The 56,746-nt window shown below is 61.7% G+C and carries 55 protein-coding genes and 1 tRNA gene (2 of these 56 cut by a window edge); 24 read left to right on the top strand and 32 right to left on the bottom strand.

The window, feature by feature from the left end; translation table 11 throughout:
* Positions 1–1,527 carry the 5' portion of a single-stranded-DNA-specific exonuclease RecJ gene (gene recJ / locus JNO51_RS07910; RefSeq protein ID WP_215782467.1) on the bottom strand. 183 nt of this gene lie to the left of the window's left edge, so 1,527 of the gene's 1,710 nt are visible here — the first part of the coding sequence; it begins with the start codon at positions 1,525–1,527; the stop codon falls past the left edge of the window.
* A 3-nt stretch (positions 1,528–1,530) separates the two neighbouring features.
* On the bottom strand, positions 1,531–2,538 hold the full coding sequence (locus JNO51_RS07905; protein ID WP_215782466.1) for a hypothetical protein: 1,008 nt from the start codon (positions 2,536–2,538) through the stop codon (positions 1,531–1,533).
* 163 nt (positions 2,539–2,701) lie between these two features.
* Between JNO51_RS07905 and JNO51_RS07900 the strand changes: the two genes are divergently transcribed.
* From JNO51_RS07900 to JNO51_RS07875, 5 genes are all read left to right on the top strand, one after another.
* Positions 2,702–3,802 carry an anhydro-N-acetylmuramic acid kinase gene (locus JNO51_RS07900; protein WP_215782465.1) on the top strand — a complete coding sequence of 367 codons (1,101 nt, stop codon included), beginning with the start codon at positions 2,702–2,704 and terminating at the stop codon, positions 3,800–3,802.
* A gap of 94 nt (positions 3,803–3,896) precedes the next feature.
* Positions 3,897–4,763: a bifunctional methylenetetrahydrofolate dehydrogenase/methenyltetrahydrofolate cyclohydrolase gene (locus JNO51_RS07895; protein WP_215782464.1), complete on the top strand. Its 867-nt coding sequence runs from the start codon at positions 3,897–3,899 to the stop codon at positions 4,761–4,763.
* Positions 4,764–4,921: 158 nt separating this feature from the next.
* Entirely contained in the window at positions 4,922–7,219 is a 2,298-nt protein-coding gene (locus JNO51_RS07885) for a DNA translocase FtsK (protein WP_252346211.1), read from the top strand.
* A 16-nt stretch (positions 7,220–7,235) separates the two neighbouring features.
* The gene (gene hemH / locus JNO51_RS07880; RefSeq protein WP_215782463.1) at positions 7,236–8,315 is read left to right on the top strand and encodes a ferrochelatase; all 1,080 of its coding nucleotides are present in this window, start codon (positions 7,236–7,238) and stop codon (positions 8,313–8,315) included.
* A 158-nt stretch (positions 8,316–8,473) separates the two neighbouring features.
* Positions 8,474–9,694 (top strand): branched-chain amino acid ABC transporter substrate-binding protein, encoded by a 1,221-nt coding sequence (locus JNO51_RS07875; RefSeq protein WP_215782462.1) that lies wholly within the window; start codon positions 8,474–8,476, stop codon positions 9,692–9,694.
* A gap of 75 nt (positions 9,695–9,769) precedes the next feature.
* On the opposite strand, the gene JNO51_RS07870 is transcribed toward JNO51_RS07875, so the two are convergent.
* The 4 genes from JNO51_RS07870 to JNO51_RS07855 all read right to left on the bottom strand — a co-directional run bounded on the left by JNO51_RS07870 (position 9,770) and on the right by JNO51_RS07855 (position 12,305).
* Positions 9,770–10,207, bottom strand: a complete 438-nt coding sequence (locus JNO51_RS07870; protein ID WP_215782461.1) for a hypothetical protein — start codon at positions 10,205–10,207, stop codon at positions 9,770–9,772.
* Positions 10,208–10,379: 172 nt separating this feature from the next.
* A complete protein-coding gene (locus JNO51_RS07865) occupies positions 10,380–11,192 on the bottom strand; it encodes a crotonase/enoyl-CoA hydratase family protein (protein WP_215782460.1) in 813 nt (270 codons plus the stop codon).
* Between the two features lie 10 nt (positions 11,193–11,202).
* On the bottom strand, positions 11,203–11,697 hold the full coding sequence (locus JNO51_RS07860; RefSeq protein WP_215782459.1) for a DUF4442 domain-containing protein: 495 nt from the start codon (positions 11,695–11,697) through the stop codon (positions 11,203–11,205).
* 32 nt (positions 11,698–11,729) lie between these two features.
* Positions 11,730–12,305 carry a TetR/AcrR family transcriptional regulator gene (locus JNO51_RS07855; RefSeq protein WP_215782458.1) on the bottom strand — a complete coding sequence of 192 codons (576 nt, stop codon included), beginning with the start codon at positions 12,303–12,305 and terminating at the stop codon, positions 11,730–11,732.
* A gap of 114 nt (positions 12,306–12,419) precedes the next feature.
* Between JNO51_RS07855 and dapF the strand changes: the two genes are divergently transcribed.
* The 3 genes from dapF to JNO51_RS07840 are packed head-to-tail and all read left to right on the top strand — an operon-like array spanning position 12,420 to position 14,474.
* Entirely contained in the window at positions 12,420–13,250 is an 831-nt protein-coding gene (dapF, locus tag JNO51_RS07850; RefSeq protein ID WP_215782457.1) for a diaminopimelate epimerase, read from the top strand.
* On the top strand, positions 13,243–13,908 hold the full coding sequence (locus JNO51_RS07845) for a DUF484 family protein (protein WP_252346210.1): 666 nt from the start codon (positions 13,243–13,245) through the stop codon (positions 13,906–13,908). The genes dapF and JNO51_RS07845 overlap by 8 nt, the downstream gene beginning before the upstream one ends.
* Positions 13,905–14,474, top strand: a complete 570-nt coding sequence (locus JNO51_RS07840) for a hypothetical protein (RefSeq protein ID WP_215782456.1) — start codon at positions 13,905–13,907, stop codon at positions 14,472–14,474. Before JNO51_RS07845 ends, JNO51_RS07840 begins: the two co-directional genes overlap by 4 nt.
* On the opposite strand, the gene JNO51_RS07835 is transcribed toward JNO51_RS07840, so the two are convergent.
* The 12 genes from JNO51_RS07835 to JNO51_RS07780 form a co-directional block, all read right to left on the bottom strand.
* Entirely contained in the window at positions 14,465–15,676 is a 1,212-nt protein-coding gene (locus JNO51_RS07835; protein WP_215782455.1) for a PrpF domain-containing protein, read from the bottom strand. The two genes, JNO51_RS07840 and JNO51_RS07835, sit on opposite strands and share 10 nt — an antisense overlap.
* Before the next feature lie 16 nt (positions 15,677–15,692).
* Positions 15,693–16,121 carry a molybdopterin-binding protein gene (locus JNO51_RS07830; RefSeq protein WP_215782454.1) on the bottom strand — a complete coding sequence of 143 codons (429 nt, stop codon included), beginning with the start codon at positions 16,119–16,121 and terminating at the stop codon, positions 15,693–15,695.
* Positions 16,118–17,158: a 3-deoxy-7-phosphoheptulonate synthase gene (locus JNO51_RS07825; RefSeq protein ID WP_215782453.1), complete on the bottom strand. Its 1,041-nt coding sequence runs from the start codon at positions 17,156–17,158 to the stop codon at positions 16,118–16,120. The genes JNO51_RS07830 and JNO51_RS07825 overlap by 4 nt, the downstream gene beginning before the upstream one ends.
* Positions 17,155–17,859 carry an isoprenoid biosynthesis protein ElbB gene (locus JNO51_RS07820; protein WP_215782452.1) on the bottom strand — a complete coding sequence of 235 codons (705 nt, stop codon included), beginning with the start codon at positions 17,857–17,859 and terminating at the stop codon, positions 17,155–17,157. Before JNO51_RS07820 ends, JNO51_RS07825 begins: the two co-directional genes overlap by 4 nt.
* 7 nt (positions 17,860–17,866) lie before the next feature.
* Positions 17,867–18,454, bottom strand: a complete 588-nt coding sequence (locus JNO51_RS07815) for a TIGR00730 family Rossman fold protein (protein ID WP_215782451.1) — start codon at positions 18,452–18,454, stop codon at positions 17,867–17,869.
* A gap of 4 nt (positions 18,455–18,458) precedes the next feature.
* On the bottom strand, positions 18,459–19,532 hold the full coding sequence (gene pheA / locus JNO51_RS07810) for a prephenate dehydratase (protein WP_215782450.1): 1,074 nt from the start codon (positions 19,530–19,532) through the stop codon (positions 18,459–18,461).
* A gap of 2 nt (positions 19,533–19,534) precedes the next feature.
* Positions 19,535–20,125 carry an O-methyltransferase gene (locus JNO51_RS07805; RefSeq protein ID WP_215782449.1) on the bottom strand — a complete coding sequence of 197 codons (591 nt, stop codon included), beginning with the start codon at positions 20,123–20,125 and terminating at the stop codon, positions 19,535–19,537.
* A gap of 93 nt (positions 20,126–20,218) precedes the next feature.
* Positions 20,219–21,307, bottom strand: coding sequence for a 3-phosphoserine/phosphohydroxythreonine transaminase (serC, locus tag JNO51_RS07800; RefSeq protein WP_215782448.1), 1,089 nt, complete (start codon positions 21,305–21,307; stop codon positions 20,219–20,221).
* Positions 21,308–21,360: 53 nt separating this feature from the next.
* Entirely contained in the window at positions 21,361–21,813 is a 453-nt protein-coding gene (locus JNO51_RS07795) for a PaaI family thioesterase (RefSeq protein ID WP_215782447.1), read from the bottom strand.
* Complete coding sequence (locus tag JNO51_RS07790; RefSeq protein ID WP_215782446.1) at positions 21,810–22,283, bottom strand: PaaI family thioesterase; 474 nt, start codon at positions 22,281–22,283, stop codon at positions 21,810–21,812. The genes JNO51_RS07795 and JNO51_RS07790 overlap by 4 nt, the downstream gene beginning before the upstream one ends.
* Positions 22,280–24,871, bottom strand: coding sequence for a DNA gyrase subunit A (gene gyrA / locus JNO51_RS07785; protein WP_215782445.1), 2,592 nt, complete (start codon positions 24,869–24,871; stop codon positions 22,280–22,282). The genes JNO51_RS07790 and gyrA overlap by 4 nt, the downstream gene beginning before the upstream one ends.
* A gap of 125 nt (positions 24,872–24,996) precedes the next feature.
* On the bottom strand, positions 24,997–25,788 hold the full coding sequence (locus tag JNO51_RS07780; protein WP_215782444.1) for a basic amino acid ABC transporter substrate-binding protein: 792 nt from the start codon (positions 25,786–25,788) through the stop codon (positions 24,997–24,999).
* Positions 25,789–25,922: 134 nt separating this feature from the next.
* Between JNO51_RS07780 and JNO51_RS07775 the strand changes: the two genes are divergently transcribed.
* Entirely contained in the window at positions 25,923–26,486 is a 564-nt protein-coding gene (locus JNO51_RS07775) for a hypothetical protein (protein ID WP_215782443.1), read from the top strand.
* A 49-nt stretch (positions 26,487–26,535) separates the two neighbouring features.
* A tRNA-Thr gene (locus tag JNO51_RS07770) sits at positions 26,536–26,611 on the top strand.
* 40 nt (positions 26,612–26,651) lie between these two features.
* Here JNO51_RS07770 and fumC read toward each other — a convergent pair.
* The gene (gene fumC, locus JNO51_RS07765) at positions 26,652–28,058 is read right to left on the bottom strand and encodes a class II fumarate hydratase (RefSeq protein ID WP_215782677.1); all 1,407 of its coding nucleotides are present in this window, start codon (positions 28,056–28,058) and stop codon (positions 26,652–26,654) included.
* A 124-nt stretch (positions 28,059–28,182) separates the two neighbouring features.
* Between fumC and JNO51_RS07760 the strand changes: the two genes are divergently transcribed.
* Positions 28,183–28,845: a M15 family metallopeptidase gene (locus JNO51_RS07760; protein ID WP_215782442.1), complete on the top strand. Its 663-nt coding sequence runs from the start codon at positions 28,183–28,185 to the stop codon at positions 28,843–28,845.
* On the opposite strand, the gene JNO51_RS07755 is transcribed toward JNO51_RS07760, so the two are convergent.
* Positions 28,838–30,715: a DUF3857 and transglutaminase domain-containing protein gene (locus tag JNO51_RS07755; protein WP_215782441.1), complete on the bottom strand. Its 1,878-nt coding sequence runs from the start codon at positions 30,713–30,715 to the stop codon at positions 28,838–28,840. The two genes, JNO51_RS07760 and JNO51_RS07755, sit on opposite strands and share 8 nt — an antisense overlap.
* A 21-nt stretch (positions 30,716–30,736) precedes the next feature.
* On the bottom strand, positions 30,737–32,602 hold the full coding sequence (locus JNO51_RS07750) for a DUF3857 domain-containing protein (RefSeq protein WP_215782440.1): 1,866 nt from the start codon (positions 32,600–32,602) through the stop codon (positions 30,737–30,739).
* Positions 32,603–32,801: 199 nt separating this feature from the next.
* On the opposite strand from JNO51_RS07750, the gene JNO51_RS07745 reads away from it, so the two are divergent.
* Both JNO51_RS07745 and JNO51_RS07740 read left to right on the top strand, forming a co-directional pair.
* Complete coding sequence (locus JNO51_RS07745; protein WP_215782439.1) at positions 32,802–33,458, top strand: hypothetical protein; 657 nt, start codon at positions 32,802–32,804, stop codon at positions 33,456–33,458.
* Positions 33,455–34,246: an ABC transporter substrate-binding protein gene (locus JNO51_RS07740; protein WP_215782438.1), complete on the top strand. Its 792-nt coding sequence runs from the start codon at positions 33,455–33,457 to the stop codon at positions 34,244–34,246. Before JNO51_RS07745 ends, JNO51_RS07740 begins: the two co-directional genes overlap by 4 nt.
* Here JNO51_RS07740 and JNO51_RS07735 read toward each other — a convergent pair.
* A complete protein-coding gene (locus tag JNO51_RS07735; RefSeq protein ID WP_215782437.1) occupies positions 34,231–34,908 on the bottom strand; it encodes a DsbA family protein in 678 nt (225 codons plus the stop codon). The two genes, JNO51_RS07740 and JNO51_RS07735, sit on opposite strands and share 16 nt — an antisense overlap.
* Before the next feature lie 13 nt (positions 34,909–34,921).
* On the bottom strand, positions 34,922–35,800 hold the full coding sequence (locus JNO51_RS07730) for an MBL fold metallo-hydrolase (RefSeq protein ID WP_215782436.1): 879 nt from the start codon (positions 35,798–35,800) through the stop codon (positions 34,922–34,924).
* Between the two features lie 115 nt (positions 35,801–35,915).
* Here JNO51_RS07730 and JNO51_RS07725 point away from each other — a divergent pair, with 115 nt between their 5' ends.
* Complete coding sequence (locus JNO51_RS07725) at positions 35,916–36,815, top strand: LysR family transcriptional regulator (RefSeq protein ID WP_215782435.1); 900 nt, start codon at positions 35,916–35,918, stop codon at positions 36,813–36,815.
* A gap of 106 nt (positions 36,816–36,921) precedes the next feature.
* On the top strand, positions 36,922–37,293 hold the full coding sequence (locus tag JNO51_RS07720) for a hypothetical protein (protein WP_215782434.1): 372 nt from the start codon (positions 36,922–36,924) through the stop codon (positions 37,291–37,293).
* 10 nt (positions 37,294–37,303) lie between these two features.
* On the opposite strand, the gene JNO51_RS07715 is transcribed toward JNO51_RS07720, so the two are convergent.
* On the bottom strand, positions 37,304–37,930 hold the full coding sequence (locus JNO51_RS07715; RefSeq protein ID WP_215782433.1) for a protein phosphatase CheZ: 627 nt from the start codon (positions 37,928–37,930) through the stop codon (positions 37,304–37,306).
* Positions 37,931–38,406: 476 nt separating this feature from the next.
* Here JNO51_RS07715 and JNO51_RS07710 point away from each other — a divergent pair, with 476 nt between their 5' ends.
* From JNO51_RS07710 to JNO51_RS07695, 4 genes are all read left to right on the top strand, one after another.
* Positions 38,407–39,333: a patatin family protein gene (locus JNO51_RS07710; protein WP_215782432.1), complete on the top strand. Its 927-nt coding sequence runs from the start codon at positions 38,407–38,409 to the stop codon at positions 39,331–39,333.
* Between the two features lie 154 nt (positions 39,334–39,487).
* On the top strand, positions 39,488–41,200 hold the full coding sequence (locus JNO51_RS07705; RefSeq protein WP_215782431.1) for a penicillin-binding protein 2: 1,713 nt from the start codon (positions 39,488–39,490) through the stop codon (positions 41,198–41,200).
* Positions 41,197–43,128 (top strand): penicillin-binding protein 2, encoded by a 1,932-nt coding sequence (gene mrdA, locus JNO51_RS07700; RefSeq protein WP_215782430.1) that lies wholly within the window; start codon positions 41,197–41,199, stop codon positions 43,126–43,128. The genes JNO51_RS07705 and mrdA overlap by 4 nt, the downstream gene beginning before the upstream one ends.
* A 339-nt stretch (positions 43,129–43,467) precedes the next feature.
* Entirely contained in the window at positions 43,468–43,647 is a 180-nt protein-coding gene (locus JNO51_RS07695) for a hypothetical protein (RefSeq protein ID WP_215782429.1), read from the top strand.
* Positions 43,648–43,743: 96 nt separating this feature from the next.
* Here the strand turns inward: JNO51_RS07695 and JNO51_RS07690 are convergent, their stop codons facing one another.
* The gene (locus JNO51_RS07690) at positions 43,744–45,543 is read right to left on the bottom strand and encodes a [FeFe] hydrogenase, group A (RefSeq protein WP_215782428.1); all 1,800 of its coding nucleotides are present in this window, start codon (positions 45,541–45,543) and stop codon (positions 43,744–43,746) included.
* Positions 45,544–45,553: 10 nt separating this feature from the next.
* A complete protein-coding gene (locus JNO51_RS07685) occupies positions 45,554–47,545 on the bottom strand; it encodes an FAD-dependent oxidoreductase (RefSeq protein WP_215782427.1) in 1,992 nt (663 codons plus the stop codon).
* A gap of 299 nt (positions 47,546–47,844) precedes the next feature.
* On the opposite strand from JNO51_RS07685, the gene JNO51_RS07680 reads away from it, so the two are divergent.
* From JNO51_RS07680 to ahpF, 3 genes are all read left to right on the top strand, one after another.
* Positions 47,845–48,876: an FUSC family protein gene (locus JNO51_RS07680; protein WP_215782426.1), complete on the top strand. Its 1,032-nt coding sequence runs from the start codon at positions 47,845–47,847 to the stop codon at positions 48,874–48,876.
* Positions 48,877–49,113: 237 nt separating this feature from the next.
* On the top strand, positions 49,114–49,683 hold the full coding sequence (gene ahpC / locus JNO51_RS07675) for an alkyl hydroperoxide reductase subunit C (RefSeq protein WP_215782425.1): 570 nt from the start codon (positions 49,114–49,116) through the stop codon (positions 49,681–49,683).
* A 108-nt stretch (positions 49,684–49,791) separates the two neighbouring features.
* Entirely contained in the window at positions 49,792–51,354 is a 1,563-nt protein-coding gene (gene ahpF, locus JNO51_RS07670) for an alkyl hydroperoxide reductase subunit F (RefSeq protein WP_215782424.1), read from the top strand.
* Positions 51,355–51,423: 69 nt separating this feature from the next.
* On the opposite strand, the gene JNO51_RS07665 is transcribed toward ahpF, so the two are convergent.
* The 6 genes from JNO51_RS07665 to JNO51_RS07640 all read right to left on the bottom strand — a co-directional run bounded on the left by JNO51_RS07665 (position 51,424) and on the right by JNO51_RS07640 (position 54,780).
* Positions 51,424–52,740 (bottom strand): type II toxin-antitoxin system HipA family toxin, encoded by a 1,317-nt coding sequence (locus JNO51_RS07665; protein WP_215782423.1) that lies wholly within the window; start codon positions 52,738–52,740, stop codon positions 51,424–51,426.
* Positions 52,740–52,997: a helix-turn-helix transcriptional regulator gene (locus tag JNO51_RS07660; protein WP_215782422.1), complete on the bottom strand. Its 258-nt coding sequence runs from the start codon at positions 52,995–52,997 to the stop codon at positions 52,740–52,742. The genes JNO51_RS07665 and JNO51_RS07660 overlap by 1 nt, the downstream gene beginning before the upstream one ends.
* Positions 52,998–53,207: 210 nt before the next feature.
* Entirely contained in the window at positions 53,208–53,504 is a 297-nt protein-coding gene (locus JNO51_RS07655) for a hypothetical protein (protein ID WP_215782421.1), read from the bottom strand.
* A gap of 134 nt (positions 53,505–53,638) precedes the next feature.
* Positions 53,639–53,980: a hypothetical protein gene (locus tag JNO51_RS07650; protein ID WP_215782420.1), complete on the bottom strand. Its 342-nt coding sequence runs from the start codon at positions 53,978–53,980 to the stop codon at positions 53,639–53,641.
* On the bottom strand, positions 53,977–54,312 hold the full coding sequence (locus JNO51_RS07645) for a hypothetical protein (RefSeq protein ID WP_215782419.1): 336 nt from the start codon (positions 54,310–54,312) through the stop codon (positions 53,977–53,979). Before JNO51_RS07645 ends, JNO51_RS07650 begins: the two co-directional genes overlap by 4 nt.
* Before the next feature lie 201 nt (positions 54,313–54,513).
* Positions 54,514–54,780 carry a hypothetical protein gene (locus tag JNO51_RS07640; RefSeq protein WP_215782418.1) on the bottom strand — a complete coding sequence of 89 codons (267 nt, stop codon included), beginning with the start codon at positions 54,778–54,780 and terminating at the stop codon, positions 54,514–54,516.
* An 835-nt stretch (positions 54,781–55,615) separates the two neighbouring features.
* On the opposite strand from JNO51_RS07640, the gene JNO51_RS07635 reads away from it, so the two are divergent.
* The gene (locus JNO51_RS07635) at positions 55,616–56,152 is read left to right on the top strand and encodes an NADPH-dependent FMN reductase (protein ID WP_215782417.1); all 537 of its coding nucleotides are present in this window, start codon (positions 55,616–55,618) and stop codon (positions 56,150–56,152) included.
* Positions 56,153–56,296: 144 nt separating this feature from the next.
* A protein-coding gene (locus JNO51_RS07630) for an isopenicillin N synthase family oxygenase (RefSeq protein ID WP_215782416.1) crosses the window boundary here: on the top strand, positions 56,297–56,746 show its 5' portion. The gene runs 393 nt beyond the window's last position; 450 of the gene's 843 nt are visible here — the first part of the coding sequence; the start codon lies at positions 56,297–56,299; its stop codon lies beyond the right edge, outside the window.

Below are 56,746 nucleotides of genomic sequence, written 5' to 3'. Positions count from 1 at the left end.
GAGATGCTTTTCGCCCACCACGCGCTGCTTGAGCACCTGGAAGCGATTATGAAAGGTCGGCGCCGGAAAGCCCTGCCCCCAGACCTCGGCGCTCAACGACTCGGCCAGTGCCAGCGAAATGTCGCGCGGGGGCAGCTCGCCATCGGTTTCGATGGTGCGCGTGAGCTGTTTTTCATCCAGCAATTCGCGCGCCACCTGCTCGAAGGCTTCGCGAAAATCTGCCATGCCCTGCTGGCGAATGGTCAGGCCCGCTGCCATGGCATGACCGCCGAACTTGACGATCAACTCGGGCTGCCGCTTGTAGACCAGGTCCAGCGCATCGCGCAGATGGAAGCCCGGGATGGAACGTCCGGAGCCGCGGATCTCGTCGCCGTCCCCCGGGGCAAAAACGATGGCAGGACGATGAAAGCGCTCCTTCAGGCGGGCGGCAACAATGCCGACCACCCCCTGGTGCCAGTCCTCGCGAAACAGGGTCAGGGTATAGCGTGCCGCCGGATCGATGCCGGACAGGTCGGCCAGCGCCGCTTCCCGCATGCCGGCCTCGATGGTCCGGCGCTCGCGGTTGAGGTCATCCAGCTGCCGGGCCAGCGACATGGCGCTGTCGGTCGACGAGGCCAGCAGGCAGGCGATACCGAGGCTCATGTCATCCAGCCGGCCAGCGGCATTCAGGCGCGGACCGAGGGTAAAGCCGAGGTCGAAGGTATTCGCCTTGTGCGGCGCACGCCCAGCCACCTGAAACAGGGCGGCCACACCGTGGCTCATGCGTCCGGCACGCATGCGCTTGAGGCCGTTGCCTACCAGAATACGATTGTTCTGATCCAGCCTGACCACATCCGCCACCGTCCCCAGCGCGACCAGGTCAAGCAGTTCAGCCAGATTGGGTTCGGCACCGGCGGCAAAATGGCCACGCTCACGCAGCTCGGCACGCAGCGCCATCAGCACATAGAACATCACCCCCACACCGGCCAGGTGGCGCGAGGCGAAGGTACAGCCCGGCTGATTGGGGTTGACGATCAGCGCGTCCGGCAACTGGCTGCCGGGCAGATGGTGATCGGTAATCAGGGTTTCGATGCCCAGGCGACTGGCGGTGGCGACGCCATCGACGCTGGCGATGCCGTTATCGACCGTCAAAATGATATCCGGCTGACGTTCAGCCGCCAGTTCGACAATCTGTGGCGTCAGGCCATAGCCATATTCAAAGCGGTTGGGAACCAGAAAATCCACCACGGCACCCATGGCGCTCAGCCCCTTGACCGCCACGCTGCAGGCCGTGGCGCCGTCGGCATCATAGTCGGCAATCACCAGCAGTCGCTGCCGGCGGGCAATGGCATCGGCCAGCCGCGCCGCCATCGGCCGGATGTTTTTCAGGGTCTGCCATGGCAGCAGGGCGCCGAGGCCATCATTCAGCTCATCCGCCTGATGGATGCCGCGCGCAGCATACAGCCGGGCCAGCAGCGGGGAATAGCCGTTTTGCACCAGGTGGGCACAGGCATCGGGCGGAACAGGACGTGTCAGAATGTTTTGCATGATTCAGTACAGTGAGGTCAGCGCTCGCGGGCGGCGCCAGAATTTCCATAAATCGACACGGCGGATTCGGACCTGAAGGGACCGCTCCCCACAGGACAACAGGGTCAGTTGCCGGAGCTGACCAGTGCGCAGCGCCTGCAGCAAGGGGGCGAACCAGTCCTGCTCCAGCTGCTGCACCTGTTCGCGCCACCCCCAGGCATCGCGATACTGTGCAGGCCCCTGCAACCGGTCGAGCTGCACCCAGACCTCATTGTCCCGGGGCGCGCTCTCCAGCCAGGCCGCAAATGTCCAGGGCACGCTCTGGCTCTCTGTCTGGCACTGGCGCGCCAGCAGACACTGCCAGGGATCGTCGCTATACAGAAGCGGCGGGGTATGCAGCGCGGGCAATGCGCCACTGCCCCACAGCCACAGGCTGTTGACCCGTGGTTCGCCACGCGCCTCGCGTGCCTCATTGACCGGATGCGTAAACAACAGCATCTGCACCTCATTGAGCAGACGACCAAGCCGCAAGGCATCCGGCCCCTGGGGCAGAAAATCATCCACATTCTCGCCGACCACATCCGGCAGGCTGTAGCAGTGCGCCTGGACAGGCTCAGGCAGCGACAGATACCAGCGTGATGGCGTGGGGGCATGAAATTGCAGATCATCGGCAGCGAAATGCTGATTCAGCGCGGCAACCAGGGCATCGGCTTCCGCCTGGTCGAGGCGCATCACGCCGGCATCGGCCAGCAGCGCGCGGTCGCGATCGATGCGCCAGGTCACCGGATCTGCCAGCAAGCAATGGCGCTCGCGGGTATCCAGACCGTCCAGCGCGGCAGCGACGCTGGCCAGCGGCAGGCCATCGAGGCCAAACGGCTGCCCGATCAGCGCCGACAGCGGTCGCTCGGCCAGATCCAGTGTGCCGCGCCCCAGCAGGGTCGTCAGTGCCGGCAGGGACAGTTCGCGCGCCACTTCGCCACCATCGTGCGTATCCAGCCAGCTCAGACCGGGGACAGAAAGAATCAGATGCATGCGGGTCTCTCGTTTTGCTTCATACTGGGCGGCAGGCCGGAATGGTGCCGACAGACTTGCCCTGTCTCGCGGGCTTGCGTATTTTACCCGTCTTTGCCGGTCTGAGTTGCCGATTTCATGCATTTGGCCGTTGCAATATCACAATTTCTTGGGGGTGCACGCGATGGAAGAGCTGTATATCGGCATGATGTCAGGGACCAGTCTGGACGGCGTGGATGCCGTGCTGGTGGCTTTTGATGCCGAGGGCCGGCTTTCTCTGCGCGGTGATCATGCGCTGCCCTACCCGCCCGCGCTGCGCAGCGAGGTGCTGGCACTGCAGCAGAGCGGCCACGATGAGCTACGTCGCAGCGCCCTGCTGGCCAACCAGCTGGCCGCGCTCTATGCCGAAGCTGTGGACGGCCTGATGCGCCGCACCGGCATGCTGCGCGGGCGCATCCGCGCCATCGGCTGCCACGGCCAGACCATTCGTCATGCCCCGCAGGATGGCTATACCCTGCAGATCGGCAATCTGGCCCGCCTGGCCGAGCTGACCGGCATGGAGGTGGTCGGCGACTTCCGCAGCCGGGATGTGGCGGCCGGCGGTCAGGGAGCCCCGCTGGTACCGGCCTTCCATCACGCCCTGTTCGCTCATCCGCAACAAGCCCGCGTCATCGTGAATATCGGCGGCATCAGCAATCTGAGCCTGCTGATGCCGGGGCAGCCGGTCATCGGCTTTGATTGCGGCCCGGGCAATATGCTGATGGATGCCTGGTGCCGGCTGCACCTGGGTGAACCCTTCGACCGCGACGGACAATGGGCCGCCTCGGGAGAGATCCATGTCGGCCTGCTGCAGGCGCTGCTGGCCGAACCATTTTTTGCTGCCCCACCGCCCAAAAGCACCGGCCGCGACCTGTTCGACCTGCCCTGGCTGCAAGCCATCCTCGGCCGTTTCCCCGCAATCCGTCCTGCCGACGTTCAGGCCACCCTGCTGGCCCAGGCGGCACAGGCCATTGCCGATGCGATCCATCAGCATGCCGACCAGGCCCGCGACGTTTTTCTGTGCGGCGGCGGCGCGCAGAACCCGGCCCTGGTGGCCGCCCTGGCGGCACAGATGCCGCAACGCCGCCTGGCCGACACGGATCAGTTGGGGCTGCCAACCCAGCAAGTCGAGGCCACGGCCTTTGCCTGGCTGGCGCGTCAGGCGCTGCTGCGCCAGGCCGGCAACCTGCCCGCGGTCACCGGTGCACGCGGTCCGCGCATCCTCGGCGCAATCTATCCACGTTAAGAGTCTTTATGTCGTGAAATCCAGTCCCCACGCGGCTTTGCGCAGTTGATATAATCCGACCGGTTTTTGGATGATCGCTGAATTGGAGAGTGGCATGCACGACTTTAATCCGGAGGGAATGGCCGCGGTTTACCGCAGCATGATCCGCGAGGAGATTGATTCCCTTCAGGCCCAGGTGAACGTCGCAGGGTTTCTGGTTTCGGACGACCCGGCATCCGCGACCTATGCGCGCTACACCGAAGATGGCTGCCGTGATGTCGGCATTCATTTCAACCTGCAGCACATGCCGCGCGAAGCCATTGCCGACGCCATCCGCGCCGCCAATGCCAACCCCGAAATCCATGGCATCTTCGTCTATTACCCGATTTTCGGGGATGAGCGTGATGCCGCCATCAAGGATATGGTCGATCCGCGCAAGGATGTCGAAGGACTGACCAGCTACTGGATGGACAAGCTGTACCGCAACGAGCGCTTCGATGATGCCGCACGCCAACACCGCGCCATTCTGCCCTGCACGCCGCTGGCCATCCTCAAGGTACTGGAAGCGACCGATGCCTACAGCCCGGGCGGCCTGCCGTTCCGTGACCAGGTCATCACCGTCTTCAACCGCTCCGACGTGGTCGGCAAACCGCTGGCCCATATGCTCGCCAACGACGGTGGCACGGTGTACTCGTTCGATGTCAACGGCGGCGTGGTCATCGGCAACGACCATCCGATCGACCGGGCCACGGCCCTGGCGCAATCGGATATCGTCATTACCGGCGTGCCGTCGCGGCAATTCGACAAGATTCGTGCCGAGGAGCTCAAACCCGGCGCCATCTGCCTCAACTTCTCCTTCGTGAAGAACTTCGAAGACGCGGCACGCGAAGCGGCCCGGATCTATATTCCGCGCGTCGGCCCGCTGACCGTGGCCATGTGCCTGCGCAACGCCACCCGCCTGTATCGCAACTATCACGCCTGAGCAGGCTGCATCACGCGGGTTCACCCGCGTGATGCAGTAATTCATGCTTCGCGAATGTCAATTTCGCGTTATTCTTTACGCGTGCATAAAGGGCGCAGGCTTGCGATTGCGCCTTGCCACTATATAATCCCCGGCTGTCATCAACCGTTTAAAAGACTATGCGACTTTTCAAGCGAAAAGCGGTTGTCCGCAATCGCCAGAATCAACTCCCCCCGCGGCTCAATGCCTTGCTGCGTGAAGCCTGGTGGCTGTTGATGGCGGTTGCCGCGGTGTATCTGGTGCTGATCCTGGCCAGTCACTCGACGCTCGACCCGTCCTGGTCGCACAGTTCCTCCGATCCGACCGTGCGCAACTATGGCGGCACCTTTGGTGCCTGGTTGTCGGACATGCTGTTATTCATCCTCGGCGCCTCCGCCTGGTGGCTGGTGGTGTTCTGCCTGGCGGCCATCGTCTGGGGCTATCGGCGCATGGATCAGGAAGGACTGACACCCGGGGCCTTCAATGCCGTCACCCTGACCGGTTTCTGGCTGCTGCTGCTCGCCAGTGCCAGCCTGGAATCCATCGTACTCGGCGATCAGATCGCGGCCCAGCTCCCCTCCGGTGGTGTCATCGGCCATTTCATCGGCCATGCAGCCCGTCATGCCCTGGGTCTGTCCGGCGCCAGTCTGCTGCTGTCAACGCTGGCGGCCATCGGTTTTTCCCTGTTCGCCGGCATCTCCTGGCTCGACATCATGGAGCGCATCGGCACCTGGGTCGAACAGGGGGTGATGTATGTCTATCAGTCCTGGCAGGCGCGGCGTGACCGCGAGATCGGTCGCAAGGAAGCGCAAAAACGCGAAGCCAAGGTCAGCAACGAGAAAAAACGGCACGAAGATCACCAGCCGGTACGCATCGAAACCCCGGCCATCGAGCCGGCGGCGGCGCCCCGTCCGCCCAAGCCGGTACAGCAGTCGCTGTTTGCCGATCCGGCCGACAACGCCCTGCCCGGCCTGAGCCTGCTTGAGCCACCCAAGGAGACCGTGGAATCGGTGTCTGCCGAGACGGTGGAGTACACCTCACGCCTGATCGAGCGCAAGCTGGCCGACTTCGGCGTCGAAGTCAAAGTCGTCGCCGCCTACCCGGGACCGGTGATCACCCGTTACGAAATCGAGCCGGCAGTCGGCGTCAAGGGCGCCCAGATCGTCAACCTGATGAAGGACCTGGCCCGCGCGCTGTCGCTGGTGTCGATCCGCGTGGTCGAGACCATTCCCGGCAAAACCTATATGGGTCTGGAGCTTCCCAATCCGAAACGCCAGATCGTACGACTGTCGGAAATCATCGGTTCGGATGGCTACCAGAACCAGGCTTCGCGTCTGACCATGGCGCTGGGCAAGGACATCGCCGGCCAGCCAGTTTCGGCCGACCTGGCCAAGATGCCACACGTCCTGGTCGCCGGCACCACGGGTTCGGGCAAGTCGGTCGCCATCAATGCCATGATCCTGTCACTGCTGTACAAGTCGACGCCCAAGGAAGTCCGGCTGATCATGGTCGACCCCAAGATGCTGGAATTGTCGATTTACGAAGGCATCCCGCACCTGCTGGCACCGGTAGTCACTGACATGAAACACGCCGCCAACGCGCTGGACTGGTGCGTGGCCGAGATGGAACGGCGCTACCGGCTGATGTCGAAGCTCGGGGTACGCAATCTGGCGGGTTACAACCAGAAGATCCGCGATGCAGAGAAAGCCGGCGAGCATGTCGACAATCCGTTCTCGCTGACGCCGGAAACACCGGAGCCGCTGGAAGCACTGCCGATGATCGTGGTGGTGATCGACGAACTGGCCGACCTGATGATGGTCGCCGGCAAGAAGATCGAAGAGTTGATCGCCCGCCTGGCACAGAAGGCACGCGCTGCCGGCATTCACCTGATTCTGGCCACGCAGCGTCCCTCGGTGGATGTGATTACCGGCCTGATCAAGGCCAATATCCCGACCCGTATTGCCTTCCAGGTTTCCAGCAAGATCGACTCGCGCACCATTCTGGACCAGATGGGTGCCGAAGCCCTGCTCGGCCAGGGCGACATGCTCTACCTGCCGCCCGGCACCGGTTACCCGCTGCGGGTCCACGGCGCCTTTGTCGCCGATGACGAAGTGCATCACGTCGTCGAATACCTGAAGACCACCGGCGAACCGGATTACATCGAGGGCATTCTGAGCGGCACGGCCGAGAATGCGGGTGACGACGATGCCGGCGCCCCCTTTGCCACCGAGGACGCCGAATCCGATCCGCTGTATGACGAGGCCGTGGCCGTGGTCCTCAAGACGCGACGGGCATCCATTTCGTCGGTGCAGCGTCAGCTGCGGATCGGCTACAACCGTGCCGCACGCCTGATCGAACAAATGGAAGCCGCCGGACTGGTCTCCGCCATGGAAACCAACGGCAATCGCACCGTGCTGGCGCCGGCGCGCGAAGAATGACTCATCAGGAGACGGCATGACCGCACCGCAAGCCTTTCGTCACGATTTTCAGCCCCGCACCGGGGTCCTGCTGCTGAATCTGGGAACGCCGGATGCCCCTACGCCATCCGCGCTGCGTCGCTACCTGAAAGAATTCCTTTCCGATCGCCGGGTAATCGAGATTCCGCGCCTGCTGTGGTGGCCTCTGCTCAACGGGGTGATTCTCAACGTCAGGCCGCGCCAGTCGGCGCGCAAATATGCCAGCATCTGGCGCGAGCAGGGTTCACCCCTGCTGGTGGAGACACAGGCGCAGACCGAAGCAGTGCGTCAGGCCCTGGCGACCCGCGGCCTGGACAATCTGCTGGTGATGTGTGCCATGCGCTATGGCAATCCCTCCATCCCTGCCGCCCTGGCGGAAATGCGCAGACAGCATGTCGATCAATTAGTCGTGGTGCCGCTCTACCCGCAATACTCGGCCGCCTCGACCGGCTCGGCGCTGGACGGCGTCTTTGCCGAGCTGATGAAAGACCGCAATATGCCTGCGGTACGCACCGTGCGGCATTTTCACGATCATCCGGGCTATATCGCCGCGCTGGCCGGCCAGATCGAACAGGACTGGCAGCAGCATGGCCGGCCGGATGTGCTGGTGATGAGTTTTCATGGCATGCCCAAATTCACCCTCGAGCGCGGCGATCCCTATTTCTGCGAATGCCAGAAAACCGCCCGCCTGCTGGCCGAGGCCCTGCACCTGCCCGCCGAGGCATGGCGTATCAGTTTTCAGAGCCGTTTTGGTCGCACTGAATGGCTGAAGCCGTATACCGTGGAGGTTGTGCGAGAACTGGCCGAGGCAGGGACGGCACGGGTGGATGTGGTGTGCCCGGGCTTTGTCGCCGACTGCCTGGAGACCCTGGAGGAAATCGCGGTCGAGGTCAGGGAGGTGTTCCATCAGTATGGCGGTGGCATGTATCGTTATCTTCCCTGCCTAAATAGCAACAGCCAGTGGATCCAGGTCCTGACCGACATCATTCAGTCACAACTTCAGGGTTTGCCCCTGCAAAATCAATCGGATACCACACAGCGCCAGGCGCGTGCACAGGCCATTGGCGCCACAGCCTGAGCCGACTTTTCAAGGTTGTTTAATCCCGAATTTCTTATCCGTTGACACTAGAAACAACTGATTAGCATAATCAGACGCAGGTGTGGGGAAGCATGGATCTGCCTCCCCGAGCCAGCAACAAAGGGTCACCAAATCTACAAAGAAATAAGGGAAACAGAATGAAAAACACTGCTCGTCTGACATTGATGGCAGCCGCAGTACTGGCTCTGGCAGCCTGCGGCAAACAAGGTGGTTCGTCTTCCGACGCATCCGGTGCTGCGGCCTCCGCCCCGGCCGCCTCTGCCCCGGCAGCTGCCGACAGCGGCAACGTAGTCAAGATCGGTCAGGTTTCGCCGATGTCGGGCCCGATTTCCCATCTGGGCAAGGATAACGAGTATGGCGCCAAGCTGGCGATTGCCGATCTGAACGCCGAAGGCGTGACCATTGGCGGCAAGAAGGTGACTTTCGAGCTGGTTTCGGAAGATGACCAGGGCGACCCGAAGATCGGCACCCAGGTTGCACAGCGTCTGGTTGATGCCGGCGTCGTCGGCGTCGTCGGTCACCTGAACTCCGGCACCACCATCCCGGCCTCCAAGATCTACTCGGATGCCGGCATTCCGCAGATTTCCCCGTCCGCCACCAACCCGGACTACACCAAGCAAGGCTACAAGACCACCTTCCGCGTCATTGCCAACGACGTACAGCAAGGCATGGCACTGGGTGACTACGCTGTCAGCGTCGCCAAGGCCAAGAACATTGCCGTCATCGATGACCGCACTGCGTACGGCCAGGGTCTCGCCGACCAGTTCGTCAATGCCGTCAAGGCCAAGGGCGGCAAGATCGTTGACCGTGAATTCACCACCAACTCGGCCACTGACTTCAATGCCATTCTGACCGCCATCAAGGCCAAGAAGCCGGACATGGTGTTCTACGGCGGCATGGACGCCCAGGCGGGCCCGATGGCCAAGCAGATGAAGCAACTGGGCATCAAGGCTCGTCTGATCGCCGGTGACGGCGTGCAAACGCCGGAGTTCATCAAGCTGGCGGGCGATGCATCCGAAGGTCAACTGGCCTCGATGGCCGGTGTGCCGCGTGACAAGATGCCGGGTTTTGCCGCCTTCAACGACAAGTTCAAGAAGGCATTCAATACCGACATCCAGATCTACGCACCGTACGAATACGATGCAGTTCGTGTCCTGGTCGACGCCATGAAGCGCGCCAACTCCACGGACCCGAAGGTCTATCTGCCGGAAGTCGGCAAGACTGCCTACGATGGCGTAACCGGCCACATCGAATTCGATGACAAGGGCGACGTCAAGAACGGCAGCGTGACCGTTTACCAGGTGAAGAATGGCAAGTGGGAAGTGGTTTCGGTTGTCGGTGGTGCTGCCAAGCAGTAAGTCACCAGTCAATCGTCATGATCAAGCGGAGCCTCCGGGCTCCGCTTTTTTCTTGCCCTCCCGGACGATGCCGGCTTAATTGGCCGTCTGCGGGCCGTTTTGCCACAGCTGTCGCTGACTCGGCGTCAGGACCGCCCAGAGGGCGCTGGTCTTGCTGCTGAGATCGGCCAGCACACCTGCCGTCTTCCGGGCATCATTCGCCGCCAGCCTGGCCTCGTCGACCGGACTGGCGCCAGGCGGCGGACAAAGCGGCGCCTGGTTGATTTCTGCCATGCGCGCCTGCTTGTAGGCTTGCCAGGCATCCTGCTGTGCCGGCTGCAGCTGCAGGGCATCGGCCATTTGGTTCAGACGTATGGCGGCCATTTGCTGAACGCGGGCATGCATCATATTGCGGATTTCACAACGCGGTGCTGTCGATGGCTCGGCCGCGTTGGCCGCCAGTCCGCTGCATGCCAGCAGCCCGGCCAGGGCGCCGCGACTCAGCCAGCGGATCAAAAAGTTCGATCGGGTCATGGGTAAGTCCTTGTTGTTGATCAGACCGCCATTGAACCATCCGCAAGTAAATGGCAGATGCACGGACACCCGGCTTTTGTAAACAGCCTCAGGGCAAACATGAACAGAGATGTCGGCGTGCAGCCGGCCTCATGCGGGAAAATGGCGCCGCCGGACGGCGGCGCCGGAGGGATCAGTCGCGGAATTGTGCCGGCTGCTTCATCATCGCGGCCATGCCGGCCTTGGCGATGTCTTCGGACAACAGCATGGCGGCGTTCCAGTTGGCCACATACTCCAGGCCATCTGCCACGCTGTGATCGCGACTGTAATTGAGCACCTGCTTGCTGCCGCGGACCGCCAGCGGCGACTTGGCGGCAATCAGACCGGCCGTTTCCAGCGCCGCCGCGCGCACCGCCTCGGCATCCGGCAACACCCGGTTGACCAGTTGCCAGCGCTCGGCCTGTTCGGCGCCGATATCACGCCCGGTCAGCGCCATCTCGCGTGCCACCCCCTGGCCGACGATGGTCGGCAGGCGTTGCAGGGTGCCGACGTCGGCCACCATGCCGATATCCACCTCACGCACGCCAAACTGGGCATCGACACTGGCGTAACGGAAATCCGCCGCCAGGGCGATATCCAATCCTCCCCCGAGACAGTACCCGCTGATGGCGGCAATCACGGGCTTGCGACACTTCTCCAGGCTGGTGACACAGGCCTGCAGGTCCAGGATCAGACCACGCAGCTTTTCACGCTTGCGTGCCTCGCACTCGTCATTGATCTGCCCCTGCACCCCCATCAACAGCGACAAGTCGATGCCGGAGCTGAAATGCTTGCCCGCCCCGGAGAGCACCACGGCGCGTACCGCGCCCTCGGCATCGCACCACTCGAAGGCCTGACGCATCTCGCGCCACATGTCGGCGTTCAGTGCATTGGCCTTGTCCGGGCGATTGAACGTCACCAGCGCCACGGCGCCCTGCAGTTCCAACGTCAGTGTCGTGAAATTCATCGGTCTCTCCTCAGCGTTTTTTCGGCACCCAGGCCCAGGTCATCTCGCACTGAATCGGCGCATTGCCGGATTCGTCGGTCACCACCACCTCGACCACGGTATTGCCCTTTTCTTCCTGCTGCAGGGCGGCGATTTGCGCCGGTTGCAGCGTTGCCACCGCGCGCATGTCACCCTGGCTGCGCTGCAGATAGTCGACCTTCATGGACTTGAGCAGCATCAGTTTGTCATCCGGCACATTCATGCCCATGACGAACCCCGATGCGGTTTCCGCCAGCAGCGCCATGGCGGCGGCATGCACGCCCCGGATGTGGTTTTGCACCTTGCGACGGTTGCGGATCGACACTACCAGACGCTGCGGCCCGACCTCCTCGAAGCGCAGGCCCGCCGTACCAAGGAAAGGCACGACACGGCCGAACAGCCGTGACAGCACCACGTTGCGTAACCCGCGCGGCAGACGGTCGGCCTTGGCCACCATACGGCTCATGCTGTTTTGTTTGCTTTGCATCCCTGCGAATCCCCGTGTTGTGTTTTGTTGTTTTACAGCCCGAGCAACCGGCTGATTTGTCGCTTGACCGTTTCCAGCCAGCCATCGTCCACCCGGGCAAGCTGCAGGCCACCCTGCAGCGCCGAGAACATCAGCACCCCCATGTCCTCCGGCGTCCCGGGATAGTCAAACACCCCCTGCTCCCGCCCTCGTGTCGCCAGCACGATGGACCAGTGCCGCATCTCGTCGATAAAGGCGGCTGCCTGCTGCTTCATTGCATCCGGCAAGGTATGAAACTCCGTACTGAGCATGCCGCTCGGGCAAACCTGACGATCCTGCAGAAAGTAGCTTTGCGCCAGCTCGAAGTAGCGCTGCAACTGTTCGGCTGGTGGCAGCGCCTCCTGCGCCTCGATGAAGCGGTGCAAGCGGCGGCGATAGCGCTCGATCAGCGCGACCCCCAGATCGGTCTTGTGCGGGAAATGGTAATGAATGGCGGCATTGCGGATGCCAAGCTCGCTGCTGACCAGCTGATAGCTGAAGGCATTGAAGCCCCGCGTCAGCAATAATTCTTCGGCGATATCGAGAATGCGTTTGCGGGTATCGGTCTTGGCGTCTGCGGGTGTTTTCATGCGCCAACTTTACTTACTGGTCAGTAAGCTGTCAATGCGACTGGCATGGGGTTTGGCAGCCCATCTACTTGGGGTATGATGACTGGCAAATCACGCGTCGCGGAGTCGGGAAGAATGAAACTGAAGTTCAGCAAAATGCATGGTCTGGGCAATGATTTCATGGTGATCGATGGCGTTCGCCAGACGGTCAGACTGACCCCGGAGCAGATCCGTCTGTGGGGGCACCGCCACTTCGGCATCGGCTTCGACCAGTTGCTGCTGGTCGAGCCGGCACAGGAGGCCGGTCATGACTTTCGTTACCGCATCTTCAACAACGATGGCGGCGAAGTCGAACAGTGCGGCAATGGCGCGCGCTGCTTTGCCCGCTTCGTCTTTGAACAGGGCCTGAGCCAGCAAACCCGGCTGAAGGTGGAAACCGCGCGCGGCGTCATCATGCCGGAGCGCATGGAAAACGGCGAGGTGCAGGTCGACATGGGCGTTCCGCGCTTCGCGCCGGCAGATCTGCCGATGAAGGATGTCGAGCCGGCCAGACTGTACCGGCTCAATGCCGCGGGCGAAGACCTTGAAGTCTCGGCCTTGTCCATGGGCAACCCGCATGCCGTGCTGGTGGTGCCGGAGGCGGATCTGGCGCCGGTCAAATCCATCGGTCAGGCGTTGCAGCAGAGTCATTACTTCCCGCAGAGCGTCAATGTCGGCTTCATGCAGATCCTGAGCCGCGACGAGATCCGCCTGCGTGTTTATGAACGCGGGGCCGGCGAGACGCTGGCCTGCGGGACTGGCGCCTGCGCCGCCGTGGTTGCCGGCATTCAGCGCGGTTTGCTAAACAATCGCGTTCGGGTACATACCCATGGTGGAGACTTGACGGTAGAATGGGCTGGCGACGGCCAGCCAGTCAGGATGACCGGCCCGGCCAACACGGTCTTCAGCGGAGAAATCGATGTCTGAGCAAAACGTGACGATGCAGTCTGACGATGTACTGGCCTTTCTGGAAAACCATCCGGATTTCCTGCAGCACCACGCCGACCGCTTCGGTCTGAAACAGCAAAATGACCGCGTCGTGGTCTCGCTGGTCGATCGCCAGATGCTGGAGCTAAAAGACCGCTGCCGCCAGCTGGAGGCCCGGCTGCAGCAACTGGTGCGCCACGGCGAGAACAATGACCAGATTCAGCTGCGCATGCACCGTCTTGCCCTGACCCTGTTGCAGGCCGAAACACCTGCCCGGCTGAGCGAATCCCTCGCCCGCTGCTTCGCCGACGAGTTCGGCCTCGACCGCATGGCCCTGCGCCTGTGGCATCCGGCAGCCGCCAGTTTCGGCGATGCCTTCAATGCTCGCAGCGATGTCGCCATGCTGGCCCGCAATCTGAACACGCCGTACTGCGGCCCTTATGTCAACGACGAGGTGATGTCCTGGTTCCCGGCCGTCCCCGTGCTGCAGTCCTTCAGCCAGGTCGCCCTGCGCGACGCCGTCGGCGAGCCGTTCGGCCTGCTGGTGCTGGCCAGTGACGACGCCCAGCGCTTCACCCATGACATGCATACCCACTATCTGGTGCAAATCGGTGAACTGATCAGTGCAGCCTGCCTGCGGGTGCTGGGTCAGGCGTGAGTCTGCTGTCACTGTCCACCCTGTTTCTCGTCATGGTGGCCGGCTTCTGGCTATTCGCCATGTGGCGTGTAGTGGCCAGCGATCATGGCGTGGCACAAGCCTGTTTCGTCGCCGGTTACTTCCCGCTGGCCATTGTGGTGCGGCTTGGCCGCACCTTTGATGCGATGGCCCCGGTCTGGGCGCCCTTTCTCTACCCCTATGCCTGGGTTGGTCTGGCCGCCGTATTCTGGGCAGCCAGCCAGATCAGGCTGACACGTCACGGACTGCTGATCCGCGAAACCCCGCGCCGCATGGGCGCACTCTATCTGGCGGCTCTGTTACTGCATCTCGGGGTCTTGCTGGCCATGCCCCTGTCCCAGGGGCGCATTCTGTCGCTCTATCTGATGGTGCCGCCCGCCATGGTGCTGCTGACCATGCTGCTTTACTTTCCGCTGTGCTGGCTGATGGGACGGCAGGCTGAGGGGAGAATTGGCTGGCTGCCACTGGTTCTGCTGACCCTGCTGGTGCCGTTGGGCTGGTTCAAGCTGTGCGCACTCACCGTCCCTGCGCTGCTCAACTACGGCTGAGCCTGTGCGGCCAGCCATTGCGACAGGGCCGCTGATGGCCGGTACAGCGGCATCTGCCCGCGCAGCAGGATCTGGGCATTGCGCTGGCAACCAACCCGGAGGATCTGCAGCGCCTCTCCCCGCCCCTGACTTTCAATCGTGGCATGCAGCCGACCGGCCGGATTATCCAGCGCAATGTCGACCAGATCTCCCTGGTCAGCAGCCTCATCCATAACAGCCATCTCGTGCGCCAGCGTACCGGACACCAGGCAGGCGGCCGCAATGCAGCAGGCACCGGACACGGCCAGCGAGGCGTGCGCCTGTTGCGGGGTAAAGTAACGCACACTCAGTTGCGCACCCCGCCTGCCGGGAGCCAGGATCGCCACCTTGGGCAGGGTTTCGCTGACAGCCATCCGGGCGGCCGACAACAGCTGCCCCTCGCCATCCCGCAAGCCCATGCGCAGCGCCGCCGCCACCCAGACCCGTCGCAAAGCCTGCATGAAAGGCTCGTCCTGCTGCAGGGCCAGCGGGGACTCGTCACCGCGCTTACCGAGATCCGCTGCCCGAATCAGCACCATCGGCACGGCAACATCCACGCAGCTGACCGGCACCCCTTCCACCAGCTCCTGCGGCCGGCCAGTCGGCAGCAAGCGCCCGGTTTTGGCACCCGCCGGATGGTTGAGAAACAGATCGACCGCCGGCCACTGGCCGGGCACCCCTGGAATGGCAGCACATCGCAGCTGGCCGTCAGCCTCAAAGCGCAGTCGCGCATCGGAGATCACGCCGGTATTGGTATTGCGGATGGAGATCCGGACCTCGCCGTCGGCCACCGGCGACAGCAAGCCGACATCCAGCGCCCACAAGGGCAAGGCAGAGGTCAGGTTGCCGCAATTGACGCGCCAGTCCAGCTCGGCCGTGTGCGACGCTCCTTGCGCCAGCGTGCTGACCAGCCGCGGCTGACCGTCCGCTGTTTCCGTCCCGACAAGAAAGACTTTGTTGCTGGTCGGCGTGCCGCGCCCCAGCCCGGTCAGTTGCCGGTTGTCCGGCTGCAGACCCAGCAGGGGCAGACCGAGAAGATGTCGCAGCAGTTCGTCACGCAGCACGGACTGAGCCGGCAGCTGACTTTGCGGCAGGACCAGGCCGAGCGATGTGCCGCCCCGCACTTGATGCAGCGGGTAGTGCCACACCCCGTCGACACACTGAACTGCAGGCTGGGAACGCAAGACAATGGCCCGGAGACTAGCGGCGCACGCCGACAATCACGCTGGAAGCCTTGAACAGGACAGAGGCATGCTGGCCAGGCTGCAGCGCCAGGCCGTCACGGCTGGCATTGGTCACCATGGCAACGAACTGGCCGACATCCGGCACGGCAATCGTGACCTCGCTGTTGACGGCCCCTTCGGTCAGTGCCACCACCGTCCCGGCGAAGTGATTGCGGGCAGAAAACTGCACGCCCTGGTCGTCCGTGACCACAATAATGGCCGAAGACTTGATGAGTGCCACTGCCGCCATACCCGTCTTCAGGTCCAGTGCCGCAGCGCTCTCGCGCGTGATAACCGCCACCAGCTTCCGGCCACTGGCCAGCGACAGCTCCACCTCATCGTTCACCGCCCCGGCACGCAAGCCGGTGATGGTGGCATCAAACTGATTTCGTGCACTGCTTTTCATCCTGCGATCTCCGCGAGAGAGGGCAAACTGCGATTCAGTACTGTGGCCAGGGGGCGCAGTACGGTCATCAGCTCGCTCAGTTGATCCGGGGTCAGCACCTGCTCGGCATGCACCCTGGCCTGCTCGGGCTGCGGATGGACATCCAGCCACAGACCATCCGCTCCGGCTGCAATGGCAGCCGCGGCCAGCGAAGGCACCATCCGGGCATGGCCGCAGGCTTCGGCCGGGGCGGCAATGACCGGGAGATGGGTCTCGGCTTTGAGTGCGGCAATGGCACCAATATCGGCCATGACACGTTCATCCGGCGCCAGCCCCCGGATGCCGCTTTCGCAGAAAATGATGTGGTGATTACCACCGGCGGCAATGGTTTCAGCCGCCATCAGCCATTCGCTCAAGGTAGCCGCCTGACCGCGCTTGAGGATGACCGGCTTGTTGAGCCGGCCGACCTCGCGCAACAGGTCGCTGTTGGCCATGTGGCGCGGGCCGATGACCAGGGCGTCGATCTCGAGCTCGAGAAACGCTTCGATGTTACGCACGTCGGTCAGTTCGGAAACGACGGGCAGACCACACTGCCTGGCTGCCTGCTGCAGACTGGCCAGACCGTCGACCCCCAACCCCTGGAAGGCGTAGGGGTTGTCACTCTGTACAAAGGCGCCGCCATGCAGCACCCGTGCGCCCGCACGCTGCACCGCGCGGGCTGCCGCCTCGATCTGCGCAGCCCCTTCGATGGCAGGCGGGCCGGCGATGATCTGCAGGGCATGGCCGCCGAACTGCTGACCGCGCAAGCTGACCGTCGACGCTGCCGGGTGAATCTCGCGCCCGACCAGCCGATATTCACGCACCACCCGCATGGCCCGCTCGACGGCCGGCATGCGTTCGAACAGCGCCGGGTCGAGCACCCGCTCGTCGCCGATGGCGCCGATCAGGGTGCGCTCTGTGCCGCGCGAGACATGTTCGCGCAGCCCGGCGGCACGAATGCGCGTCACCACCTGCTCGATCTGGGCCGGACTGGCGCCCGGGGTCATGATAATGATCATGTTGGCTCCTGCTGCGCCAGCAACCAGCCAAGGGCAGAAACCCCGGCCTGGCAAGCGCCAAAAATATCGGCGGAACTGGCCCTGGCATATAACCGGGCCGGCACACTGGCAAAGCGGTGACGACCATCAATGCAGGCTTCGTCGGCTTCGCATTCGACATGGCGCATGCCCCACCCCTCCAGCGCCTGCACCAGTTCGCTCGACTCCTGCTCGGTACCAAAGGTCAGCCGCACGCCCTTCAGCTCGCAGTGGCGCGCCAGCAAGGCCAGCAAGATCGAGGCCGCAGACAGGGCGACCATGGGCTTGCCGGCTGACCACATGGCCGCCAGCGCCTCGGCCAGCTCGGGGGCCAGCGTGGCGTCACTGCCGCGCGGGGTAAAGTTGCTCAGCCCGCGCATCACGCCGGCGCCGCCAGGGATCAGCACACCGTCCAGCCATTCCGGACTCATTGCCGAGAGCGGCTCGATCTGGCCGCGCGTCAGGCGCGCCGCTTCGATCATCATGTTGCGGGCATCCTGCATTGGCCGGCCACCGGCATGGTCGACGACTTCGCGCTGCAGGCGGTCCGGTGCAAAGCAACGCACGCGATAACCAGCCTGCGACAGCGCAACCAGGCAGCTGCTCGCCTCCAGCGGATCGCTGCCGTCCCGGCTACCGCAACCGGCCAGGATGAGGGCAATGGTGGGCGTATTGGACATCATGAAAGCATCAGATCTGATTCAGGGGCAGGATCGACGCCGCGGACGAGGACGGCAGGCCGGTCAGGTGCGCCAGTAGTGGCTCGACCTGTTGCGCATGGTGCAGCAGGCTCAGTTGCGCATCACGGACAAAGCCCTGCCCGGCCATATGGTGCACCATCTGCAGCAGCGGCTGATAGAAACCGTCCACGTCCAGCAGACCGATCGGCTTGCCATGCACACCGAGCTGCGCCCAGGTCAGGATTTCAAACAGTTCGTCCAGCGTGCCGAAGCCCCCCGGCAAGGCGACAAAGGCATCGGACAGTCCGGCCATCAGGGCCTTGCGTTCGTGCATGCTTTGCGTGACATGCAATTCGCTCAGGCCCAGGTGGGCCACTTCACGCGCCTTGAGAAACTCGGGAATGACACCGACGACGCGCCCGCCGGCCGCCAGCGCGGCATCCGCAGCCAGCCCCATCAGGCCGACGCGGCCACCGCCGAACACCAGGGTCAGCCCCTGCTGCGCCACGGCACGGCCCAAAGCCTGTGCCGCCTCGGCATAGGCCGGCGACGCGCCGGTGGCCGCACCACAAAACAGACAGATCGATTTCAGTGCCATGGGCTCAGATCACCGCCAGGGGGTAGGCGCCAAGAATCTTGACGAAGGCCGCCGTGGACTGCAATGCCTGCAGCGCCGCCACCACATTGGCATCGGACTGATGCCCCTCGATATCGATGAAGTAGACATACTCCCACAGGCCGGCGCGGGCCGGGCGGGATTCCAGCTTGGTCATCGACACGCCATTGGCGGCAATCGGTGCCAACAGCGTATAAAGCGCACCGGCACGGTTTGGCGCCGCCACGATCAGCGAGGTCTTGTCCTGACCGGTCGCCCCCACGTCCTGATGCCCCAGGACCAGGAAGCGGGTGGTGTTGTTCGGCTCGTCCTCGATATTCTCTGCCACTTTTTCCAGCTGGTAGCGTTCGGCGGCAGCCTGACCGGCAATTGCCGCGGCACCGGGCTCCGCTGCGGCCAGTCGTGCCGCCTCGGCATTGCTGGCCACCGAGATGCGTTCCACATTCTGTGGCAGGTTCTTGTTCAGCCATTCATGGCATTGCGCCAGCGCCTGGGCATGGGCATAGACCCGGCGCACCGGGGCCTCATCCCCCGGCCGTCGCAGCAGGTGGTGATGAATGCGCAGCACCACTTCACCGCAAATTTTCAGGGGACTGGCCACCATCAGGTCCAGCGTGCGGCCGACAGCCCCCTCAGTGGAGTTCTCTACCGGCGCCACCACGTAATCCAGCGTGCGGGCTTCCACCAGCCGGAAAGCCTCGTCGACCGAGGCGCAGGCGACGGTATGGGCCGCGTGGCCGAAATGTTTCATGGCTGCCAGCTGGGTAAAGGTCCCTTCCGGGCCGAGATAGGCAACCGACAGCGGGCGCTCCAGCGCCAGGCACTCGGACATCACTTCGCGGAACAGGCGCGCCACCGACTCGCTCGACAGCGGGCCCTGGTTGAGCGACTTGATGCGACGCAGCACCTGGGCCTCGCGCTCCGGGCGGTAGACGATGCCGCCGCCCTTGATCTCGCCGATGGCGCGTGCGTGGCTGGCTCGCTGGTTCAGCAGCTCGAGGATGCGGGCATCGATGTCATCGATGGCATCGCGATGTGTTTTCAGTAAGTGATCCGTCACGTTTATTCGTCTTTCAGGATGACAAATTGTCCTTTGCCAATCGGGTAGGTTTCTGCGAGATAGCCTTCTGTCGCCAGCACTTCGCGCACAAACGGCGCGCATTCATCGGCATGCGACAGGGCGTTGTCCATCACCAGCAGGCCGCCGGGCCGCAAGACCCGGCAGATCTGCGGCCAGAGCGTCGGATAGTGCGAGCGATCCGCATCCAGAAACAGGAAATCGACCGGACCGCCCTCCAGCGAGGTCAGCCACTCGCCGGCCTCCACCTGCTCCAGGCGAACCAGATGCGACAGACCCAGCTGCTGCAATCGCGACGCCGCCAGCTGATGAAAGTCGCTGGCACTATCCAGGCTGGTGACCTTGCCCTGATTTTCCCGTGCCGCCAGCGCGAGCCAGAGTGTCGAATAGCCACTGGCCGTACCGATTTCGACAATGCGACGGGCGCCGGCGGCGCGCGCCATCTGATAGAGGAACATGCCGGCATCGGGTGACAGCATGCGCCAGCGCGCCTGTGCCTGATCGATACTGGCATCATGGGCCTCTCCCTGTACCCAGATAGCTCTTAATTGTTCAAGCGTTTCCTGCTGCAACATGGTCTCTCCTCCTTTGCTCAAGGCAGGGAATGGCCACGACCGTGGCCGCTCAGGAGATGCACGTCACCCGGCCGGGTGCGGCCGGGTGCACGATCAGCCGTGCTGACGGGCAAAGTCCTGCATGAAATTGACCAGCGCCTTGACCCCTTCGATCGGCATGGCGTTGTAGATGGAAGCACGCATCCCGCCGACCACGCGATGACCCTTGATCTGCACCAGTCCGTTTTTCTTGGCCTCGCTGACAAACGTATCATTGAGGGCCTCGTCGCGCAGTCGGAAAGTGACATTCATTTTCGAGCGGAACGGGGTCTCGATGTGCGAACTGTAAAACCCGCCACTGCTGTCGATGGCGTGATACAGCAGGCCGGATTTTTCTTCGTTGCGCGATGCCATGCCCTTGATGCCACCCTGCTCGCGAATCCACTTGAGCACCAGGCCGGCAATATAGATCGGGAAGGTGGCCGGGGTGTTGTACATCGAGTCGGCATCGGCATGGACACGATAATTCAGCATGGTCGGCGTGACCGGCAAGGCGCGATCCAGCAGATCCTCGCGCACGATGACCAGGGTCAGCCCGGACGGGCCGATATTCTTTTGCGCACCGGCATAGATCAGGCCGAAACGGCTGACGTCGATCTCGTGGGACAGGAATTCGGACGACATGTCGCAAACCAGCGGCACGCCTTCGGGCGGGGTCGGAATAAACGGAAACTGCAGACCGCCAATGGTTTCGTTCGAGGTGTAATGCAGATAGGCCGCATGCGGATCGCACTGCCAGCTGTCTTCAGCCGGCACATAAGAGAAATGACGGTCTTCGCTGCTGGCCACCACTTTGACCTTGGCATAGCGCTTGGCTTCTTTCATCGCCAGCTTGGACCAGTGTCCGGTATTGACGAAATCGATGGATTTCTTCTCGCCCAGCAGATTGAGCGGCACCATGGAGAACTGCTGCGATGCCCCGCCCTGCAGGAACAACACGCGATGGGTGTCCGGAATCGCCATCAGGGCACGCAGATCATGCTCGGCGTCATGGATGATTTCCATGAACTCCTTGCCGCGATGGCTCATCTCCATCACGCTCATGCCGCTGCCGTGCCAGTCGAGCAATTCGCTCTGGGCTTCGGCAAGCACGGAGTGCGGCAGCATCGCCGGACCGGAAGAAAAGTTATAGACCTTTGCCATGACCATCCTTTGTCGTGATTGCCATTCCGGGGCGATTGCTTGCCGTCGGCAACCTAGTTGGTATTGTTGTGCAGCAGGAAATGCGCGCGCGCCACCGCCACCGGCTTGTCGGGACTGTCTTGCCATGCCTCGATCAGCACATGGGCAACGCGCTTGCCCTGCTTGGTGATTTCACAGCGGGCAAACAATGTTTGCGGCCGGCCCGGACGCAGATAATCCAGAGAAAAATCGACAATTTTCGGGATGTCGAGCGATTCGCGATTCCACATCAGATGGATCAGCGCGGCGTTCTCCATGAAACCACCGATCAGACCGCCATGCAGGGCTGGCAAAGTGGTATTGCCGACATTGCGCTCGGCAAACGGCAGGGAAAACAGCAGCCCCCCCTCGTCATCCTCGGCGCGCAGGTTGACCCCCATCAGCCTGGCGTAGGGAATCAGCGCGATCAGATCGTCGAAGCGCTTTTCATCGCGCAACAGATTGAACTGCTCGATGAACTGGCTCATTTCACCGCCTCGCTGACCATCGGAATCGGACTGGACTCACGCATGAAGGTCGCCACACCATGGGCGATGGGCGCATCGATACTGTCATGGAAGCACACCGCACGGGTAAAGGCGACCTGGCCGGCCAGGCGATAGCACTCCGCCGTACAGAAGATCGGTTTGCCAGGCGTGGCCGCCTTGAGGTAATCGATGCGCAGATCCAGCGTGGCGATCGTTTCGAAATCGGGCAGCTGAGCGGCTACCGAGATCGCACTGCAGGTATCCACCAGCGAGGTAATCACCCCGCCATGCAGTACGCCGGTCGCCGGATTGCCGACCAGGTCCTCGCGCCAGTCGATCGCCAGGGTCGGCTTGCGGCCGACCGTGCCGACCAGCCGCATGCCCAGCGTACGGGCGTGCGGCAGCGACACGAACAGCTCACTCAGCACTTCGAGCACCTGGGGATTGGCTGGCGTCGCCAACTCGGTCATGCCTCTTCTCCGGTGGTGAAATCACCCGCCTCGTCGTCCAGCCCTTCGTCTTCCGACTCGCTCTCAGCCACCTTTTCCAGGCCGATCAGCTTTTCGCCCTCATCGAGGTTGATCAGACGCACGCCCTGGGCGGCACGGCCGGTTTCGCGGATTTCCGCCACACGGGTGCGGATCAGCACGCCGCCGGTGGTGATCAGCATCACTTCATCGCTTTCGACCACCAGGGTGGCGGCCACCAGCGAACCATTGCGCTCGGAGGTGTCGATGGCAATCACGCCCTGGGTGCCACGATGGCTCTTGCGATAGTCGGAGATCGGGGTGCGCTTGCCATACCCGTTCTCGGTAGCCGTCAGCACCTGGGTCATTTCGCTGTCGGAAACCAGCAGGGAAATCACCTGCGCCCCTTCCGGCAAATCCATGCCGCGTACGCCGCGGGCATTGCGGCCCATCGGACGCACGTCCGCCTCGGCAAAGCGCACGGCCTTGCCATGACTGGAGAACAGCATCACTTCATGCTCGCCCGCGGTCAGCGCAACGCCGATCAGCTTGTCGCCATCATCCAGGTCCAGGGCGATGATGCCGGCCGAACGCGGACGCGAGAAGCTCGACAGCGCAGTCTTCTTGACCGTGCCGTTGGCGGTACACATGAAGATGTAGTGGTCGTCGGTAAAGGCCTTGACCGGCAGCATGGCGTTGATCTTTTCGCCTTCCACCAGCGGCAGCACGTTGACGATCGGCTTGCCGCGGCTGGCGCGACCGCCCTGCGGCAGCTCGTACACCTTGATCCAGTAGCAACGACCGAAGGACGAGAAGCACAGCACGTAGTCATGGGTATTGGCGACAAACAGGGTCTCGATGAAATCGTCGTCCTTGGTCGCCGCCGCCTGTTTGCCGCGTCCGCCGCGACGCTGGGCACGGTAGTCGTCCATCGGCTGGGTCTTGATGTAACCCGAGTGAGATACCGTCACCACCAGATCCTGCGGGGTGATCAGGTCTTCGATATTGATGTCGCCGCCGAACGGTTCGATTTCCGAACGGCGCGGGTCGCCAAACTGCGTGCGGATGGCGGTCAGTTCGTCAGCGATGATCTGGTTGATGCGCTCCGGCTTTTCCAGAATGTCGATCAGGTCGAGGATGGTGGCCATGATTTCCTGATACTCGGCCACGATCTTGTCCTGCTCCAGGCCGGTCAGGCGCTGCAGACGCAGATCAAGGATCGCCTGGGCCTGCGTTTCGGACAGCTGGTAACCATTGGCCGTCAGGCCGGTCTCGACGCCATCCGGGCGGGCCTTGAGCGGATCAACGCGCGACAGCATGTCCTCGACCAGCTGCGAACGCCAGGTGCGGCTCATCAGCGCCGTCTTGGCCACCGCCGGATTTTCCGACGCCTTGATCAGGGCAATGATTTCGTCGACATTCGACAGCGCCACGGCCAGACCTTCGAGGATGTGGCCACGCTCGCGTGCCTTGCGCAGTTCGAAAATGGTACGACGCGTCACCACTTCGCGGCGGTGACGCAGGAATTCTTCCAGCACCTGCTTGAGGTTCAGCAGGCGCGGCTGGCCGTCGACCAGCGCGACCATATTGATGCCGAAGCTGTCCTGCAGCTGGGTCATCTTGTACAGGTGATTGAGCACCACCTCGGGCATTTCGCCGCGCTTGAGCTCGATCACCATGCGCATGCCGGACTTGTCCGACTCGTCGCGCAGATCGGAAATGCCCTCGATCTGCTTGTCGCGCACCAGCTCACTGATGCGCTCCAGCAGACGGGCCTTGTTCACCTGATACGGCAGCTCGTCGACGATGATCGCCTGGCGTTCGCCGCGGCCGATATCTTCGACGTGGGTGCGCGAGCGCATGATCACCCGGCCACGGCCGGTGCGATAGGCTTCCTTGACGCCGGCAGTTCCGTAGATGATGGCGGCCGTCGGGAAGTCCGGAGCCGGAACGATGTCGATCAGTTCGTCGATCGTCAGCTCGCTGTTGGCCAGGAGAGCCAGACAGGCGTCCACCACTTCGCACAGATTGTGCGGCGGGATATTGGTCGCCATGCCGACGGCGATACCGGAGCTGCCGTTGATCAGCAGATTGGGGATCTTGGCCGGCAGGATCAGCGGCTCGTGTTCGGAGCCATCGTAGTTGGCGCCGAAATCGACGGTTTCCTTGTCGATATCCGCCAGCAGCTCGTGCGCGATACGCGCCATGCGGATTTCGGTGTAACGCATCGCGGCGGCGTTGTCGCCATCCACCGAGCCGAAGTTACCCTGACCATCCACCAGCGGGTAGCGCAGGCTGAAATCCTGCGCCATGCGCACGATGGTGTCGTAGACGGCAGTGTCGCCGTGCGGGTGGTACTTACCGATGACATCACCAACGATACGGGCGGATTTCTTGTAGGCCCGGTTCCAGTCGTTGGAAAGTTCGTGCATGGCGAAAAGCACGCGACGGTGAACCGGCTTGAGACCGTCACGCACATCCGGCAGCGCCCGACCCACAATCACGCTCATGGCGTAATCGAGGTAAGAGCGGCGCATTTCCTCTTCCAGGCTGACCGGAATGGTTTCCTTGGCGAAAAGCTGATCTGTCATGGGTGAGAGCTTGTCTTTTATTGTTGGCAAACGAGGGCAATTCTACCACGGACGCGAATTTCACGCATGGCAGCCGAGATGTTTGGCGACAGCATGTTCCGCCAGACAGCCCGGAATCAGGTAAATCACTTGCCGGCTGCGAAATACTGCCGGTAAAGCCTGTCATAAGTACCGTCGGCACGCACTGCGGCCAGACCGGCGTTGAGCTTGTCACGCAAGGCCGTCTGCCCCTTGGCCACGGCAAAACCGTAATGTTCCGGCGCAAAACTGGCGGTATCCTGCACCACAAAGAACGCACCGTCAGACTGACGCACAAAACCCGCCACCACACCGTTATCCCCCACCAGCGCACCGACCTTGCCGGCCTTGAGGGCCGCAAACGCCTCGGTCATGGTCTGATAGCGCACGACGTCGCCACTCTCCTTGCCCAGCAGACGCTGCAGATCTTCATCGGCGGAGGTTCCGACCTGAACGGCCACCTTGATGCCGCGCAAATCGGCAAACGACCCGATCTCGTTGGCACCGCGCGGCACCGCAATGACCTGGCGCGCGGAAAAATAGGGCTCAGAGAAATCCACCTGCTTCATTCGCTGCTGCGAGATGCTGATCGCCGATGCCAGGATATCGCGCTTACGCTGGCCCAGCGTGGCAAAAATCCCCTCCCAGGGGGTATTCACGAACTGCAGCCGGAATCCCTCGCGACGGGCAATGGCACGCAGCAGATCCACATCGAAGCCGACCATATTCTGGTGCTCGTCCATGGATTCGAAAGGCGGATAGCTGGCATCGCTGCCAACCACGTAAACCGGAACAGCCGCGGCATCCGGATGCCCGGCCCCGCGGTCGCACGCTGCCAGCAGAAAACAGAACGCCAGTGTGACAAGGACACGCCAGCCGGAGAAAAGATTGATGCCCACGTTGCTCCAATAATCTTGAGGTGCACTATAATCGGCCTCTTGATGAGCCGAATGGATATCTTAATCGACCGGCACATCGATTCACAATGAATAAACTATCTCCGTTATCACTCACGAAACGAGAACTGATTGACATGGCACTGAACCCGCTTCTCAAGACCCTGGCAGCCACCCTGCTCCTGTGCGCCAGCGGTCTGGCACTGGCCGAAGATCCGGCGACGACCGACATGCCCCTGCCGGGCGATGTACAGGTCTCGCAACCGGCCCCCGCCCACCACAAATCGCGCAAGGTCCAAGGCAGCAGCAACCTGGTCACGGCCCCGGCCGCCGACAGCCAGGGCGTCCGCGGCAAGAAGACCACCGCCGGCAAGAAAGCCCATGCCGGCAAAAAGGCCCATGGCAGCAAGAAAGCGCCTGGCAGCAAGAAGCCGCATACCGCCAAGAAGGCGCACAGCAGCAAAACCCCGGTGAGCGCCAAAAAACCGGCTGCCGGCAAAGCGGTGAAAAACGCCAAGCCGCAAGGCAAGACGAGCAAGCAGCCGAGCGCCAAGACCCGACACAAGGCGGCTGCGCGCAAGTCTCCGCCACGCCACGCCACGCACAGCAAGAAGGCTGCCGCCAAACCGGCCAAAGCCAGCCAGCACGGCAAGCAGAAAGCCCGCCCGGCAAAGCGAGCCGCCAGCCACAAGAAAAAATAAGCGCAGTGCTTGTCTTGGGGCGCCAATTTACGCATAATGGCGCCCTCTCGCCGGTGTAGCTCAGTTGGTAGAGCAGCTGACTTGTAATCAGAAGGTCGAGGGTTCGACTCCTTTCACCGGCACCAGATTCAAAAAAAGCCTTGTTTTCACAAGGCTTTTTTCATTTCACGTCCGGACAGACGGTCCGGTCATTGCCAAGGGATCCACCCAGGCATCGAAATCCTCCGCGCTGACCAGACCCAGCGCCAGCGCCGCCTGCTTCAGCGTTTCTCCTTCCGCCAGGGCTCGTTTGGCGATCATGGCAGCCTGGTCATAGCCGATATGGCGATTCAATGCCGTCACCAGCATCAAATTATCCCCCAGATGTCGCTGAATGACCGCGAGATCCGGCTCAATCCCCCGCGCACAGTGCTGCTCGAAGGAACGCACAGCATCCGCCAGCAAAGCCAGACTCTCCAGCACGTTATGCACCATCACCGGCTTGTAGACATTCAGCTGAAAATTGCCCTGACTGCCGGCAAAGGCCACGGCAGCATCATTGCCGAACACCTGCACACACACCATGGACAAGGCCTCACACTGAGTCGGATTCACCTTGCCCGGCATGATCGACGAACCCGGCTCATTCTCGGGGAGGCGAATTTCGCCAATACCGCAGCGGGGTCCGCTGGCCAGCCAGCGCACATCATTGGCCAGCTTGAGCAACGCGCCGGCCAGTGTGCGCAGACTGGCCGACACATTCACCAGGGCATCATGGGCAGACAGGGCGGCAAACCGGTTGTCGGCCGAGCAGAAGGGCAAGCCGGTCAGCGCGGCAATGTGCGCAGCGCAGCGCGCGCCAAACGCCGGATGGGCATTCAGCCCGGTCCCCACCGCCGTGCCGCCAATGGCCAACTGGTTCAGCCCGGCCGACAGTTGCCCGATGCCATGCATGGCAAAATCCAGTTGTGCCACCCAGCTGCCGATTTCCTGCCCCAGGGTAATCGGCGTGGCATCCTGCAGATGCGTACGACCGGTCTTGACCACACCAGCAAAATCCCGGGCCTTGTCATCCAGCGTCTGGCGCAATGTGTGCAGCGCCGGCAGCAACGTGTGCGCCACCTCCAGGGCAACCGCCACATACATTGCCGTCGGAAACGTATCGTTGGAGGACTGGCCACAATTGACGTGATCATTGGGGTGAACAGGTGATTTGCTGCCCAGTGCGGCGCCGAGCAACTCATTGGCACGATTGGCAATCACCTCATTGGCATTCATGTTCGACTGCGTGCCGGAGCCAGTCTGGAATACCACCAGCGGAAAGTGATCGTCCAGCCTGCCGTCGATCACCTCCTGTGCGGCCTGCTCAATCGGCGCAAGCAGCGCCTGCGGCAGCTCCCCCAGCTCGGCATTGGCCCGGGCGGCCGCCAGCTTGAGCACACCCAGCGCCCGAATCAGTGGCGCGGTAAAGCGAAATCGCTCGACGCCGATCTGAAACATTGCCACCGAGCGCTGGGTTTGCGCCCCCCAGTATTTGCCGGCCGCGACATCGACCGTGCCCATCGAATCCGATTCCTGACGCAGATGATCCATCAGCCCGCCCTCCCGACGCCCTGTGCCGCCACTGATCACGAATCTTGACCATAACATGAATCAATCATCATGACGGGCAGTCAAACTGTCGCTAATCTTCAGCCTCAGCCCAACAGGAAGTGCCATGCAAACACCAGACCGCCCGCGCTGGCCAGAACCGTTCGTCGACCTGCAAACCCTGATCCCGGATCTGCAGCTCGAACTCAGCTACGCCGGCAGCGACAACTTCATCGGCCGGCCGGTCGATGGCTATCTCTGTGCCAGAGCCCTGCTGACGCGCCCCGCCGCACAACAACTGGCAGGCATTCAAGCCAGACTGCGACCGCTTGGACTCACTCTCAAACTGTTCGATGCCTACCGCCCCGAGCGCGCAGTGCGCGAGTTCATCCGCTGGAGCCTCGATCCCGACGACATCCGTCACAAGGCGCGCTTCTACCCGCAACTGGACAAGGCGCAGCTGTTTGCCGAGGGCTACCTGGTCGAGCACTCCAGCCACAGCCGGGGCAGCACCGTCGACCTGACCATCGCCATTGCCGGTGTGCACCACCAGGCGCCCGGCCCCTTGCGTGACAATGGCGAACTGGACATGGGCACCGAGTTCGACTGGTTCGGTCAGGCCTCGCATACCGACTACCCCGACCTGCCTGCCCCTATTCGTGCCAACCGGCAGTGGCTGAAGCAACTGATGCTCGAACACGACTTCGTCAACCTGCCGCAGGAATGGTGGCACTACACCCTGCGTCACGAACCCTTCCCCGAACAGGCCTTCGACTTCCCGATCACATAGGTTCTGTCTGAAACAGGAACTGACTGCGCAGATCCTGCAATACCCGCTCGCCCATGGCCTTGTACGCGGCATAGTCCGCCGGCGCCAGATACGGTTGCGGCCAATCCAGCCGCAAACGACGAGTCACCCTGAGCTGACCGCCCTGACGCTGATAACTCGACTGATAATCACCAAACGGCGTGCTCAGTCGCAGGGGGCGCGGCAAGGCCAGTACCTGCAGCTTTGCCGGCAAATCGATCACGGTCTCCTCCTGATACAGCCCCGGCTCAATCCAGAGCGGCGTCTGACGGATTGCGGCATTGGTATCTGCAAAGCGGGAGGCAATGGTGGCTCGACCACGCAAGCCGAGCGGCACCGCCATCCCGCCCGGCTGTGACAGGTCAGCCACCTCACTCAGGGTGAACTGCGTACGATAGGCAAAGGCATGGTGCAAATCGGTTGGCGAACCCGGCAGCAAACGCCCGCTGCCGGTCTGCTGCGTCTCGGCCAGCCAGCTCTCGGCCGCATGGGTCTCACTGCCCGGCGGCAACTGATTGAAAAAGCGTCGAGCCGACAACTCGGGCACACCAGCCAGCTGCAGGTTGGTCGCCCCCTGCATGGACCCATCCGCCAGCAAACGCAGATGCGTCAGCCCCACGGCGCGATTCAGGGTGCTGCCATCCACCGGCGTACGCATCAGGCGTGGTCGCCCGGTACCGTCATCCATCACCAGCACCGGCTTGCCCTGCTCGCTGTCGGCCAGCTGGCCAAAAGGCGCCAGACCAATCGTCGAGTCCACAAAGCGATCTTCATCCGGCAAGTAATTGATCACGTGATCAGAAAAATGTACCGGCACCGTATCCGAAACCCACCAACTCGCCCCGGCCTGAATCAAGGCCTGCGAAGAGCGGATGCCCTTGGCGGCCAACAGGGCCTGCAGCAAGGTGGCGTGATCCTTGCAGTCCCCGTAACGATTGGCGATCACCTCATCGGCAGAATGAGGAACGACACCGCCATAACCGAAATAGACACCCACCCAGCGGATATGGCGACTGACCCAATCGTACAGCGCCCGTTCCTGTGCACGGCGGTCGGCAAGACCAGCGGTCAGCTGGTCAGCCAACTGCTGAACACCCGGCGTCACCGCCGCCTTGTCCTGCGCACGAGACCAATAGGCATGCGCCAGATCGGCATAGTCGCTGAAATTGCTGAATGCCACCCAGGGGCTGTAGTCGTCCTCGCTCACCGACGAAGGCTCGGGCATCAGCGCCTGTGGCTGGCTGTACTGCCACGTCCAGCGCACGCTGTCACCCGACCCGGAAGCCGTCACGGCGGCCATGCCGGAGGCTTGCCAGCGCACCCCCATGGACTTGGGCATCTGCACCGTCAGGCGCGCAGACAGCACCTGGTCATGTCGTGACTGACGCCAGACATAGTCCACCTTGCCATTCGGCCAGAAGGCACGCGACGCACTGCGACGCCAGTGCACGGCCACACTGCCGCCGCGCTGCAAGCCCTGAAACACCACCACACGTTCCTTGTCCGAGCCATACACCGGCTCACTGCTGTAAGGGCCTGGCTGGTCATAGATCCTGTCGGCCGCCACATTCAGTCGCTTTCCTTCCGGCGTCAGGGTGTACGCCTCCAGAATCTGCAAGGTTTCCAGCTCGGCGTTGTACTCGAAACGACGCTGACTCATGGCGGCAATCGCGGACTCGTTATTGACGCGCAAGACCAGCCAGCGCTCCTCGTCACTGGCGCCGTTCGCCTGGATCGTCAACTGCGTATCGTCCTGCATCACGGTGACATTCGGCTGATAGCCGGCAGCCGCCTGGCCCGCGGCAAAAGACAGCGATGAAGCGAATAATACGCAGACGAGCAAGCCCCTCATCGTTCTCATCGAAATGTCACCTTATGGCATCTGATACAGGACTTGCGCGCGCAGATCCTTCTGCACGGCATCCGCCAGTTTTTTATAAGCAGGATACATCGCAACAGGCGCCCAGTTTTCCGGCCAGTCCATTTGCAACTGCCGCGTCACCTGCAAGACACCGCCATCGAGCTCGTAATGACTCTGATAGTGGCCGAAGGGGCTGTCGATCCGGACATCTTTGGGTCGGGAAAACACTTTCACACCGGCAGGCAGCGTGAATTGCGTCTGCTCGCGGCAGTGACCGGACAGGACGACGAAGGGCAAATGCCGCTCGGCCAGCTTCGCCTGGGGAAAAGCGTCGCGCAGACACATCAATCCGCCCAGGCCTTGCGGAATGGCAAACGCACCCGGTCCGGGCATGGGTGCGATCCCCGTCAGGGTATAGCGCGCATTCAGCACATAGGGGCGGGTCAGATCGTAGGCATCGGGCAGATCAAAGCGACCGGCACCGTGCTGGCCGGTTTTATCCAGCAGATCCTCCGCCATCTTTTCCTCGCCCCCCGAGGGCACCTCCGCAAAGACAGAGCGCATATAGCTCTCCACCTGACCGGCATAGCGGTTGGTGCTTTCCCCCGTAACCGAACCATCCGGCTGCAACACCATCCGCGTCGCCGAGACCGTCCGATCCTGCGCCGAATTCAGCGTCGGGGTTTTCAACAGCGCGGCATGGCCACTGCCATCATCCAGCACCAGCGCCGTCTGCCCCAGCAAGCCCTCATCCATCTGCCCGTAAGCCAGCAAGGTTTGCGAAGGATCCACGAAGCGATGCTCATCCGGCAGATACAGCATGACATGGTCGAAAACCGCGAAAGGCACGGAGACCGGCAGCAACGTGCCGTTATCGCTGTAATCCAGCAATGCCTGGCTGCTGCGTATCTGCCGTGCCGCCAGCAAGGACTGCAGCAGCGTGGCGGCATCCCGACTATCGGCATAGCCGTTACTCAGCACCTGGGCCGCGCGATGCGGCACCATATTGGTACGCCATGCATACAGATCGATGTGACGAATCTGGCTGCGCACCCAGTCATACAGCAGCAGCGCCTGTTCATGCGGCGAGGCGATGCCGTGGGTGAGCTTGTCGGCCAGGCGCTGCACTTCGGGCGTGACGGCAGCCTGTGCATTGGCGCGGCGGCCATAGGCCTCTGCCGCCGCCTGCCAGTCGGAGAAATTACTGTAGCAGAGCATCGGGCTGACATCTTCCTCGCTCACCGAACCAGGCTCCGGGGCCAGGGCCTCATGCGGCGGCACAGTCCAGCGCCAGACTTGCAGGTCGCCGATGATCTGCCGGTCAGGCGCGGGCAGATCACGGGCAAACACCTTCAGCGACCACTCGGCCGGCGCCTTGATGGTATAGCTGCCGCCCAACAGGCGGTCATGCACCGACCAGAATGCGCTTTGATTGATTCTGGCACCCGGCCAGCGTGGCTGGCCGTACACCTTTTGCCAGTGGATGGTCAGCACCGCGCCCACCTCCACCCCGGGGAACACCACAGTCTTGATCTGGTGATCAACATACATCGGCGCCGACCGGCTCAACCGGCCGGACTGATCGAAAATCTTGTCGGCCGGCACCGCCATGCGCCGGCCATCTGCCGTGGTGGTATAGGCCTCCAGCACCTTGACCGACTGCGCCTGATCGCCATAGAACGTGATGCTCTGCTGGCCGTCGTCGCTCACCGCCCTGGCCGTTTCAATCCGCTTGACATAGACCTGATCAACGACCATGCGGCCATCCGCCTGAAACACCACCACCCGGTCATCCCGCACAATCGTGACATCCGGCTGATAGCCCTGCGCCTGCGCCAAGACAGGCAGTAACAGCAACACCCACAGACAGCGTTTCATCGTGCTTCCATCTTGTTTTGATTGTCCGCACCCGAGCAGCACGGCACGTCACTTATGACGTTTGCGTTCCAATTTACTCGAAGATGAATTAGCAATCGATAATTTTTTGACCGGCGGCAAAGGAACAGGCCTTCAGACAAGGAATCCTGTCATGGTGAGATGGCGTGAATATGCTAAAAAAAGAGATGAGGGGGGAGCGATGCTGAAAACAACATTGAAAAACGCTTACGACCGTTTCTATTTCTCGCGCCTGCGCAATACCCTGACCTTGCGTCGCAGCCTGGTGTTCGGACTGACTTGCCTGGCCGTGGCCCTGGCAGACGACTGGTGGCCGGGACTGGACCATGAATTGTTTGCCCCCTGGGTGGATCGCCTGCTGGTGTTCCTGGGACTGTGCCTGATCCTGAGCCTGATCCCCGACCTGATCGGTTTTCGCAAATCCATGCTCAACCTCATTCCCTGCGGACAGAACCGCTGGGAGATCCGTCTGGCGCTGATCCCCTTTCTGCAGGCCCGGCGCATGGCCAAACTGGACACCAACTATCTGGAACTCGAAGTCTTCACCATCCTGCGCTATGCCTATGCCCAGCACCTGACCGGTACGGTCAGCATGGCCAGCCACCTGTTTTCCAACCGTGAGCGCCGGGCCGGACGGGCCGAGGACATCCAGGCCTACTTTGTCGGCTGGCAGGCCAACGAGCAGGAAAACCTCAGCCAGCTTGGTCAGTGGCATGCCTGGCTGATCAACCGCCTGATCATGGCGCGCAACCGCGATGATGGCAAAGACCGCCACCTGATCAGCCCTGGCCCCATCCACGGCATCGTCATTCACTGTCAGGCGGAGACTTTCCGGTGAGCCGTTTGCGCCTGATGCTTACCGCGCTGTTGCTGGGCTGCGCCCTCGGGCTCAGCCACGCGGAAACCATCCAGATCTCCACCGGCGAATTCCCGCCCTGGGCAGGAGAAAAGCTGCCCAATGGCGGCTTCATCAACCGGGTGGTACAAGAAGCATTCCGCCGCCAGGGTGTGCAAACCGAGCTGCGCTACATGCCCTGGGCCCGTGCCATGGCCAGCCTGCAGCACGGCAACGTCATCGCCAGCTCGTTCTGGGCCCACGATGCCAAACGTGACCAGCGCCTGCTGCAAAGCGCGCCGCTGACCAATAACCCCTGGCTGCTGTTTCACCGCAGCGAACTGACGCTGGGCAAGTGGCGCACACTGAGCGATCTGGCGAAATACCGCTTTGCGGTGATTCGCGGCTACACCTATACCACCGAATTCTGGGACTTGATCCGTCGCGGCGTCCTCAAGGCAGACATCGTCCAGGATGACGCCACCGCACTGCATGAGCTACAGGCCGGTCTGGTGGACATTGTCCCGATGGACCCGGTCAACCTGGCTTACCTGAGCAGCCAGCCCCTGCCCGGCATCAATCCCAACATCCGGCTGGAGGGGGACCCGGCTCCCTTTGCCAGCCTGCCCGCCTACCTGCTGATCCGCGACACACCACTGGGGCGCCAGCTGCTGCAGCGCTTCAACCAGGGACTGGCCAGCATGCAGGCTGACGGCACGCTGGACACCTATCGGCGCGAGCTGATGGACAGCCTGCAGGCCGTCCATCGCAACGATCAGATCTCGCAGTGATCCGGGCCACAAACCGGGCCGCTTCCCTTGGCCCCGGCAGGCATCGCACCCTGCTGCGACTGCAGCCAGGTTCGCCAGGCCGCCACCTGTCCCAGCCAGTCACCCAAATCAATCAGCGACCACTGGTCATCCTGTTCCAGCAGCAAGGTCGGAAACCCGCGCCCGCCCGAACGAGCCAGCAGTTGGCGACTGGCGGCCAGATGTCCGCTCACATCCACCGTCGCCTGGGCTGCGTCGAAGGCCGGGACATCCAGACCGATCTCCTGCGCCAGCACACTCAGGACAGGCAGGTCGGCAATCCGCTGACCTTCGACGTAATGCGCCCGCTGCAAACGGGCCAGCATGTCCAGCCCGCGCCCGGCGACCTGCTCGGCCGCCAGGATCGCGGCAATCGGCGGCGTCGAATCAAACCAGGCAGTCTCATCCGTCAGCAGACCATCAAAATAGGCATCGCCAAACGGCTGTCCACTGATGGCGGCAATGCGCCGGTCATGCCCCATGACATACTGACGCAACTGCGGTGTGACGGGCTGGCGGTTTTCATCCGACATCATGCCGCCGGCGTGCGCCTCGACCGGCAGGATCTCCCGTGCCGCGGCGATCAGCGGTGCCGCGGCATAGCACCAGCCGCACAAAGGATCATAGATATAGTGCAGTTTCATGCTGTCCCCTCGCTTACCACTTCATTTCGCCCTTGGCGACACGGGCACTGATTTCCAGCGAAGCGGGCTCACCCGCCTGCGGATACAGCTGGCGCATGGCCGCGATCAAAGCGTCGCCACTGGCGGCCCTGACCGTCTGGGCATCGAAAGCACGGATATAACCAGCGGTATAGGCCGGCGCATCCCTATCGGCCACAGCGCCCGGCAGCGTATGCCCCGGCACCACGACCGCCGGCTTGAGGGCGCGAATCTGGTCCAGCGTGGCCAGCCAGTCGGCATGCGATTGCGGCGTCTGGGTATCTGCCATCCAGACATGCTGGTTATTGAACAACACCACGCCACCCACCACGGCCTTCAGCGACGGAATCCAGACATAGCTGCGCGACAAGTCGCCCTTCAGCCCCTGCACTTCCAGCGTCTTGCCTTCCAGCATCAGCCGGGTGCCCGCCAGCACACTGGGCGTCAGCGTGACTTTCGGCGCGTCTGCGCCCAGCTTCGGCCCCCAGAAGGCCAGTTTGCCGGCCGCCGTTTCACGAATATGCGCCACCGTCGCCGCCGTCGCCACGATCCGGGCATCCGGGAAGGCGGCATGCAGGGTTTCCAGACCGAAATAGTAATCCGGGTCGCCATGGCTGATGTAAATGGTCGTCAGATGCTTGCCGCTGGCACGCACCAGCTGCACCAGCTGCGCTGCCTGCGACTTGCCGAACTGGGCATCGATCAACACCGCATCGCGCTCACCGCTGACCAGCACCGAAGACACCGGGAAAAAGGCCTTCTCGCCCGGGTTGTAGACCTGCAGATGCAGTGTCGGGGCCGCAGAAGCACCCACCGACAGCCCCAGGGCCAGCGAAGCAGACAAAACAGAACCAACAGCAAAACGTCGCAACATGATGATCTCCAGTCAAACGATCCGTATGGATCAAACAGGACTGCAGAATAGTTGCAAATAACAGCGCAAAAAAGCCTATAATCCGACACAGTTTATTGCAAAAAACGGTCAAATCATGGACAGACTGACCGCCATGCGGGTCTTCGTCACCGTCGTCGACAGCGGCAGCCAGTCCGCCGCCGCCGAACAGCTTGATCTTTCACGCCCTGTTGTCTCGCGCTATCTGGCCGAACTGGAACAATGGGCGGGCGCCCGCCTGCTGCACCGGACGACCCGGCGACTGAGCCTGACCCCTGCCGGCGAACAGACCCTGCCGCGCTGCCGGCAAATGCTGGACATGGCCAGCGAGCTGCAACACAACCTGCGCGCGCCGGACGACGCCCCGCGCGGCCTGGTGCGCGTCACCTGCAGCACCTCCTTCGGTCAGGCCCAGCTGGCAGCCGCCCTCGGCGCCTTTGTCAGTCATCACCCTGCCGTCACGGTCGACATGCAACTGCTCGACCGCACCGTCAACCTGGTAGAAGAACGTATCGACCTGGCCATCCGCATCACCAACGAGCTCGACCCCAACCTGATTGCCCGGCAGATCAGCCTGTGCCGCTCCATCCTGTGCGCCTCTCCCGACTACCTGCAGCGCCATGCGCCGCCGCGCCGACCGGAAGAACTCGCACAGCACAACTGTTTGACCCACGTGTATGCCGGCAAGAGCCTGTGGCATTTCGAGCAGGCGGACGGCCCCCTCTCCGTCGCCGTCAGCGGCAACCTGAGCGCCAACGAAGTGACCTCACTGATGGCCGCCGCCCTGGCTGGCGTCGGCATCGCCCAACTACCGACCTACCTGGCGGCCGGCGAGCTGCGCGCCGGGCGTCTGTTACCCGTACTGGCCAACTTCCGGCCACGCGATATGCGCATTTATGCCGTTTATGCCTCACGCAGACAGATGTCGAGTGCCCTGCGGGCACTGGTGGACTTTCTGGCAGAATATTTTGGCGAGGAACCAGCCTGGGACCAGTAGCGCCTCTTCTGACGGGAGCAAGGCAGCAATGGCTTGCCGCCAGGAGCGACATACGGTAAAAAAACCCATGCCCGGACGGGCGGATTCAGACAAACAAGGAACAAACATGTATTACGAAACGGTCATTGACGATGGGCAGATCAACCCGGCATCGCCGCTGCACGGCGTCACCCTGGCCTGCTACATACTTTTCGGACTGGGCCTGTTCGTCCCGCTGTGCACCCTGATCGGGCTGATCGTCGCCCTGATCAAGCGGCGAGAGGCTGACGGCACCGCGTATGCCAGCCATTTCACCTGGCTGATCCGCACCTTCTGGATCACCCTGGCCTTCGGCCTGCTGGGCATGCTGACCGCCCTCATCGGCATCGGCTTCCTGCTGCTGGGCGCCCTGTGGATCTGGCACATCTACCGTGTCATCGCCGGCTTTCTCAAATTCAACGACCGGCTAGCCATCGAGCGCCCAACCCGCTGGTTCTAAACGCTGCGACTCAAAAGCCGAGGTCATCGAGAAACTTGTCGACCTCGGCCTGCGACCCCAGCGCATGGTCGCCCTGCAGATCCGACTGCATGGCCGGCCCGTTCAGCAGACTGTCCGTCTTCTTCTTGTGACCACTGCCCGGCTGAGTGCGCTGCAACAGCGTCAGCAACTCGGCTTCCATCTTGCCGGCCACCTCCACCACCCGCTTGATCACCTGCCCGGTCAGATCCTGAAACTCCTGCGCCATGACGATTTCCATCAGCCGCGCCTTGTGCGCCTCGCCCTCACTGACGCTCTGCTGCAGAAAATCACGCGTACGCTGCATGGCGGCACGATAAGCCGCTGAATCGCGCCGTTGCCCGGCCACCTGATCCCACTGCGCCAGCAAAGCCTGCGCCTCGGACTGACTCTGTTCCAGCGCCGGTGTCATGGCATCCACGGCATTCAACACCCGGGATACCGCCTGCTCGGTCATGGTCAGCACATAGGCCAGCCGCTCGCGGGCATCCGGAATCGAATCCACCGCACGCGCCAGCTCACTGTCCACCCCGACGTCCTGCAAGGTCTTGTGCAAGGTGCGCGCCATCTGCCCCAGTTGCTGAAAGACTTCCTGCCTTTGCTCTTTCTGAGTACTCATTCACGCCCTCATGACCAGGTTAGGATATTTATTACATTACATTATAAATCGATAATCTATAAGCACCGCCCTTGCGCCAGGGCAAATCCGCCTCAACAAAGATCAATTCACACCACAGTGAACTATTTTGCAGTGCCGCAATCATAGTTACTTCATACGATTAATTTAGGCTAGACGTTTAACACAAATGCCGCGACCACAGGCCGCGCCCGCGCAAAGGAGCGATCGATGCAAAAGAATACTGCCCTGCTGACCCTGTTTCGTCCGCCACGCCGCAAGCCGAAAAAAGCCCGACTGGTGGTCCTGAGCGACGCCCGCCCGGCAGCCCTGATCCCTGGCTGACAAGACAAGCTGACAAGGCAGGCCGACCGGGCAACGCCGTGGCCTGCCTTGTTTTTTTGACGCAGTGCACAAAAAGGTTTGTCAGACCGCACAGAAGGTTTTATGCTGACCTGACCCTTTCGCGCGAGCAGGTCATGAACTTCAGTATCCGCTTTACCGGTCAGCAAGATCCCGGCGCCTGGCTGTGGCACAGCCGGCTCGGGCTGGCCTGCGAAGGTGGCGGTCAGCGCGGCATTTTCACCGCCGGCATTCTCGACACCTTCCTCGAGCACGACTTCTTTCCCTTTCGTACCCTGGTCGGCACCTCGGCCGGCGCCCAGAACCTCGCCGCCTATGCCGCCGGCACCCGCGGCTACGCCCGGCACATCATCCTGCGCTACAGCAGTCACAAGGCCTTCTTCGACCCGCTGCGCTTCGCCCGCGGCGGCCACCTGATCGATCTGGACTGGCTGTTCGACACCACGGCGCAGGAGTTCCCGCTCGACGCCGAACGCGCAGCACGCCGGCTGCGTGGCCGCGAACTGCATATGGTGGCCTGTCGCAGCGACACCCTGGCCGCCAACTACCTGCCCTTCGACCAGACGCACTGGGCCAGCACCATCAAGGCCTCCAGTGCCATTCCCCTGTTCTACCGCGGTGGCGTGACACTGGGTGAAGCCAACTACTGGGATGGCGGCGTCAGTGAACCGCTGCCGGTATGCGCCGCCCATCAACTCGGTGCCGATTGCATCGTGGTCGTGCGCACCCTGCCGGCCAGCTATGCCGTCAAACCGCTCAAACTGCCGCCACGCCTGCTTCATGGTGGCCGCCTGAGCAATATGGCCGCCATTTTGCAAAGCCATCTGGATGGCTACCTGCTGGCGCATGACTTCATCCGCCGCCCCCCTCAGGGCGTCAAAATCATCGAACTGGCCCCGCGCACCCCGCTGAAAAGCCAGTTGCTGGGCAGCAAGCCGGAGGCACTGCGCCACGACTATCGGCTCGGTCAGGCCTGTGCGCTGCAGTTTCTCGAACAACACGCCTGGCGCTTGCGTCGCCATCAGGCAGCCAGCCCCGCCTGAGACGCCGGGGCACCCCCGGAAATCTCCTTACGAAGGCTTATTTCCTCCGACACCCTGCCCCCGCGGGCCAGCGAGATCAAGACAATAAGACGCTTTGATCCCGCCACGCCCGCACCATGCACTTACCCAGACCGACCCCGGCAAAGGAGCAACCGTGAGCCGCGACCACAAACGCGCGCCCACCAGCACACCCGTGCGCCCGGTGCCGCCCTGGCGCAGCCTGCTGCTGTGGCTGCTGCTGGCGCTGGCGTTCTGCAGCCTGATCGGCCGCGCCCTCTACCTGCAATGGCGCCAACAACCCTTCCTGCAGCAACAGGGCGAGGCACGTTATCGGCGCACTCTGCAGCTGCCGGCACATCGCGGCATCATCACCGACCGCCGCGGCGAGCCGCTGGCCATCAGCACACCGGTCCAGACCATCTGGGCCAGCCCTTCCGACATGGCACCGGTCGAACCGGAAAAATTACGCACCCTGGCGAGGCTGTTGAACCTTCCCTTACAGGATCTGTCAGCCAGACTTTCTGATCGGCAACGCGACTTCGTCTACCTGCGCCGGCAAATCGACCCCGAACTGGCAGAACGCATCATGGCCCTCCACATTCCCGGCATCGCTGCCCAGCGCGAGTTCAAACGCTACTACCCGACCGGCGAGGTCGCCGCCCAGCTGATCGGCTTCACCGGCATCGACGGCCAGGGACAGGAAGGCATCGAACTGGCCATGAACGACAAACTGGCCGGTGCCGCCGGACAGCAGGTGGTACTGAAAGACCGCCGCGGCAGCATCATTGCCAGCCTGGGCAGACCACAGCCGGCCCGCGACGGGCAGAAAATCGAACTGGCCATCGACAACCGCATCCAGTACCTCGCCTTTCGCGCCATCCGCCAGGCCGTCACACAACACAAAGCCCGCAGCGGCAGCGTTCTGGTGCTCGACGCCCGTAGCGGCGAGCTGCTGGCGGCGGCCGGCTACCCCTCGTTCAACCCCAACAACCATGCCGGCGTCCCCCCCGAACCGCGACGGCTGCGTGGCGTCGTGGACCAGTTCGAAAGCGGCTCGGTGATGAAACCCTTTGCCATCGCGCTGGCCCTGGAGGATCGGATCGCCACCCTGAGCACCGTGCTGGACACCCATCCTTACTACATCGGGGCCAGCCAGGTGCGCGACGTCAGCCCGCAGCCCAGGCTCGACATCGCCGGCATCATGCACAGATCCTCCAATGTCGGTACCAGCAAGCTGGCGCTGCAAATTAGTCCGCAACGTTTCTGGCGCTTCTATCGCTCACTTGGCTTTGGCCAGCCGGCCGGCAGCGGCTTCCCCGGCGAGACCAGCGGCAAGCTGCGCCCCTGGGAACGCTGGCACCCGATCGACCAGGCCACCATGTCCTTCGGCTATGGCGTCTCGGTCAACTTGCTGCAACTGGCCCGCGCCTACACCGCCCTGACCAGCGACGGGGTGCTGCTGCCGGTCTCGCTCTACAAGCTGAGCACCCCGCTACCCGGACGGCAGGTACTGAGCAGCGGCAGCGCACAGGCCGTACACAAACTATTGCAAAGCAATGCGCGCGAACACCCGGCTGGCCGCGTGCCGGGCTACAGCAGCGGCTTCAAGAGCGGCACCGCACGCAAGCTGGAGAACGGCCGCTATGTCGCCAATCGCCACCGTGCGATGTTCGTCGGCTTTGCCCCGGGGCCGGCACCGCACATCATCATCGCCGTCACCCTGGATGAGCCCGGGGCCGGCCGGTACTACGGCGGGGAAGTCGCCGCGCCGGTGTTTGCCGACGTGGCGCGCGGTGCGCTGCACATTCTCGGCATCGCACCGGATCAGCCGGACGACGCCACACCACAGGAACACCTCACCCCATGAAATACGATCACGACGAAGACCGCCGCTTCCGCCTGCGCCTGCTGATTGCCGGCTCACTGGTATTGCTGGGCTTCCTGCTGCTGCTCGGCCGCCTTGCCTGTCTGCAACTGGTGCGCTACCAGCACTTCGCCACCCGGGCCGACAGCAATCGCATTGCCCTGCTGCCGGTCGAGCCGGCGCGCGGTCGCATCCTCGACCGCCACGGTGCGGTGCTGGCGCACAATCTGGCCAGCCACACCCTGCACATCAAGCCTGCCGAGGCAGGCGACATTGATGCCCTGCTGGTCGAGCTGCGTCGCTGGATCCGCCTGTCTGCACGCGAAGAGCGGCAATTTCGCCAGCGACTGCAACAGGAGCGCGCGGCCGACAGTGTGGTGATCAAGGAAAAACTGAGTGATGAAGAAGCTGCCCGGCTGGCGGCCAATGCCTGGCAACTGCCGGCCATCGACATTCGTGCCAGCTTCTTCCGCGACTACCCCTACGGTGCGCTGACCAGTCATGTGCTGGGCTATGTCGGCCGGATCAGCCCCGACGACCGCAAACGGCTGACAGAAGCAGAGGATGAGGCTCGCTACCGCGGTGCCCAGTCCATGGGCAAGATCGGTCTGGAAAAAGTCTATGAAGACAGGCTGCGCGGCCAGATCGGCAGCCAGCAGGTGGAGACCGACTCACGCGGCCGCTTCGTGCGCAGCCTGCGCCAGACCCCGGCCGAGCCCGGCCGTGACCTGCACCTGACGCTCGACATCCGCCTGCAGCAACGCGCAGAACAGTTATTCGGCGAGCGGCGTGGCGCGCTGGTCGCCATTGACCCGCAAAACGGCGAAGTCCTGGCCATGCTGTCCAAACCGGGCTTCGACCCGGCACTGTTTGTCGACGGCATCGACCAGGACAACTGGCAGGCACTCAACGAAGACTGGCAGCGCCCGCTGTTCAATCGTGCGCTGCGCGGCACCTACCCGCCGGGCTCAACCTTCAAACCTTTCATGGCCATGGCGGCGCTGGAAACCGGCGCCATCGCCATGGACGACATCCGCCCGGCACCGGGTTACTTCACCTTGCCCGGCTCCAGCCACCAGTTCCGCGACAGCCGCAAGCAGGGTAACGGCATGGTCAACCTGCAGCGTGCCATCGCCGTTTCCAGCGACACCTTCTTCTACAAGCTGGCCTGGGAAATGGGCATCGAACGCATCCACCCGGTGGTCGGCAGCTTCGGGCTGGGCAGCCAGACCGGCATCGACCTCGACGGCGAGGCCAGCGGCACCCTGCCGAGCAAAGCCTGGAAGGCCCGCCGCTTTGCCCGCGCCCAGCCCGCCGCACAACGCTGGCTGCCTGCCGATGTGGTCAGCATCGGCATCGGTCAGGGCTTCAATGCCTACTCGCCCCTGCAAATGGCGCATGCCACCGCCATCCTCGCCAGCGATGGCCTGATCCATCCGCCACATCTGGTGCGGGCCATCACCCCGGGCGGCAAACCGGCCGACAAGGACACCACCCTGCCGCGCGCCGACGCGACACGCCTGCCCTATGCCGCCGAACATTTTGCCTACGTCAAGCAGGGCATGCAGGGTGCCATGGCCTATGGGACCAGTGCCCGTCTGGGCCGCGACCTGGCCTACAGCATGGCCGGCAAAACCGGCACCGCTCAGGTGGTCCAGATCCGCCAGGGCGAAAAATACAATGCGGCCGCACTGCCGGAACAACATCGCGACCACAGCTGGTTCATCGCCTTTGCGCCGGTGGAAAAACCACGCATCGCCGTCGCCATCATTGTCGAAAACGCCGGTTTTGGCGCGGCCAGTGCCGCGCCGATTGCCCGGGCACTGTTCGACAGCTACTTGCTGCAAAGCAGCAACAATAATGACATTCAACTATCCAGCGCCCGGCAAACACCGATAAATAATGAATTTTCAGCAAAAAATAAGGGTTAATAATGAAAATGGCATTGCTGCAAGCACCGCGCCACGGTAGCTTGAAGTCAACCGGCACCACAGAGGTCCGGTCATCAGCCAAAAACCAATCCAAAGGAGAATCATCATGATGCGACTGTTGAGCGCCATTCGTTTTGCTTGGCAACAATTCCACCGTGAAGGTCGCCGCTGTGTGCGATAAATCCGGTAAATCCGACAAACCGAGGTCCCCCTCGTAAAACGGGCGATGCCAACCGGCTCGCCCGTTTTCATTGATCCCTTCCTGCCCTGCCGATTCAGCCGTACACCCGCCCCGCGCAGCAACTATGCTTCAGCTATCACCCATACGGAAAACCCATCATGAATGAATCGAGCCTGCTCGCTGCTGCGACCATTGTCGCCTCCTGGAAAGACCCGGAAGACGGCATCAACAACATCCCGGTGATTGCCCGGCGCGTGGTCGATCTGGCAGAACAGATCGAGCGCGAGCTCAACAAGCGTCGCACGGTCAAAACGCCCGACCCCTTGCCGGCCGAATAAGTGCCGCCTGCCTGCCCGCCCAGGCGCGCCCAGCAATAAACAACGCCCTGCCATGTCTCCATGGCAGGGCGTCATGACATCCAGCTCGCTCAGCGATCAGCGCTGGCCTTCTTCCGCCTGCTCGCCCCAGACGGCGCGAATATCGGCGGCGCGCACGCAACTGCGGTCGCGATAGCTGGTATGCAACAGATGATGCGCCTTCTCCGAATGCGGCGCCTCGAGGAAGTCGGCATACAGCTTCTGCACCTGCTGATTGTTGTGTGACTGGCGCGCCTTGGTATGGCGGTCAATGTCATACAGCGTCGCCCGGCGCTTGAGCGCATGCGGCAGATAGGCCTTCTTGGAGCGCAGCGTACCACCACCGTCCACGCAGCCCCCCGGGCAAGCCATGATCTCGATGAAATCAAAGTCGACCGAGCCGGCACGAATGGCTTCCACCACCTCGCGCGCGCCCTTCAGGCCATGACACATCGCCACCTTGATCTCGCCGAAATCCCCGCCCAGATTGACATGCGCAGTACGCACACTCTCGAAGCCGCGCAACTGGCCAATTTCGATGTGCTCCAGCTCCTTGCCGTTCACCACGAAATACATGGTGCGCAAGGCCGCTTCCATCACCCCGCCGGTCGTACCGAAAATCGCCCCGGCACCGGAGTACTCGCTCATATAGGGGTCATCAAAGGCCGACGGCGTCATGTGCTTGAGGTCGATCCCCTCGCGACGCAGCAGATGGGCGAACTCGCGGATGGTCAGCACCACATCGACATCCGGCTGACCATTCTTGACATGCTCCGGCCGGCGCGCCTCCTCCTTCTTGGCGGTACACGGCATGATGGAAATCACCCGCATGCGCGCCGGATCGATCTGGCGCTTCTCGGCCAGATAGGTCTTGGCGATCACCCCCAGCGTCTGCTGCGGCGAGCGGGTTGACGACAGCATCGGCCGCATGTCCGGATAGTGCTTCTCGATAAAGGTAATCCAGGCCGGACAACAGGACGTGAAGGTCGGGCCCTTCTTCTGGCTCAGACGACCGAGCAGTTCGGTACCTTCCTCCATGATCACCACATCAGCAGCAAAGTTGGTATCGAGAATGATGTCGGCGCCCAGCTTGCGCAGCGCGGCGATAATCTGCCCCTCGACATTGTGGCCGGGCGGCAGACCGAACTCTTCACCGAAGCCGACACGGATGGCCGGCGCCATCTGGAACACCGTGGTAATGCCCGGATCGGCCAGATAATCCAGCACTTCCTGCGTCTGATCCCGCTCGGACAGCGCCCCGGTCGGGCACACCATCACGCACTGACCGCAAGTCACACAGGGCGAGGGCTCGACCGAACCACCCTTGAGACGGATGCCGGCGGTACTGCCCCAGCCGGCCAGCTCCAGCGAGTCGATGTTCTGCACATTGCGGCAGACAGCCACGCAACGCTGACAGCGGATGCAGCGGCTGCGGTCATAGATGATCGCCTGGCCCTCATCCATCGGTTCGTCGTTTTCCCAGCCCTGGGTGTAATGGAAATCGACCGTGGTCAGGCCAACCGAATTGGCCACGCTGAGCAACTCGCAATTGCCGTTGCGCTTGCAGGTCGAACAGGACTGATGGTGATCAGCCATGGTCATTTCCACCTGCACCCGGCGCATGTCCTGCACCTTGGCCGTGCGGGTCTGCACCTGCCAGCCTTCCTGCAGCGGAGTGTCACAGGCGGTCAGAAAGCGTGGCTCGGCACTCTGGCCATCATTCACTTCCACCAGACACACCCGGCAGGTGCCCGGCGCGTGGTCGATATCGTTCAGTTCGCACAGGGTGGGAATGAAAATATCGTGCTCGCGCGCCACTTGCAGAATGGTCTGCCCGGCCTTGAAGTCGTACGCTTGTCCATTAATCAATGCTTGCATGGCGGCCTCCTCACTGTCCTGCCCGGGCCGAGGCCAGCGGGCGAGCGGTCGAGAGCGAATAAACCCGGTAGCAACGCAGGCAGCGCTTGGCTTCTTCGTACGCCGCCTCCTTGCTCAGACAGCCATCCACTTCCTTGAAATTGCGCACCCGCACTTCGGCGGCCTGCTCCGGTACATGTGCCCGTTCACGCGGTATCGGTGCCACATCCACGCCCTCACCGCTCAGCAGCTTGTTGGCGGCCAGCAGTTGCTGCATGCGCGCCGCCGGCTTGATGGTGATGCTGCCAGTCAACAGATATTCGCGAATGCTGGCGGCCGCACGATCGCCGTGATCCAGCGCGTTGACCAGGGTCAACGGCCCGAGCACGCAGTCGCCGCCGGCAAACACGCCCTTGCGGGAGGTTTCCAGCGTATCCGGATTGACGGTGATGCAGTGCCACTTGTCGAGCGTGATGCCGTCTTCCGGACGCAGCACACTCTTGTCGACCTGCTGGCCAATCGCGGCAATCACCAGATCGCAATGCATGATGTGCTCGCTGCCCGGCACCGGCTCGACACTGCGACGACCACGGGCATCCAGCTCGGTCTGACGCATGGTCACCAGCTCGACCCCGGTGACACGGCCATCCTGAACCACCAGCGAGGACGGGTTCTGCAGGCAATGGAAATGAATGGCCTCGTGACCGCTGGCGACGATTTCTTCGCGATCGGCCGGCATGTCATCCACGGTGCGGCGATAGACCAGATGCACCGAGCGAGCACCCATGCGTTTGGCCGAACGCACACAGTCCATGGCCACGTTGCCGCCACCGACCACCACCACATCACCAGTCACTTCGTAAGGCAGGCCAAACTCGACGTATTTGTGCACCTTGAGCAGGAAGTCGACCCCGGACTCATAACCTTCCAGCGTCGGATCTTCGTTCTTGACCCCCAGCAGCGTGCCCTGGCTGGCACCATAACCGAGGAATACGGCCTGATAGCCCTGAGCGGTCAGATCGTCCAGCGTGAAATCCCGTCCCAGCGCCTTGTCGAAGAAGAAACGGCCGCCGAGATGGCGAATCAGGGTTTCGGTTTCAGCCTTGAGCACATCCTTGGGCAGGCGATAGCTCGGAATCCCGACCGAGGCCATGCCGCCTGCAGACTTCTGCGCATCGTAGAGATCGACCTGGAAGCCATCGAGCAGCAGCTTGTAGGCACAGGTGATGCCGGCCGGACCAGCGCCAATGACCGCCACGCGCTGTTCACGCTTCAGCGTCGGCACCGGAATGTCCAGCGCCTTGCCGCCGGACAACGCCACATCGGCCGCATAACGCTTGAGCATGCGAATGCCGACCGGACCGTCTACCGCCTTGCGGCGACAGGCGTCTTCGCAGAAACGCACACAAACGCGTCCGCAGGTGGCCGCCATGGAATATTTTTCCAGCACCACGCCCAGGGCGTAGTCGAATTTGCCACCCTTGACGCCATCGATGTACTTCGGCACATCCACCTTGGACGGGCAGACCTCGATACAGGGCGCGGTGGTATAGCTGAAGCTGCCCGGGGTCTGGGCACACTGCGCCACAGTCAGCGGACGGAATTCGTCGCGGAATTCGCGCAGCGCCTGCCACAGCGCCTTGGCACAGGTCTGGCCCATGCCGCACAGCGAGGTCTCGGTGACTTGCTGTGCCAGCAGTTCGATCTCTGCCAGCACCTCGCCACGGGTTTCGTCATAGGCAAACTGGTGCAGCAGATCGCGCAGGCGCTGAGTGCCGACACGGCACGGTGTGCAGCGGCCACAGGACTCCTGCGCGGCACGGGTCATGTGCTGCAGGAACATCTGCGCCAGATTGGCCTTGCCATCAAACACCAGGAAACCGCGATCAGCGATGAAACCGCTGGTGGGATTGTCGGGGATCAGCGTTTCCAGACCTTTCACCACCGTCACCGGATCCTTCGGTGCCTTGCGGCGGTAGTCATAACGCTTGCCGTCCCATATCCCGTATACCGGATAAGTCATGGAAAACCCTTTCGGGAAAAAGAAACCTGCCCGCCACACTGCGACTCCCTGTGCCGCGTGTCGCTGCGCCGGTATGGCGCCGTCGCACGCATCATAGGACAGCGGCAAGTCGCATTGTTTGATATGCCACAAGGGTTGTGAGGTGTAGTGAGACAGCTACAGCAAGGCTTGATCTGACGCAGTGAGCCTGGTCGATATGACCATGGCTTGACCCGCCGGCCCACCGTGATCAGAAAACCCTTTCCATATGACAACTTTTGCTTTAATTTCCCGCTCCATCACCCTTAGCCCCTTTTGCCATGCGTCATTTCCTGCACCCAGCACTGAGTTTTGACAACAGCCAGCCTGCCAACTGGCGACGCGCCATGCGCGGCGCCATTGCCATTGGTCTGCCGCTGTTCATCGCCCTGTGGCGCGGCGAGTTCATGCCGGCGGTGTATGGCGGTGTGGCGGGCCTATATTCGATGTTTGTCGATAACGGCGGCCAGACCAGCGAACGCATCGTCGCCATCGTCTACATGACCGTCGGCATGCTGTTGTGCGGCATTGCCGGCTATGTCGGACGCTGGGTGCCGGGCGCCCCGCTGGCCTTTCTGCTGGCCTTCTCGCTGCTGGCCGGCTGGCTACAGGGCACCGGCACCTCGGTGGAGCTGATGAGCAAGTACTGGCTGATTGCCTTTTTATTCGGCAACAGTGACCCGCGCTTGTCGCCGCTGGCAGGCAGCTACCTGCTGCTGGGCGGCCTTACCGGCATTCTGTCGGTGCTGCTGGACCGGCTGCTGAGCGGCAAACCGGAAAAACAATTCGGCCCGATGCTGTTCGAGGCCATGAACCGGCTACTGCGCCGCCGGCACAGCAATGGCGACTTCACCTTCTATTTCGCCAGCAAGATTCTGGCCGGCTATGCCATCGCCTATGGCCTGGACCTGACCCGTGCCTACTGGGTGCCGCTGACCATCGCCATCGTCACCGTCTACGACCCGCAGCACAGCCTGGCCAAGCTGGTACAACGTCTGGCTGGCTCCCTGATCGGCGCCCTGATCGGCTGGGCCATCCTGACCTGGTGCCACAACGAAGCCTGGCTGGCCGTGCTGTCCATGCTGCTGGGCGCCGCCACCGCCCTGCTGCTCAATCGCAGCTACTGGCTGGCCGTCGTACCGATCACCGCCCTGGTGATGGTGCTGCTGGACTTCGGCTACCCGCAGGCCTCCACCCTGCTGGCCATTGCCCGCATGGAAAACACCGTGGTCGGCTGCGCCGTCGCCGGGCTGGGCGCAGTGATCTACCTGAAAATCCGCCCCTGGCTGCCGCGCGAACGCCGCAAAGCCTGACCATCCACAGCCAGACAAAGGGGTCAGGTCTTGTTTTTTGCGCCCGGGTGCAAAAAACAAGACCTGACCCCTTTGTTTAAGACCTGACCCCTCTGTTTAGCCTGCCCATGCCCATAGCCAACACCAATTAATAGCATAAATATAATCAAGTGGATTGATTGATAGCTTCTCCATATCATGCATAGCAACACGACGGCACAAGCCGAGATTGCTCAAACCCCTGATAGGAGAAACACCATGTCGACTTCCCTGATCAACACCGAAATCAAGCCGTTCAAGGCCACCGCATTCCACAACGGCAACTTCGTGCCGGTATCCGACGCCGACCTGAAGGGCAAGTGGTCTGTGGTCTTCTTCTACCCGGCCGACTTCACCTTCGTCTGCCCGACCGAACTGGGCGACCTGGCCGACAACTACGCCGAATTCAAGAAACTGGGCGTGGAAATCTACTCGGTCTCGACCGACACCCACTTCACCCACAAGGCCTGGCATGACAGCTCGGACACCATCCGCAAGATCAGCTACCCGATGGTGGGTGACCCGACCGGCGTCCTGTCGCGCAACTTCGGCGTGATGATTGAAGAAGAAGGCATGGCCGAACGCGGCACCTTCGTGATCGACCCGGAAGGCAAGATCCAGATCATCGAAATCAACGCCGGCGGTATCGGCCGCGATGCCAGCGAACTGCTGCGCAAGGTCAAGGCTGCCCAGTACGTCGCCAGCCACCCGGGCGAAGTATGCCCGGCCAAGTGGAAAGAAGGCGAAGCCACCCTGGCCCCGTCGCTGGACCTGGTCGGCAAGATCTAACGCCCCCGGGGTGTCGGCCAGCCCGACACCCCTGCTGCCCCGCTGGCAGCAGCAAGGGACCGCCCTTGCCCGTGCCAACGGCCACCCTCATGCATTCAGGAGAACACCATGCTGGAACAAAACATCAAGACTCAACTGCAAAGCTACCTGACCCGCCTGCAACAGCCGATCGAGCTGGTGGCTTCGCTGGACGACAGCACCAAGGCGCAGGAGATGTACGGGCTGCTGCAGGAAATTGCCAGCCTGTCCACGCTGATTCAACTGCGCAGCGACGGCCAGCAGGCGCGGCGCCCGTCCTTCAGCGTAGGCCGACCCGGCGAAGACGGTCGCATCCACTTTGCCGGCATTCCGCTCGGCCATGAATTCACCTCGCTGGTACTGGCCCTGCTGCAAACCGGCGGCCATCCGGCCAAGGTCGAAGCCGAGCTGCTGGCACAAATCCGCCAGCTGAATGGCCCGCTTCATTTTGAAGTCTTCATCTCGCTCAGTTGCCACAACTGCCCGGACGTGGTGCAGGCACTGAACCTGATGGCCCTGACCAACCCGGCCATCAGCAGCGTGATGATCGATGGTGCGCTATTCCAGCAGGAAGTCGAGCAACGCCAGATCATGGGCGTGCCCTCGGTCTACCTGAATGGTGAGCTGTTCGGCAGCGGCCGCATGAGTCTGGAAGAGATTCTGGCCAAGGTCGACCGCGAGGCCAGCGCGGAACGCGCCCTGGCCAAGCTGCAAGACACCGCCCCCTTTGAGGTGCTGGTAGTGGGCGGCGGCCCGGCCGGCTCGGCGGCGGCAATCTACGCCGCACGCAAGGGCATTCGCACCGGGGTGGTGGCCGAACGCTTTGGCGGTCAGGTGCTGGACACCCTGGCCATCGAGAACTTCATTTCAGTCAGCCAGACCGAGGGCCCCAAGCTGGGCATGGCGCTGGAACAGCATGTCAAAGACTACGAGGTCGAGATTCTCAACCTGCAGCGCGCCAGCAAGCTGGTGCCGGCGCAGGACGGCCAGCTGGCCGAAGTGCATCTGGAAAACGGCGCGGTGCTGAAGAGTAAGAGTGTGATTCTGGCCACCGGGGCGCGCTGGCGTGAAATGAACGTGCCAGGCGAACAGCATTACCGCAACAAGGGCGTGGCCTTCTGCCCGCATTGCGACGGCCCGCTGTTCAAGGGCAAGCGTGTAGCGGTGATTGGCGGCGGCAACTCGGGCGTGGAAGCCGCCATCGACCTGGCCGGTATTGTGAGCCATGTCACCCTGCTGGAGTTTGCCGACACCCTGCGTGCCGATGCGGTGCTGCAGGCCAAGCTCAACAGCCTGGGTAATGTCACGGTCATCAAGAGCGCACAGACCCGCGAAGTATTGGGCGATGGTCAGAAAGTGACCGGACTGGTGTACCGCGACCGCGTCACGGAGCAGGATCACACGGTCGAGCTGGAAGGGATTTTTGTGCAGATCGGCCTACTGCCGAACACCGACTGGCTCAAGGGCAGCATCGAACTGAGCCCGCGCGGCGAGATTGTGGTGGACGAACGCGGCCAGACCTCGGCCCCCGGCATCTTTGCCGCCGGCGACGCCACCACCGTGCCGTTCAAGCAGATCATCATCGCCATGGGCGAAGGCGCCAAAGCCAGCCTGGCCGCCTTTGACTACCTGATTCGTCAGCAAACCCGCTGATGTACTGCCTTGGCCACCCTTCGGGGTGGCTTTTTTTGATGGGGCAAACGCTCCTCTTTGCGCCCCCTTTCAGCGCAAAAACCGCTGGCATTGCGCACGAACACCATCTCGAACCGGCAACCAGACAGACAGCGGAAAATCAGCCGGCAATTCGGCCTCCACGGTCTTCAGCACCGCTTCGGCGCTGGCGACCATGTCCTGCATGGCCAGATAGGCCTGCGGCAAGTGACAACTGTCTGCCAATGCCTGCCAGCGACGCGGAATCATTTCGCGCAGCAGGTAATGGGTATTTGCACCACGGATGGCCATGGCCAGCCGTGCTTTTTGCCATGGCACTTGATTTGCCGCCGCACCAATAATCGGCCACGCAGAGAGAATGTCATAGAGCGGCGTCATGCGATACCGGCCACCCGGCAAATGAAAGATCGAGTAATTTTTGGCATGACCATCGGTCGCAGCCAACAGCCAGAAGGCAAACTGCACGCACAGGAAGCGAATCTGGTCCTGCATGGCATGCTCGCTTCCTGACAACAAGGACAAACAGGCACGCATCCCCGGTCCGCCATCGCTTTCATATTTCTCATGGCTGGCCAGGCCGGCTGCCTGACAAAAATCTTCCTGAGGCAAACGCATGATCCAGCGCCGGTCTTCTGACCAGCGACGGTCAAAGCGCTCCACCACCAACACTTTTTTGGCACCAAAGGTCGCCATCCCGGTTTCGGCGACCGGGAAGCCCCAGGCCTTCATGAGGCGAGCACACAGCCATTCGTTCTCCACTGAGGTGGACAAGTCTGCCTGGCGGTTTCCGACCAACCCCAGGGGCAATTTCAGGATATGCGTGGTAGGGGTGCTGCCGGTCGGTTCATACCATTGCCCGTCCATGCACAACAGTGCTGATTTCTCCTGGGCCCCGGCAATGGATATACGGAATTCATCACGTGCCTCTCCATCCTGGCCCAGGACGGCGTCCGACGTGACCGAGCCCAGCAAAGACTCAATCTGTAACTCGGTCAACGGCCGGGCCTGGATGGCATGAACCGCTTGCGGACTCATGCCGGGGGGCAGCAGTTGGACAGCCCCCACACAATCGCGACCGATCTCGGTCAGCAAGGCGGCGGTGGATGTCGTGGTCAGGCGGAATCGCTTGCGAATGCGCTCGCGGATGCGCTGACTGTCCGGCAGTAGATTATCGAAGTAATTCAGCACCCTTTCGCCCCGTACCACACGCTCGGCGGTGATCGGCAGGGACAAGGACAGAGGGCGACAGGCTGGCTCGGCCAGCCATTCCGGGGTGTATTCAAAGACATGATCAGCGCCCTGGCGCCCCCAACGCCAATGCCCGACAAGAAGCCCATTCATCCAGACCGCCAGGGCATGCTGTGCCATTACCAGTCCACTCCCGCCGAGGTCGGGCGAGTCTCATCCGCCTCCTGAGGCCGCAGTTCCAGCCGGGTTTGCAGCACGGACAAAATCGCCATCAGCTGCTCGACGCTGATCAGCGCCGGGTTCTTTTCAATTGCCGCCATGCGACTCTGCCCCACCCCCAGCCGCGCAGCCAGTTGCGCCTGGGTCATCTTGCGATGTTTGCGCAGCGCCTTGATGTGGTCGGACAGTTGCGACGGATTTTGCACCGGGTAACTCATGCATATCACTCCAGAATGATATCTACACAATATCACCCTGAAGCGATAATTTCAAACAAAAAAATCACATAGGCGTGATAGTAGGACAATATCACTCTCAAGCAATAATCAGAGAGGAATGGTCAGATGGATTGGTGGCACGGTAGCCAAGTGCCCCATGCACCATCAACATCGCCGACGGGACGCGACACTTATGCAACAAGGCCCTTTTCACGTCTCAATTTTAGGCTGTCCTACAATTTTGAAATTTAGAGTCAATTTTCGCTGCCCAGGCACATCCAAATCGACTGCACTGTAGTTTTGCATAACTAATAAAATCCATACATCGCCGCCGCTTGTCCTCACGCGAATGCGCAGCGGCAACGTAAGCGAAAATTGGCTGAGAATTCCTGCGGGGCCGAAATTTTGGCGCTTTATTTTTGTCTCATATCCCGGTTCTCCGATGCAGTCAACAGAGAGTACTTGTGCATTTTTGTCCTGAGCATACAACTCAGACTCGACATCCATAACAACAAGCTAACGAATTTCTTTTCCCCTGCCCAACCATTCAATCATGTGCAAATTTGGATCTAAGCATTCAAAGCCATTAACGTCTATCTGCGCTTGTGGATTAATCGAAGAAACGTAATATTTCGCAACCATCAAATAATCCTTGGAACGCCAGGAATGCGATCATCAGGCGACTCACCACGCAAAATTAAATCGAGGATCATCTCTAGGCGGTTGGCCATGTCAATCGTAATCGACGCCTCAGCGCCCAAGCAGTGCGCCTCTGCGCGCAATACACCAATCGTCACCTTGATCTCATTAAGTACTGATCTAGGCACAAGCTCAGACCCCTTTATCTTCCGAGCAAAACAACGCACACAATTTTCTAGATTTTCAAATGCCACTTTATCAATTATTTTCCGGGCATAAAGAGGCGTCAAAAATTCCGACACTCTTTCCCGAATGTCACGCAAATCTTTGTCAGTATCATTCATGGTTTTACAGGTCCAATAATTGCTGCCTGGGGAATCGTTTGATAAATCGTAACCTCTTGGGACCAAATCGAACGTTGATAGGGAAGACCATTTACACCGCTCACTCGCGGGGCCGTCTGCCACACTTCGGCAAGCTCTGAGTTAACGCTGTTTGGGTCGATAGCAATATAGAGGTCAATCCACTTTTCGGAAACAGCTGGCAATTCCGTCGCTCCACACAATTTAAGGTCAGCGCAGTAACAGCCCTTAAGCACGTCCCTTGAGAATGTACGACCACTTTGCTTCGCTTCCGCGACAACGGCCTGTACGAATTGTGCGTCAGCAGTACTCATCAGTTACTCCATCCAGGCACGATCCAGTCACGGGAGAACGAGCTTGTCGTTCCTGTAAATTGCCGATAGCCACCATACCCCCACTTCGGATAGGAGTTCGTACTCAACACGCGAGCAAGGCCTCTGGCCTGCCCGCCCTGGCTTTGGGCTAGCTACACAATGGCCACCGATGCGGCGACATTGAAGATGACTAGGGCAGCATCAATTTTGGGGTGTAAGAAAGACCTCTACCTTCACCCCACCAGTCATCCTGTCAATCGTTACGCGACTAATAACGGTTGCATCCTGTGGACGATCTGCTGGAACGTATAGCTCGAAAACGCCCTCGGTATCTGTAAGAACTTTTCCTAGCGTTAAGTGCTTTTTCTGCTCTTCCGTGGGGGGGATATAGCCTGTCAATGCATTATGCATCACCTCTTTCGCAATAGGTTCCATATCAGGAATGCGGAGAACTCTTGGTTTTACCATGGTATCCACCCATTCAAACTGTCGCCGGCCGGCGTGAAAATTGCACGTTGGCCCATAGAATTAAATATCGCACTTTGATTTCCCTGCATGCCTCCCAATACCACTTGGTCTCCAAGTGAGGACCTCAGCACACCGGTATCGAATCCTGGATGGACGTGGCTAGACCAGCGCCAACCTTTACTAGCCAAGTCAGCAGCAATTTCTGGTGTTATGGGAACAGATTCAAAATCACCGCGCATGACCAAACGCCGACCACCTGCGCTGAACATTGCAAATTCGTCGCCTGTGGCAGCCGAAAGAGCTGCCAAGTCTCGTTGACCAAATGACTTATGAAGAATTGTCTGTGAGCCAAACCCTGGCAGCTCCTCAAGAGCTGCCGCTTGACGGGCATTGAGATCACCCATCCCTCGCGCAATCGCTGCTGGATTCCCTCACTTACACTTTTTAATTAAAACTCTTAAGCTGCAAGGTTTTCCCTAAAGGTCATTCTATTGTGACTTTAAGTGAAAACGACTTAGGCTTTCTACTCCATCTAATTAAAGAATGCCTTTTAATTATTCATAAAAAACGCTCAATGCCACAGACATTACTTACTTTACCTTTCCATTTCAGCCACTTACACAACAAACCCAGTCACCCCATCAGTCGGACACTGCAAGAGCTGTGCAGCACTTCTGCCACATACTGTCACATATCTGATCCTGAGCAGATCGCGCATTCAGCCATGCGCAGCTTAGTTCCCGCCCAGGGGTAAATCACAACCCCGCGCCCCGTCCCTCATGCACTATGCTGAGTAAACCACCACGTCCTTTTACCACCCGACAAGGAGCCCCACATGCAGGTTCTCGCCATTTGCGGCAGTCTGCGCCGCCAGTCCACCAATATGGGTTTGCTGCGTTACGCCCAGGCCAATGCACCGCAAGGCATGCAGATCACCATTGCCGATCTGCATGAGGTGCCGTTCTATAACAGCGATCTGTCGACCCAACCGCCGGCGGTACAGACCTTGCTGGCCCAGATCGATGCGGCCGATGCCTTGCTGTTTGGCTGTACCGAATACAACTACTCGCTGGCACCAGCATTGAAGAATGCGCTGGACTGGGCATCGCGAGCCGAAGGCAACAAGCTGCTGGCGGGCAAACCGGCGGCCATGATGGGGGCTGCCGGTGGCATGGGCAGTTCGCGTGCCCAGCTGCATCTGCGCCAGGTGTGCGTATTTCTTGATCTGCATCTGCTCAACAAACCGGAGGTGTTTGCCAACGCCTTTGCCGGTCAGTTCGATGCCGACGGTAATCTGACCGACGGCAAGATTCAGGAAAACGTGCGGCTGTTGCTGCAGGCACTGCAGCAACACGCAGCCAAATTTGGTTGATTGTGGTACGCGCCGGGGCGATCTCCCCGCCCCGGCCGGATATGCCATCGGCTTGGCCACTCATGCTTTTGTCGTTACAATGCGCCGCTGGCGCCCGTCCCGTTCTTGCCTGGCGGCGCCTTATCTCTCAGGAAATCCACCCCGATGAATGTCCGCGTTGTCGATTACCGCGCCCCGGATGCAGCGGCGCAATTTACCCGTTCGCTGCACGAAACCGGCTTCGGCGTACTGACCAACCACCCGATCCCGCAAGCCCTGGTCGAGAAGATCTATGCCGACTGGCTGGCGTTCTTCAACAGCAGCGAAAAACACGATTACGCCTTTTCCGTCGAAAAGCAGGATGGCTGGTTCTCACCCGAGGTCTCGGAAACCGCCAAAGGCGCCAGCGTCAAGGACATCAAGGAATACTTCCACATTTACCCCTGGGGTCGCATTCCGCCAGGACTCAAGGCCGATGCCGTTGAGTACTACCGCATTGCCAACGGGCTGGCGCAGGAGCTGCTGGGCTGGGTCGAGCAATACACGCCGGCCGAGATTGCCGCACATTACACCGAGCCACTGTCACAGATGATCGCTGACAGCCAGCAGACCTTG

Origin of the sequence: Paludibacterium sp. B53371 (assembly GCF_018802765.1) — a bacterium.
Lineage (GTDB): Bacteria > Pseudomonadota > Gammaproteobacteria > Burkholderiales > Chromobacteriaceae > Paludibacterium.
Note: the sequence above shows the minus strand (reverse complement) of the source record. Positions and strands in the feature narration are given on the sequence as shown.

Excerpts from the sequence above, each read along its gene's own strand:
- JNO51_RS07710 (WP_215782432.1), top strand. The coding sequence starts at position 38,407 with ATGAACTTCAGTATCCGCTTTACCGGTCAGCAAGATCCCGGCGCCTGG.
- JNO51_RS07900 (WP_215782465.1), top strand. The coding sequence starts at position 2,702 with ATGGAAGAGCTGTATATCGGCATGATGTCAGGGACCAGTCTGGACGGC.
- JNO51_RS07860 (WP_215782459.1), bottom strand. The coding sequence starts at position 11,697 with ATGCAAAGCAAACAAAACAGCATGAGCCGTATGGTGGCCAAGGCCGAC.
- dapF (WP_215782457.1), top strand. The coding sequence starts at position 12,420 with ATGAAACTGAAGTTCAGCAAAATGCATGGTCTGGGCAATGATTTCATG.
- JNO51_RS07655 (WP_215782421.1), bottom strand. The coding sequence starts at position 53,504 with ATGGATGTCGAGTCTGAGTTGTATGCTCAGGACAAAAATGCACAAGTA.
- JNO51_RS07750 (WP_215782440.1), bottom strand. The coding sequence starts at position 32,602 with ATGAAACGCTGTCTGTGGGTGTTGCTGTTACTGCCTGTCTTGGCGCAG.
- JNO51_RS07760 (WP_215782442.1), top strand. The coding sequence starts at position 28,183 with ATGCAAACACCAGACCGCCCGCGCTGGCCAGAACCGTTCGTCGACCTG.
- JNO51_RS07865 (WP_215782460.1), bottom strand. The coding sequence starts at position 11,192 with ATGAATTTCACGACACTGACGTTGGAACTGCAGGGCGCCGTGGCGCTG.
- JNO51_RS07695 (WP_215782429.1), top strand. The coding sequence starts at position 43,468 with ATGAATGAATCGAGCCTGCTCGCTGCTGCGACCATTGTCGCCTCCTGG.
- JNO51_RS07690 (WP_215782428.1), bottom strand. The coding sequence starts at position 45,543 with ATGCAAGCATTGATTAATGGACAAGCGTACGACTTCAAGGCCGGGCAG.
- JNO51_RS07790 (WP_215782446.1), bottom strand. The coding sequence starts at position 22,283 with ATGACCGAGTTGGCGACGCCAGCCAATCCCCAGGTGCTCGAAGTGCTG.
- JNO51_RS07905 (WP_215782466.1), bottom strand. The coding sequence starts at position 2,538 with ATGCATCTGATTCTTTCTGTCCCCGGTCTGAGCTGGCTGGATACGCAC.
- ahpF (WP_215782424.1), top strand. The coding sequence starts at position 49,792 with ATGCTGGAACAAAACATCAAGACTCAACTGCAAAGCTACCTGACCCGC.
- JNO51_RS07640 (WP_215782418.1), bottom strand. The coding sequence starts at position 54,780 with ATGGTAAAACCAAGAGTTCTCCGCATTCCTGATATGGAACCTATTGCG.
- JNO51_RS07720 (WP_215782434.1), top strand. The coding sequence starts at position 36,922 with ATGTATTACGAAACGGTCATTGACGATGGGCAGATCAACCCGGCATCG.
- JNO51_RS07680 (WP_215782426.1), top strand. The coding sequence starts at position 47,845 with ATGCGTCATTTCCTGCACCCAGCACTGAGTTTTGACAACAGCCAGCCT.
- JNO51_RS07650 (WP_215782420.1), bottom strand. The coding sequence starts at position 53,980 with ATGAATGATACTGACAAAGATTTGCGTGACATTCGGGAAAGAGTGTCG.
- JNO51_RS07845 (WP_252346210.1), top strand. The coding sequence starts at position 13,243 with ATGTCTGAGCAAAACGTGACGATGCAGTCTGACGATGTACTGGCCTTT.
- JNO51_RS07775 (WP_215782443.1), top strand. The coding sequence starts at position 25,923 with ATGGCACTGAACCCGCTTCTCAAGACCCTGGCAGCCACCCTGCTCCTG.
- JNO51_RS07730 (WP_215782436.1), bottom strand. The coding sequence starts at position 35,800 with ATGTTGCGACGTTTTGCTGTTGGTTCTGTTTTGTCTGCTTCGCTGGCC.
- JNO51_RS07820 (WP_215782452.1), bottom strand. The coding sequence starts at position 17,859 with ATGATGTCCAATACGCCCACCATTGCCCTCATCCTGGCCGGTTGCGGT.
- gyrA (WP_215782445.1), bottom strand. The coding sequence starts at position 24,871 with ATGACAGATCAGCTTTTCGCCAAGGAAACCATTCCGGTCAGCCTGGAA.
- JNO51_RS07635 (WP_215782417.1), top strand. The coding sequence starts at position 55,616 with ATGCAGGTTCTCGCCATTTGCGGCAGTCTGCGCCGCCAGTCCACCAAT.
- JNO51_RS07795 (WP_215782447.1), bottom strand. The coding sequence starts at position 21,813 with ATGAGCCAGTTCATCGAGCAGTTCAATCTGTTGCGCGATGAAAAGCGC.
- JNO51_RS07830 (WP_215782454.1), bottom strand. The coding sequence starts at position 16,121 with ATGAAAAGCAGTGCACGAAATCAGTTTGATGCCACCATCACCGGCTTG.
- JNO51_RS07870 (WP_215782461.1), bottom strand. The coding sequence starts at position 10,207 with ATGACCCGATCGAACTTTTTGATCCGCTGGCTGAGTCGCGGCGCCCTG.
- JNO51_RS07725 (WP_215782435.1), top strand. The coding sequence starts at position 35,916 with ATGGACAGACTGACCGCCATGCGGGTCTTCGTCACCGTCGTCGACAGC.
- JNO51_RS07645 (WP_215782419.1), bottom strand. The coding sequence starts at position 54,312 with ATGAGTACTGCTGACGCACAATTCGTACAGGCCGTTGTCGCGGAAGCG.
- JNO51_RS07855 (WP_215782458.1), bottom strand. The coding sequence starts at position 12,305 with ATGAAAACACCCGCAGACGCCAAGACCGATACCCGCAAACGCATTCTC.
- hemH (WP_215782463.1), top strand. The coding sequence starts at position 7,236 with ATGACCGCACCGCAAGCCTTTCGTCACGATTTTCAGCCCCGCACCGGG.
- JNO51_RS07735 (WP_215782437.1), bottom strand. The coding sequence starts at position 34,908 with ATGAAACTGCACTATATCTATGATCCTTTGTGCGGCTGGTGCTATGCC.
- mrdA (WP_215782430.1), top strand. The coding sequence starts at position 41,197 with ATGAAATACGATCACGACGAAGACCGCCGCTTCCGCCTGCGCCTGCTG.
- JNO51_RS07745 (WP_215782439.1), top strand. The coding sequence starts at position 32,802 with ATGCTGAAAACAACATTGAAAAACGCTTACGACCGTTTCTATTTCTCG.
- JNO51_RS07660 (WP_215782422.1), bottom strand. The coding sequence starts at position 52,997 with ATGAGTTACCCGGTGCAAAATCCGTCGCAACTGTCCGACCACATCAAG.
- JNO51_RS07875 (WP_215782462.1), top strand. The coding sequence starts at position 8,474 with ATGAAAAACACTGCTCGTCTGACATTGATGGCAGCCGCAGTACTGGCT.
- JNO51_RS07755 (WP_215782441.1), bottom strand. The coding sequence starts at position 30,715 with ATGAGGGGCTTGCTCGTCTGCGTATTATTCGCTTCATCGCTGTCTTTT.
- serC (WP_215782448.1), bottom strand. The coding sequence starts at position 21,307 with ATGGCAAAGGTCTATAACTTTTCTTCCGGTCCGGCGATGCTGCCGCAC.
- JNO51_RS07825 (WP_215782453.1), bottom strand. The coding sequence starts at position 17,158 with ATGATCATTATCATGACCCCGGGCGCCAGTCCGGCCCAGATCGAGCAG.
- JNO51_RS07895 (WP_215782464.1), top strand. The coding sequence starts at position 3,897 with ATGCACGACTTTAATCCGGAGGGAATGGCCGCGGTTTACCGCAGCATG.
- ahpC (WP_215782425.1), top strand. The coding sequence starts at position 49,114 with ATGTCGACTTCCCTGATCAACACCGAAATCAAGCCGTTCAAGGCCACC.
- JNO51_RS07685 (WP_215782427.1), bottom strand. The coding sequence starts at position 47,545 with ATGACTTATCCGGTATACGGGATATGGGACGGCAAGCGTTATGACTAC.
- JNO51_RS07715 (WP_215782433.1), bottom strand. The coding sequence starts at position 37,930 with ATGAGTACTCAGAAAGAGCAAAGGCAGGAAGTCTTTCAGCAACTGGGG.
- fumC (WP_215782677.1), bottom strand. The coding sequence starts at position 28,058 with ATGGATCATCTGCGTCAGGAATCGGATTCGATGGGCACGGTCGATGTC.
- JNO51_RS07665 (WP_215782423.1), bottom strand. The coding sequence starts at position 52,740 with ATGGCACAGCATGCCCTGGCGGTCTGGATGAATGGGCTTCTTGTCGGG.
- JNO51_RS07815 (WP_215782451.1), bottom strand. The coding sequence starts at position 18,454 with ATGGCACTGAAATCGATCTGTCTGTTTTGTGGTGCGGCCACCGGCGCG.
- JNO51_RS07885 (WP_252346211.1), top strand. The coding sequence starts at position 4,922 with ATGCGACTTTTCAAGCGAAAAGCGGTTGTCCGCAATCGCCAGAATCAA.
- JNO51_RS07805 (WP_215782449.1), bottom strand. The coding sequence starts at position 20,125 with ATGTTGCAGCAGGAAACGCTTGAACAATTAAGAGCTATCTGGGTACAG.